Genomic DNA, 57,370 nt, shown 5'->3' with positions numbered 1-57,370 from the left:
TGAGTCCCCCATAGAAGGATTGTACATACGATAAACGTTGTGAGCTGACCAAGTGTGATCGCTTCTTTCCCAAAAGTAAAGACCTCCGTTTTCACGGTTAAAATTGGGAAAAAGGTTGTTAAATAACCAGCTAGGCTTGTGATAATGGCGACATTACTAATCCAGCTTGCCACCCAATATCCCCAAACCATTGTAAAACCGGCTGCTTTTCCTTTTTTCGGATCTTTAAAAAGCGCTCTTGCATAGCTTTGTGGTCCAGCTGTTAGCTGCGGTTTATGAATGGACAAATGTCCAAACACAAAGGCAATCATCAGTACGCCGCCACCTGTGACAAGCCATGCCATCGTCACACCTAAAGGACTTGCATGCTGGGCAAGTGTACTAGGCAGCATAAAGATGCCTGAACCTACCATATTTCCGACGACAAAAGCCGTCAATAACCAAAAACCCCATTTTTTTGTCTGTTCCATTTTCGTACCTCCGTTATATTCACTTTGGACCAGACCCGGCAGTATCTTCATTGATATATTTGTGAAGCAATGACTTGCATTCTTTATGTTCATGTTGGGTCACTTTCTTACCAGCATACCCTTTTCTTAGGCAATCAGAACATAAAAAAAAGCCTGAACAAAAGTCCATGCTTTTCAAAACATACACCTTGATCTCCGGATAGCCCTCCACGCTTCAAAGACGTGGCAGTCCTGCATTTGTTCAATGCAGACCCAGCATAAAGAAAGTTGGAGCTCTCTCTACACTTCGGCGCTGATGCCTTTTTTCTCATGATCAACGATTCCATCTCTCCCATGAGTGACTCATCATCCGCGCAACCTCTACCTCACTGAGACATAGCGTGAGGATTTCTATTCATTTTTACTACACGAAGGTTATCAAACATTCTCATATCTGTCAAAGGGAAAAACATAGAAAAAAGGCAGAGAAATGATTCTCCGCCTTTTTGTCAGCTTATTGATGGTTGTTTTTCTTCTTTTGGACAGCTTCCTGAAGCGGATCGCCTGCTAGTTCTTTACTTGCTTCTTCTAACAGCTGATCTACCTGCTGATGGTCTTTCTCGCTTTTCGCCTTTTTATCCTTTTGGAAAAATGACATCGCTATTTCCCCCCTTTTCATAAAATGCCTTTGCCTGTTTAATTTGTGCTACAGCGCTCAGCATTATACAAAGAGGAGCGGTTCATTCATCGTGAAAGGTCTGTCTCATTTTTTGTAAATACGTTAGAAAGGTCTTTAAGTCTTCCTCTGTGAAGTCTGACATCATATGCTGAATCACCTTTCCAAAAAGACGTGTATGCTTTTCGTAAATAGCCAGCCCTTTTTCCGTGGCTTCTAGCCGAACAAGGGAATGATCGTCCTTGTCCCTCTCTCTCTGAATGTAGCCTTGCTCACATAATTTATTGAGGGCAATGGAAGCGGCACCTGGGTTGAGAGAGAGTCTTTGTTTAAGCTCTTCAGCATGTGATACTTTTCCTTGTATCAATATAGAAAGAGCATATATCTGTGGAGGCGTGATGTCTTTTTCTAACTCAAGTAACTTGCGGTTTAATTTACGGCTGACTTCATAATGTACAAGAACAATTTCTTTTAAAATGTCTGCATTACTCATCCGAATCGCATCCTTATCGTTAGTGTCAACATGACTTCCTTCTTATTATAGAATGTTTTTCCAAACAGCCAACTATTTTATCCCATTTTTCTTTAGAAATAAGCCTTGCTGAATGGATTCACCCTTGATATAGTGAGTACTTGAACAAAAAACAGAACAGGAGTACGCATCATGACAGGAAAAACACATATTATGGGCGGAATTGCCGCCTCCACAGCCGTCGCCTATTATTACGGATTCGAACCAGTGACGATGGCTGCTGCAGGATCAGTAGGTGCCCTCATCCCAGATCTATGTCATACGAAAAGCAAAATCGGCAGGAAATTCCCGCTCCTTTCCACACTGATCAGTAGTGTGTTCGGGCACCGCACCTTTACACATAGTTTATTATTTCTGCTGATCATTTATTTTATTGCGACAACATACATTCCAAATGACAGCCTCAGTACCGGGTTACTAGTTGGGATGGTAAGCCACCTCATCCTTGATGCAGGCACAGTGAACGGTATTAAATTTTTGTTCCCTGCAACCATGAAAGTACGTCTCCCCTTTTATGTCAAAACAGGCAGCACAGGAGAACAAGTCGTACTAGCTGCTCTGACCATTGTCACCTGCTATTACATGGCTGTCATTTGCGGAATATCCATCCCTTTGCCGTTTTAGAAAAAGAAAAAAGAGTTTTGCAAAAAAGCAGGATATGAATTGATCATTCCTCATTTTTTTAGTAGTTTTAAGATAAGTGTTTTTGCCTTGCAGCTGAATACAGAATGGTGAGGAGTTACATAAATGAAAGCGTTTTTCAAAAATCACTGGTTTTTAGTGTACTCCATCCTCTTTATGTGGATGAAAACATACATCATTTATCAATTCGGATTTCATATACGAACGGCCAATCTGTTTCACGAATGGCTGCTTTTGATCAATCCACTTAGCTTTTTGCTCCCTTTGTTTGGGATTGCTCTTTTCTTAAATGAAACGAAACAAAAGGTCTTTTTATTGACCACAAATTTTATTTTGACAGCCATTTTGATATCGAATACGATCTTTTACGGTTTTTATATTGATTTCATTACCATTCCTGTCTTATTTCAAGCAAAGAACATGGGAGATATGGGCAGCAGTATGACTGAATTGTTTCATCCGCTATTTATACTCATGCTGATTGATTTTGTGGTGCTGGCATGGCTCTTAAAACGGAAACCGCTATCACCAAAAGCATCTTTTAAGACGATCAAAACATACTATGTGGTTTGCTGCAGCTTGCTATTGTTCCATGTCAGCTCAGCTTTGATGGACCACCCTCGATTTTTGACAAGCTCGTATGATCGAGAAGTCATTGTACGCAACCTTGGGCTGTTTCAATTCCATTTGTATGACGGTGCCGCTCAAACAGCACGTATTGGTCAAAAAGCCTTTGCTGACGAAGATACACTTTCAACAGTGGCAAACTACACAAAAGCTGATTACAGTGCACCGAATGAAGACTATTTTGGACTTGCTAAAGGCAAAAATGTCGTGTTCATTTCACTTGAATCAACACAGCAATTTGTCATGAATCAAAAGGTGAATGGACAATACATCACCCCATTTTTAAATCAACTTGCCAAAAAAAGCTTCTATTTCGATGAATTTTATCAGCAGACAGAGCAAGGCAAAACGTCGGACTCAGAGTTTATCGTCGCAAACTCCCTCTATCCATCTAGCAGTGGCGCTGTCTTTTTCACAGCGAGTGACAACGAATATGACACACTGTACAAGCAATTGAAAAAAGAGAATTATCAATCCGTCCAATTTCATGCGAATAATAAAACGTTCTGGAATCGTGATGTGATGTATGAATCTCTTGGGATTGACCGCTTTTATGATGTCGATTCATTTGATGTCAATGAACAGAATTCGACTGGCTGGGGCTTAAAAGATATCGACTTTTTTGACCAATCCATTGATTATTTAAAAAAGCTGAAGGCGCCTTATTACAGCACGTTTATTACCTTAACCAATCACTTCCCATTTGAAATTGATCCAAAGGATCAGTTCATTGATGAATATGATTCGACTAGCACCATTTTAAACCGCTATGTGACCACCGTCCGCTATCAAGATGAAGCCATCAAAAGGTTCTTTGAACGAATGAAAGAAGAAGGACTATATGAAAATACAATGTTTGTCCTGATGGGAGACCACTATGGCATTTCAGAAGCACATCATGAGGCAATGGCAGAGCTGCTGAAGCAGGATGAAATCACACCGTTTGATGCGGTTAAACTGCAGCGGGTCCCTTTTTTGATTTACATTCCTGGGGTGACAGACGAGGCCCCTCAAACCATTTCTGAAACAGCCGGTCAAATGGATGTCAAACCGACACTTCTTCATTTACTCGGCATTGAATCAAAAGATGCCATTCAATTTGGAAATGACCTTTTCTCCAATGAGCGTACACCGTTCGCTGTGCTGAGAAATGGAAACTTTATTACAGATGATTATCTTTATACAAAGAACACGTGCTATGATCAAAAAACAAAACAACCTGTTGAAGAAGATGAAGTATGCCAGCCTTATATAGAAAAAGCCAATAAAGAGCTGTCTCTATCAGATAAAGTGATCAACGGGAACTTACTACGTTTTTATCAGCATTAAAAGCTGCCCTCTGGCGGCTTTTTCTTTTCTCTTTTCCTGAAAACCTATGAATGGTCAAATAAGTTTGATTATAATAAAGGATACACATGATGTTGAATGATAAAGAGGTGTGATCATGAAATATTTATTCTTAACCTACGTCACCATCTGTTTGCTCCTGACTGGGTGTCAAACGGAGTCGACGTCATCAGATCAAAGCAAAAAGACAGAACTTGTGATTTCAGCGGCGGCAAGCCTGCAGGATGCTTTGAAAGAGATTGAATCTGCCTATGAAGATGATCATCCAAACGTGAAACTAACGAATAATTTCGGGTCATCAGGTGCATTGAAGCAGCAAATCGCTCAAGGAGCAAAAGCGGATCTCTTCTTCTCAGCAGCTGAAGAGCCTTTTGATGACCTTGTTCAATCTGGCGACATCGATCAGGATCATACAAAGGATGCCATACAAAATGAGCTTGTTCTCATCGTGCCAAAAGAAGGTTCCTCTTCTATCAAAACCTTCCGCGATGTTCAGCACATAAAAGGAAAGATAGCGCTTGGCACACCTGAATCTGTTCCTGCTGGTACATATGCAAAAGAGATTTTCACAAAACTGAATATATGGGATCAAGTGAAACAGAACGCTGTCTATGGCAAGGATGTTCGTCAAGTATTAAACTATGTCGAAACAGGAAATGTGGAAGCTGGTGTCGTGTATAAGACGGACGCGCTCGTTTCTCACAAAGTAAAGATAGTAGATGAGGCAAATCAAGACATGCATTCCCCTATCATTTATCCTGTTGGCATTGTCAAACAGACTGATCACATGAAAGAGGCGAAAGCATTTTTTCAATATCTCCAATCAGAACCAGCCGCAGCGATTTTTAAAAAGTACGGCTTTCAAGTGAAATAATGCCGATGTTGACCGAAGATTTTCTTTCACCTATCTGGCTGTCCGTACAAGTGGCTGCTTTCAGTGGGTTATTGGCTGTCGTTTTAGGAACGTCCATTGGTTTTTGGATGGCGCGTACAACTTTCAAAGGAAAAATGATCGTGGAAACGCTCCTCATGATGCCGCTTGTCCTTCCGCCAACAGTCGTAGGATTTCTGCTGCTCGTCGTGTTCGGGAAGCACAGTGTGATTGGACAAGCCATTGAATGGATCTTCCATCAGCCTGTCATCTTCACTTATTGGGCAGCGGTCATTGCATCGACAGTTGTCGCATTCCCGCTTATGTATCAATCAGCGAAAGCTGGTTTTTCTACGATTGAGTCAGACATTGAAGGTGCTGCAAAAGTTGATGGTGCGCATTCTTTCCAGGTCTTTGCCTATATTACCGTCCCACTCGCACTGCCATCTCTTCTCTCTGGTGCAGTTCTAAGTTTTGCAAGGGCTTTAGGAGAATTTGGAGCGACTTTAATGTTCGCCGGCAACATTCCTGGGAAAACGCAAACCCTCCCAACAGCCATCTATGTGGCGATTGATTCTGGACGAATGGAACTTGCGTGGGCTTGGACCATTTGTATTGTGATCCTGTCTTTCCTCATGCTGTTGGCTGTTCGCCGAAGCAGGAATTAAAAAATCCCCTTCTCAAAAAGAGAAAGGGATTCAGATTGTTGACAAAGGGCTAAAATGAACTTGATTTTAGCCCTTTGTCTTCTTTTCAACGTGATAGAAAACCTTTGCTAGTCTAGGAAGTACCAGTACTCACTGACAAAATATGCGAGGGTTTGTCTACACGCTAAGGGGATTTTTTATTTATTCAAACCCAACCGTCATCGTTTCTGGATTAGACCCGACACGTTCATTATTATTAAGTGCATTGATTTTTTCCATGTCTTCTTGTGAAAGCTCGAAGTCAAAAATGTCGGCATTTTGTTTAATGCGTTCTTCATTGATTGATTTTGGAATGGTGACAACGCCGCTTTGCAGATCCCAACGCAAGATCACTTGAGCCACAGATTTGTTGTATTGTGCTGCAATTTCCTTTAATACGTCATGATCCAAAAGCTTTCCTTGCATCAGCGGAGACCATGCTTCAATTTGAATGCCTTTTTCTTTCGCATATTGTCGTAATTCGACAAGTGTCAGTTTTGGATGAAACTCTACTTGGTTCACCGCTGGAACAACCTCTGCATCTTTTAACAGCTCTTCTAAATGCTGCACGTAGAAGTTGCTGACACCAATCGCTCTTACTTTTCCATCTTTATAAAGCTTCTCAAGCGCACGCCATGTCTCTTTAAATGTATCTGCATTTGGTCCAGGCCAATGAATCAAATAGAGGTCTAAGTAATCAAGACCGAGCCGGTTTAAGCTTGCATCGAATGCAGCGAGTGCTTTGTCATATCCTTGATCTGTGTTCCATACTTTTGACGTAATGAACAATTCTTCTCTTTTGACGCCAGATTCTTTAATGGCTTTCCCTACGCCTGTCTCGTTTTTATAAACGGCAGCCGTATCAATGCTGCGATAACCGTTTCGTATGGCTGCTTTGACGGCATCAACCACTTGGTTGCCGTCCTCCACTTTGAATACACCTAAACCAAACCATGGCATTTCTACTCCGTTATTTAGTGTTACGGTATCATTCAAGCTTTTGACCATGTTAACAACCACCTTTTCATAGATTCCATCTTTTTCATTATCTCATGTTGCGTTTGAAAACTCTATTATCAGGCGTTTCTCTTCGCTTCAATCGCTAACAGCAAAGCACCTGTCATACCTGCCTTGTCCTCAAGTCCAGGAGAGACAATGTATGTATCAAGCGGCGGCATGTCGACATAATCATTGACATACGCAACCAGCTTCTCTCGAATGAGCGGAAATAGCTGTTTTTGCTTCATGACGCCTCCACCCATTATGATTCGCTCTGGGCTTAATATCAGCGTGTATTGCATTAATGCCTGTGCTAAATAATCTGCTTCAAGAGACCAAACTTCTTCTTCTTCGGTAAGCTCTTTAGCCGGCTTCCCCCACCTTGCCTCAATAGCTGGTCCTGCCGCCAGTCCTTCTAAGCAAGTACCATGCGCCGGGCAGACACCTGCAAACTGATCTGATTCATGCTGCCTGACCAGGATGTGTCCCATCTCTGGATGTGAGTGACCGTGGAGAAGCTCATTTTTCACAACAGCCCCGGCACCAATCCCCGTACCGACCGTGATATACAGACAGCTGCTTAGCCCTTTGGCGGCCCCTTTTGTCAGTTCACCTAATGCTGCGGCATTGACATCTGTCGTAAAGGACACCGGTACGCCTAATTGTTTCTCCAGCTCAGGTATAAACGGGTAATGTTTCCATTCAACTTTAGGCGTATTCATGATGTAACCGTAAGAAGGATCGTCTTTCTGGACACAAATCGGTCCAAAGGAACCAACCCCTAATGCTGCAATTTCATGTTGCTGAAAAAATGGAATAAGTGATTGGATGGTTTTTTCCGGGTGCTCTGTTGGAATGGTCAATTCCTCTATGATATCACCATGTTCATTGCCAATGGCACAACAGAACTTTGTTCCCCCAGCTTCAATCGCTCCGTAATATGTCATCCTGCCTCTCCCCCTGCTCGTCTCTTTTTTTCATCATAAAACATAGGCGAGAAGATGACAACATCATGTATTGGTCAGTAAGACTGCTTCCATGTCGTTGATATACTCCCTTAAATGATGGGCAATATCACGATTGATTTCGCCATTTTCATATAAGGTTTGGATTTCATTACGAATCGACTGTACGGCTTGGAAGTTAAGCTCTTTCTTCTTCCGGTCAAACGTACGATCCTTTTGCTGAAAGAAAGAAGGACCATGTTCACAGCGGAATATCACTTGATTGTAAAACCCAATGACTTGATGACACGTTTGTTGATTGTCTTCGGTCATATGGTGCTTAATAGAATCCACCGCAGCTTCAGCCGTTTTCTTACGGATTTGTTTATACGATTCCTCGTTTTCTAATATGCCGCTTGAAATACGCTGATTCGGACGCCATAGTTGAAGCCATTGTAGTAAGCGCAGAAACTTCACTTTTGAGAAACGAATTTTAAAGGAGTTGGAATAGAGCATTTCCAGCTCATGAAATCTCTCTTGCAGCTCATACGCTTCTTCTTTGTCGATTTTCTCTTCCTCAATCAACTGCTGAAGTTTCATCTGTTCTGCTTTAATGCCGTGTAGTCTGATTTTTCTCTCTTGTTTTCTCATACCAAACTGATACGGTTCCCGCTGAATATTTCTCAGCTTCATTCGGTAATCATTGATGAGTGCAAGGGAGACTTCTCGATTGTCTTCATTCATTCCTTCTTTTAGAGTTTTAATGGCACTTCTCAGCAGCTTCCGTTTCGCGTGCTGAATCTTTGTATCTAAGTCCACATCCACTTGCTTATCTTTTTTCTCCGATAAAATAGGCAGCAGCACACTCGCTAAAATGAGTGTACATAAAATGACGCCTGCTGCGAGGAAAATAATTAAATGACGCTCAGGAAATGGTGATCCGTCTGCAAGCGTAAATGGGATGGAGAAAGCACCTGCTAATGTAACAGCACCACGAACACCAGAGAATGTCATCAGCATGGAAGCACGCAGCTTCGGTTTTTTCGCGTTCTTCTTTTTCGATACACTCCAGTTTCCTGCCCAGAACAGCCATACCCATAGAAATCTGAGAATCATTAGACAGAATGTAATGATTAAAATGTAACTGATGACCTGCATATTATTAAAGGCTTCATCTTGGAAAATGACGGTCGATACATCAGGAATTTGTAACCCAAGTAAAACGAAAACAAGGCCATTTAAAATAAATAAAATAATATTCCACGTGTTTGAAGAAGCAATTTGCAGTTTTGCTAAATTCGCTTCCATTCGGTCTTGCTCGATGGCATGTGTCACACCACCGGCAACAACGGCTAAAATGCCGGATACGCCAATTTCTTCCGCTGCTAAATAAATCACAAACGGCGTGAGGATTTGCAGGATGATGTGCATTGTGACATCGTCCATGCCTAAACGGCGGAGAAAGTAGCGAAAACGAATGATAAAAAACGACAGAATAAATCCAGTCAATAATCCGCCAGCAGCAATCAGAACAAAGCTAAAGGATGCCTCTGCAATGGAAAATGCCCCTGTAACCGTTGCTGCAATAGCAAATTTAAAGGCAACAAGTCCTGACGCATCGTTCATCAGCCCTTCGCCTTCCAGCAGTCTCATGATCCCCTTTGGCATATTCACACGGCTGGAAAGTGCACTTACAGCAACCACATCTGTCGGTGATAAAATCGCTGCAAGCGCAAATGCAGCTGGAAGTGGTATGCTTGGAATCATCCAATGGATGGTATATCCTGCGACAATGACTGTCGCAAATACGAGCCCTAAAGCTAATAGAAGAATGGGCGCTCTTAATTTCCACAGCTCGTCCCTTGGGGTACGCTTCCCATCATTAAATAACAGCGGTGCAATGAATAAAACGAAGAATAGCTCAGGATTTAAAGAAATATGTAAACCTGAAGGAAAAGCTGCGACCAATATCCCTAAACCCACTTGGATTAATGGAACTGGAATAAAGGGCAGAAAACGATTGATAATATTAGATGATGCAATGAGTGCTAGTAGTACGAGCACTGCCAAAAAAATCTCCACTAGTACATGTCCCTCCCATTTCATTTTTTCCGTCATGTTTTGCTTACATGCAAAGATGTGTTCATTTCTTTCAGATCCATCCGTTCGGTCATGAGCGTTTCTTTTAGTATCCCGCAAAAAGCGAAACCAACACATAACAATCCATCTAGGCAAAAAAGACTGAATCTACATATTCAGTCAAATGACAACTTTTTCATCTCGTGTATTGTTCCAATGATGAATAAAGAACCTACTTTTATTTTACACGAAAACAGCTTGACCTGCTGACATCAAGCTCGAATAACACATAAAAAAAAGAGCGACACATCGCCCTCTTTTCGTTTTACCCTTTATTTAAAAAATAAGACCTAGCAGGAAGCCGCCATTTGAATAAGTAGGAACAAACCCTGCATATGACGAGGATGACAAACAGCAGATATAAAGCAAGCTCTCCTTGCGCTAAGCCGAGTCCGACGAGTAAGCCGCCAAGGGCTGCCCATACTGCGTAAATCTCTGCTTTTAGCACAAGTGGCTTTCGTCCTGCCAATAAATCACGCACAATACCGCCGCCGCTTCCAGTCAAAATGGCTGCCACAATGACCGCACTGAGCGGGAGCTCTCTTTGTACAGCAAATAATGCACCTTGAATTGCAAAGGCTGCTAAACCGATCGCATCCGAGAAATTCCCCCACGTGCTCCAGTGCTTGAGCAAAAGCTTTGGAAATAGAAACACGATCGTAATGGATACAAGGGCAATGGTAAACATTTTGCCCTGCGACCATAAAGCAGACACCGGAAGACCAATTAATAGATTCCGAATCGCTCCACCGCCAAATGCTGTGACAATCCCTAAAATGTACACACCAAGAATATCGTACTCTTCCTCCATTGCGACAATCGCACCACTAATGGCGAATGCCACAATGCCTATAATACTTAACACTTCCCATGCCATTTTCCGCTTATCTCCTTACCATTGTCTGATCATCTAACACTCTCCCCTTAATGTATATCTGACACAAATGAAAAGCAATACAAATTTTCTTTAAATTTTATCTTTTTGCAAAAATAAAAAATAGCCTGCTTAAAAGCAGGCTCAGATTGTTGACAAAGGGATAAAATGATCTTGATTTTAGCCCTTTGTCTACTTTCAGCGTGATAGAAAACCTTTGCAGTCTAGGAAGAACAGCTACTTTCGCGGAGCGAATTTGACATTCGTGAGCACCAGCGCACAGGAATGACACCGAATGCGAGGGTTTGTCTACACGCTGATAGCCTGCTTTTAAGCAGGCTATCTCCTCAATCTTCTTTTGCATTTAAAAGCAGCATACTAATGATGATCAGAATAAATGCAATGAGAGCTAAGAGTGGAATGGTGATAAAACCAAACCAGTTCAGATAATCAACGGAACAAGGAATACCGCTTAGACAAGGACGAATCGATGCAAAGCCTGGAATCTTTTGTTCCATATAATGATAGATGGAAAAGCAAGCGCCAATCCCGGCCAAAGGGAGAACGTAGTACTTCACTTTGACATCGCCACGGAATGTAGCAATTCCAAGTAACAGCACAAGCGGATACATGAAAATGCGCTGAAACCAGCACATATCACATGGAATAAACTTCTTTACTTCACTTAAATACAGGCTGCTCATCGTCGCCACAATCGAGACGATCCAAGCGCTGTATAAGTAAATCAGTTTATTTTTCATGATTTTTTCCCTTTCAGCTCTTGATCAATTAATTCTTTGATTTCATCATAGTCATAAAAGTTTTGGACTTGTTTATTGTTAATGAAAATAGTTGGTGTTCCATTTACTTTGTATTGATTCACCAGCTGATCATCTGTGTTCAGCTGTGGCTGATATGTTTTCTTTGATAGGTTATCTTTCAGCTTGTCCGTATCAATTTTCGTTGTCTTCTTCGCCAATTCGGTGAGCTTTGCTGGCGTTACCCATTCTGCTTCACTATCTGGTTGTGCGTTGTAGACCGCTTCATGAAATGCCCAGAAGTTTTTCGGATCTTCTTTCCACACTTCTTCAGAAGCCAGTGCTGCTAATACCGCACCGTCCCCATGAACAGGCAGTGGTAAATTAATAAATGAGAAGGATACATCGCCATTATCTATGTAGTCTGCTTTCAATTTTGGGAAAATGTCTGTCTCAAATGATTTACATGATGGACATTTGTAGTCCCCAAACTCGACAACTTGCACTTTTGCCTTTTGATCTCCCATGACAGGCTGTCCTTTAATAGACGGCTTACTGTCGACTGTTTGTGCTTCTTGGCTGTTGTTGTTACCGATCACAACGAAAATACCGATGAGAAGAGCTGCAATGATGGTTAATATAACTGCAAACTTGATGGATGAAGATTGATTATTTTTTTTACTCACAAAAGCACCTACCTTATCTTTTTCATTCATTCCTTCACAAAGAAAAAGGATAACAGCTCAGGAAAATGCCATTATCCAACTTCTTCTATTTTAACAAGAGGGGGTCTATTATGAAAGACGCTATTCATGAATTTTTCCTTACAATTTTATTTCATGACCCTCATCGCATTTAAAACAGCCAGTACAGTGACACCAACATCCGAGAAGACGGCTTCCCACATCGTTGCAATACCGAATGCACCAAGTATGAGAAAGACGGCCTTCACCCCAAGAGCAAACGCAATATTCTGCCATACGATGGCTCTCGTTCTTTTAGCGACAGCAATGGCTTCCGCTACCTTTGATGGCTGATCTGTCATAATCACAATATCAGCCGCTTCAACTGCTGCATCCGAACCAAGCCCACCCATGGCAATACCTATATCCGCTCTTGCCAAAACCGGCGTATCGTTTATGCCATCACCAACAAACAATAATTTGTCTTGAGATGCTTTTTTCTGATACATGTCTTCGATTTTGGCGACTTTATCCTGTGGCAATAATTCAGTGTGAACTTCGTCAATGCCGATCTGCTGTGCGACTGCATTTCCTACTTGCGCAGCATCCCCTGTAAGCATCACGGTTTGAATGCCCGCAGCTTTTAGAGAAGATATCGCTTCAACTGCATCGTCTTTTACTTCATCTGCAATCAAGATAGATCCCGCAAACTCACCGTCTATTGCTAAATACACAACCGTTCCGCTTCGTTTTTCTTTTTCAAAAGAAATGCCTTCTCGTTCCATCAGGCGATGGTTACCTGCCAATACATGGGCTCCGCGAATTGTCGCTTTGATCCCATGACCCGCAATATCCTCGTAAGATTCGATCTGGCTCTCATCAAGAGACGCTCCGTAAGCCGCTTTAATCGATTCTGCAATCGGATGCGAAGAATGTGCTTCTGCCAGTGCCGCAAAAGAAAGCAATTCCTCTTCTGACCATTTCTCATTCGCTGCTTCGATATGAGTGACTGTAAAGTTTCCTTTTGTCAAAGTACCTGTTTTATCAAACACCGCATAGCGCACAGAGTTTAAGGCTTCCAAGTAGTTACTGCCTTTCACTAAAATGCCTCGTTTTGATGCGGCACCAATCCCGCCAAAGAAACCTAATGGAATGGATACAACGAGAGCACATGGACACGAAATGACAAGGAAGACAAGTGCCCGGTACACCCAATCAGACAATTGAGCTGATGGGATGAGAAGCGGTGGTACAAAGGCAAGCAATAAAGCTAGCACGACCACAGCAGGTGTATAATATTTAGCGAACTTTGTGATAAAGTTTTCTGTCTGCGCTTTACGGCTGCTTGCATTTTCGACTAAATCTAAAATCTTCGTAACCGCTGACTCACTGAGCTCTTTTTGCACTTCAATTTCAAGAATGCCGTTTTGGTTCACAAATCCAGCAAGCACTTCTTTTCCTGCTTCCACATCTCTTGGAACAGACTCCCCAGTTAGTGCAGAGGTATCCACAAGAGAATAACCGTCTATCACGCGTCCATCCAAAGGAATTTTTTCACCTGGTTTGACAACAATACGGTCACCCGCTTTGACTTCTTCCGGCTTTACCTTTTTTGTTTCTTGCCCCACTTTGAGGTTTGCGTATTCTGGACGGATATTCATTAATTCGCTAATTGATTTTCTAGAGCGGTTCACAGCTGCCCCTTGGAACAGTTCTCCAATTTGGTAAAACAGCATGACTGCCAATGCCTCAGGATACTGCTGAATCACAAAAGCACCAACTGTAGCTATGGTCATTAAGAAGTTCTCATCAAATACTTGACCGCGCACAATATTTTTCAGCGCTTTCAGGACAACATCTCCGCCAACGAGTAAATACGCGGCGAAAAACATGATGAACTTCAGTAAGCCATTGTCAGGTATAAAATAAGCCGCCGTTCCAATGACTGCACCACCAATTAATTTCAGTACAATCGTTTTTAAATTCTTTGTTCCATGATCGTGATCGTGGTGATGTCCTTCTTCTTTTGGTGATACACTCACATGAGGTTCAATGGACTGAACGGTTTTTTCAATACGCTTTGACATCGTTTCTTGTGCATCAGCATGTGTCACAGTTAATGTACCCGTCGCAAAATTAATTGAGCAGGCTTCAACCCCTTCGAGTTTGCTGACACCTGTTTCAATTTTACGTGCACAGTTTCCACAATCGAGACCGCTTAATACGTATTCATCCTTCATCTTTTTCATGTTCTCACCTTTTTCTATATAAGTAGCCTTCCCTGATTCAATCAAACCTATCAGCTGCTGTAGATATTATATATGAGCACATATTCATATATTGAATTACCCTTATTATATGAGGAGTTCTTACAAACTGTCAATCATTTATAAGCAAATGTTTGAGATTTTTCGTATTCAAGGATGTCACGTGAATTTTCAATAATCCATGCTCATGTCCCCTCTTCGTTGCATAACATAAAAACGATCGCTTGATGGGAATATTCAGCATTTCTCTTTACAAAAGAAGGACATACGATTAGAATAAGATAAAAGTTTCCTTAAGGAAACAAATTAGCGTTAGAGAATCATTTCATCCTTTAGTCAAAATTATTAAATGTATGCATATATTTTTAGGAAACGCAATTGATGATCGAAAGGGGCCGCAAGAGATGTCAAACGCTTTAACAATCGACCGCCTGTATGTCTCATACCACGGACAGGATGCACTAGAAAACGTCTCTCTTTCCATACAGGAAGGAACGATGACTGGAATCATTGGTCCAAATGGTGCTGGTAAATCGACTTTATTGAAAGCATGTTTAGATTTAATTGAAAAGGATCAAGGGGATATTCGTTTTTTTGAACAACCCTTTAAACAAGTGAGAAAACAGATCGCCTATGTACCGCAAAGAAATGATCTAGACTGGACGTTTCCTATCCATGTGCTGGATACCGTACTGCTTGGCACATACTCAAAGCTCGGATTGATCAAACGACCGAAAAAAGAAGACCGTGCCTATGCGTACCATTGCTTAGAAAAGGTCGGGATGCAGGACTTTGCCAAAAGACAGATTGGGGAATTATCTGGCGGTCAGCAGCAGCGTGTCTTCCTTGCGCGAGCACTCGCTCAAAACGCACAGCTCTTTTGTTTAGATGAACCATTTGTCGGAATTGATATGGCAAGTGAAGAAACGATGATCGGCATTTTGAAGGAATTACGAGATGAAGGAAAAACCATTCTGGTCGTCCACCATGACTTAAGTAAAGCCGATGATTACTTCAGCCATCTCGTTCTTCTAAATAAAAAGCTGGTCAAAGCAGGGCCTGTACATGATATTCTTCGTCCTGAGGTCATGCTCCAAGCATACGAAACACAACTGCCATTTTTAAAATCAGCAGGAGGAGACGCGTAATGGAATTCTTAACCGGACTTTTTGAATATGCGTTTTTACAAAAAGCGTTATTTACATCCGTTATGGTAGGGATCATCTGCGGCGTCATTGGCTGCTTTATCATTTTACGGGGAATGGCTTTGATGGGAGATGCGATTTCACACGCTGTACTTCCAGGTGTCGCCATCTCTTATATGCTCGGCATTAACTTTTTCTTTGGTGCGGTTCTAACTGGTGTACTGACAGCCATCGGCATCGGATATGTCAGTCAAAACAGCCGCATTAAAAATGATTCTGCCATCGGCATCGTATTCACTGCTTTTTTTTCCATTGGGATCATTTTGATTACATTTTTGAAAAGTTCCAGCGATTTATATCATATCTTGTTTGGAAACGTACTAGCCGTTCGTTCATCTGATATGTGGATCACGCTTGGCATTGGCATTTTCATTTTGCTGGCTGTCATTGTTTTCTACAAAGAACTGCTCATTAGTTCATTTGATCCAGTGATTTCTTCGGTTTACGGTTTACCGAATCGCATGATCCATTATTTCCTCATGACCTTATTGACCTTAGTGACCGTGGCGTCTCTGCAAACTGTAGGTATTATTCTTGTTGTTGCAATGCTTATTACACCAGCTGCCACCGCTTATTTACTGACAGACCGGCTATGGATCATGATTTATTTATCTGCTTTTTTTGGAGCAGTTTCAGCTGTCGTAGGACTTGGGCTCAGCTTTACGTATAACTTGTCGTCTGGTGCTTCCATTGTGCTGGTCGCGACCATATTATTCGGCAGTGCCTTTATCTTTTCACCGAAACAAGGGATATTGTGGAGATCCTTAAAATCGAAGCGAAAACGAACACAGTTAAAAAAGGAAGCGTCTATGTAAAAGGAGGACATATATGAAGAAGGTATTAGCAATCCGTTTGACCGCAGTATGTATTGCCCTTTTGGTCATCGCAGGCTGTTCTACCCAGCAAAAGAGTTCCGGAAAAGATGACGGTAAATTAAAAGTTGTCACGACCTACTCCATTCTTTATGACATTGTGAAGGAAGTAGGAGGACAGCATGTCTCTATTCACAGCATTGTTCCCATTGGTACAGACCCACATGAATTTGACCCCCTACCAAAGGATGTTCAGTATACGACGGATGCAGACCTTGTTCTATCTAATGGCTTGAACCTTGAAACAGGGAATGGCTGGTTTCAAAAACTGCTTGAATCGAGCGGCAAGGACGGGGATGATGCACCTGTAGCCGAGCTGAGTAAAGGCGTCAAAGTGAAGCATTTGTCTTCAAAAGGGCTTGAAAGCCAGCAGGACCCACACGCATGGCTGAATGTCGAGAATGGGATTCTTTATGCGCAAAATGCCAGAGATGCGCTCATTCAAGCAGATCCTGAGCATAAAGAGGATTACGAGAAAAATGCTGAAACCTATATCAAAAAGCTTCAAACGCTTCACGATGAAGCAAAAGACAAGTTTGATCAACTGCCAAAAGACAAAAAACTCCTTGTCACAAGCGAAGGGGCATTCAAATATTTTGCGGATGCGTATGGACTGAAAGCCGGCTACATTTGGGAGATCAACACAGAAAGTGAAGGAACACCTGGACAAATGAAGCGCATCATTCATTTTGTTAAAGACCATCAAGTTCCTGCCCTTTTTCTTGAAACAAGTGTAGATAAGCGCAGCCTTGAAAGCCTATCTGAGGAAACCGGAGTTCCGATTAAGGGGAAAGTATTTACGGACTCTATTGGCAAAGAAGGTGAAGATGGGGACAGCTACTATAAGATGATGAAATGGAATATTGACACCATTTACAAAGGATTGTCCTCATAGCAAAAAGACAGGTGGAATGAGTCCGCCTGTCTTTTTTGTCAACCTGCTATATTTTCTGGGTGTTTTTTCGGCCAAATGACGTAGCTGATGCTAATGACGAAATCAATGGCTAAGACCATCCCCCACACACTGACAAGCTGCATCAGAGATTCCGTTCGTTCTGGTGCTTGGATGAGATAGGTCAATCCATATAACAGCCCCGCTCCGATGACATAAGAGATGAAATGACGTGTCCAGCCCACCATTTCATACAAAGACCGCTCCTTCCCGTACTTTGGTTTCCCCTTTGGCTTAGGACCACCTGCAAAACGATAAGCAAACCGGGCATCTGCCCATTTCACCATTTGATGTCCAAAGGCCAGACTCACACCAATATAGACAGCCGCAAGCCCGTGAATGACGCTCGCCACAGCCCCTTGCTTTAAATCTATATAAGTAGCCGCAAGAAGGATGAGATCTAAAACCGGCGTACAGACAAGAAAGAAAGCACCCCATTTTTTCTGTTTAAATACATAACGCAGTGTTAAGCCCATAAGAATAAACAGCCAAAAACCAATTTCACATGCCACAATCAATAAACCGACCAATTTCCCCACATCCTTTTTAACACGATTGTATTAAATAAAAAATAACACAACTGTGTTAAAAAAACAATAGCTGTGCTAAAATCAAGGTATGCCAAAAATCGTCGATCACCATAAACAAAAACAAAAGGTCGCTCAAGCTGCTATGAGAGTGATTAAACAAGAGGGATTGGAAAGCGCTTCTGTACGAAAAATAGCCGTTGAAGCTGGCATTTCAGCCGGCTCTATGCGTCATTATTTTTCCACACAGCAAGAATTATTTCTATTCTCCATGAATTTAATTCAGGAAAGAGTGAAGGAGCGAATTGCTAAGCTTCCATTAAACGGTTCAACAGAGGAAAATGTATTCACATTATTGGAGCAGGTTCTTCCACTAGACGAAGAACGAATATTTGAAATGGAGGTGTGGCAGGCTTTTACAGTCAAGGCACTGACTGAACCAGATTTACAGCCGCTCAATGCAAAGATGTATGACGAGCTTTTTCAAACCGTTCAATTTTGCTTAATGAAATTGAAAGAGGATGAGCTACTGCTAGATCATCTCGATCTTTTATTAGAAACTGAGCGGCTTTATGCGGTCATCAATGGGCTTGCATTGAATGGAATCGTACAGCCCCATCGTTTACCGCCACAGCTCATGCGCTCCGTGCTACAGATGCATCTTCAATCCATCACAAAAAAAGACATGCTCTCCTTATAGAGAGCATGTCTTCAGATTGTTGATAAAGGGCTAAAATGAACTTTATTTTAGCCCTTTGTCTTCTTTTCAGCGTGATAGAAAACCTTTGCAGTCTAGGAAGGACGAGCATTGGCGCGGAGCGAATTTGACATTCGTGAGCACCGAAGCGCAGGACTGACACCGAATGCGAGGGTTTGTCTACACGCTGAGACATGCCCTCCTTATAGAGAGCATGTCTTTTTTAATCTTCCATGAAAATACGTTTCGCCTCGTAATAGAGCACCTGCACAAATTTCTTCACATTGATACGTGTGTGCTCTTCTCTTCCACTTGTCTCTTTTGTGAGTTCACTCATTTTCTTACGCACAATGGTAAAATCGAAAAATTTTGATGCATAGTTTTCAAAGGTTGGGTGAGAAAAATCGGTTAACCCGAGCGAGGCGATGTGTTTCAATGATTGGTTGATCGCACGTCTTACCCGCTGTTCCGCTGCTTTTGCTTCTCTTGCGATGTCTGCTGATGTAAAAGGTTCGTTTAATTTATCCTCTGTGATGCCAGTGAAAATCACTTTTAATGAAGGGAAAGAGTCATGCTGATCGGCATGTAACGCTAAATACTGATCTGTGAAAAGAATCATATCTAGTAAATCCTTAGACCCCTTTTCGCCGACAATCCCAAGCTCCGCGAGCAAAAACTGACCTGCCTCTGCAAGACTTTTCCCCCTCTGCTTCGTTTTCGTCTGTCCGCGCTGCTGGAACTGCATGACCGATTTGAGCGAATGCTGAATATTTTCAATTGAGTGCTCTAAATGCAGACGTTCAATCATGAGGTGGAGCACACTTAAGACCTCTACCCGATTGATCGGCTTTGTCACATAATACTCGACACCGAGCGTATATGCCTGGCCGATGAGTTCCTTTGTTTCTACCTGTGAAAGCATTAAATATTTCCCATGAAATTCATCCTTGATCGCTCGAATCGTCTCAAGACCGTCCCTTTCCGGCATCAGAAGATCAATACACAAGATATCAATATGCAAATCATTTAAGTAGCTCGCTGTTACTTCAGCACCATCCTCTGCTTCCCCTGCCACAATGCCAAGCTCTTCATCTTCAATGAGCTGTGCCAGTGAAGAACGAACGGCTTCATCATCATCAACAATAAAAAATCTCATCTCCCATTCCCCTCTTTTCTGCTGACTTGATCAATTGGTATCGTTAAAGTGAATTTCGTTTGTTGATTCGGGACACTCTTCATTTCAACACTGCCGCCAAGCTTCTCAGCTGTGTCTTTCACATAGGAAAGACCGATGCCGCTTGATGGGTTCCCGGCTTGGTCGTATTTTAAAGTGAAGCCCGGTTTAAAGATCACATGATGGTTACGCTCTTTAATGCCTGGCCCGTTGTCACTGATTTGAAAAATCACATCATTTTCTTTCCGCAAAATGGATAGTGATACCTCTCCATTCACCGGAATGGCTTCAACGGCATTGGATACAATGTTATTTAATAAAGATAGAATGGTATACACATGATAAGCAGGGTGCTGTCCTTCTTCATCATAATGAAAAACGATGTGTTTTTTAAGAGATTCCGTATAATTTTCATGGATACGAATCACAAGTCCAGCGATATGAGCAGGACTTGCATACTCCTGAAAGTTTTCCTCATGAATCAGTTTTGATAAGGCAGAAAAAATTCGCTGATTATCCTTTTTGATTTCGTGTACCTCACCTGCAATTTGCAGGGCTGTTTTTCCGAGTTTTTTTAAATCTAATGATTCCGTATCCTTTGCATGATGCAGTGATTGATACAATTGATAGGAAGTAGCTGTAATGTGCTCAGCATGTGCAAGGGTTTTATAAAAATATGTAGATTCCGTATAAAGATTCGACAGCAGCATCAACAGGTGTTCCTTTTCCTTCTTCATTTGGCGCTCTCTCGCCTGTTCTTCGTATAATCGAATCATCGTATAACAAGCCAATACGAAAAAGCTTCTGAAAATCGCCAATACAAATAGTTGAAACAGCGTTCTCACTGTTAAAATTTCATCAATAGCTCCCCTGAGTGCAATCATTTCGACTACACTTGCACATAGTTCCATGATAATCCCTGTCGCCCCAATGAGCCAAGGCTTATCACGAAAACGTCTGACCTGTAATACATAAAAAAGCGTACCATAGACGACGTAATACAGCAGGGAAGGAAATCTTAAAGAAACGGCCTCTTCCAGCGCTAAGTGGCCTGACACAGCGGTATCAAGAAGCACCCGGAATGCAAACACGGATCCCCCCGCAATGATGCCGCTTGCCCATGCCGGGAATTTTTTCATTTGAAGCAGGATAAAGAAAAAGACAACGGTTCCAAAGCTGACCCGAAAGCTATCCTCAAATGGATAAAATTTCAGCTCTCCCCCAATCGGAGTCAGAACAATGAGCATGATAATTAAATAAGGCTCTGTATTCAACCATTTTTTCAGTAGATTCAAACGCAGTCACATCCCTAATAATTGACGATAGTATACTATGTGAGCTTCAGAAAAACAAACAGTCCATGAAAAAACGCACACCGGACATTTGTCGGTGTGCGCTTCTCATGATGCCGCTTAATCTTCTAAACGATCCTTTTCTAAAAGTGATGCGCCAGCAATACCTGGTTTTGTCATTTCAAAAGGATTTAAGATGATATCAAGCTCTTCCTCTGATAACACATCATTTTGCAGACAAAGCTCACGTACAGATACGCCTGTAAGTATCGCTTCTCTCGCAATTCGTGCAGCAGCTTCATAACCAATATGCGGATTGACCGCCGTCATGACACCAGCACTCTTTTCTACATATTCTTTTAATCTAGATTCATCTGCTTTTAGGTCACGCAAGCAGTTATCGACAAAGGATTCAAATACATTTTTCATCATGCTGAGAGACTGTAGTAAGTTGAATATTAAAACTGGCTCCATGACGTTCAGTTCAAGCTGACCAGCCTCTGATGCAAGGCAGATCGTGTGGTCATTTCCAATGACTTGGAATGCCACTTGGTTCATGACCTCAGGCATCACTGGGTTGACTTTCCCTGGCATGATAGATGAACCTGGCTGTCTCGGCGGCAAGTGCAGCTCACCAAAGCCTGCTCTAGGACCTGAAGCCATCAAACGAATATCGTTTGCCATTTTGGACATATTCATCATACATACTTTCAGTGCAGCTGATACTTCTGTATAAGCATCTGTATTTTGCGTAGCATCGACCAAATCTTCTGCTCCAACTAACGGCAATCCGCTAATGTCAGCTAGATAACCAACGACCTGGCGAATATATTTAGGATCAGCATTCAGTCCTGTTCCAACTGCGGTTGCGCCCATATTGACTTCATATAAATGCTGTCTAGACTGCTTGATTCGTTTAATATCACGAGCAAGAACCTTTGCATATGCACTAAACTCTTGACCAAGTCTGATTGGAACAGCGTCCTGAAGATGCGTACGTCCCATTTTGATGACATGATCGAATTCTTGCGCTTTTTCTGTCATGACTTGATGCATGTTTTCCATCGTATAAAGTAGTTTTTCAATCATATTCAATGTTGAAATATGAATCGCTGTTGGGAAAACGTCGTTTGTTGACTGCGACATGTTCACATGCGTGTTTGGACTTAGCTCAGTATAAGCGCCTTTTTCCTTTCCTAGTAGTTCAAGCGCTCTGTTTGCAATGACTTCATTGGCATTCATATTCATTGAAGTGCCAGCCCCGCCTTGAATTGGATCGACAATAAATTGATTATTCCATTTTCCTTCAATCACTTCATCTGCGGCTTGAACAATTTTTTCTCCAAGACCAGCATATAGTCGCTTTGTATCCATATTTGCAAGTGCGGCTGCCTTTTTGACAATCCCTAGTGCTTTGATGAGTTCCTCATGAACATGGTAGCCAGTAATTGGAAAGTTCTCTACTGCACGTAATGTTTGAATTCCATAATACGCTTGAGTGTCTACTTCCTTTTCACCTAGAAAGTCTCGTTCGATACGAACTTGCTTGTCCTGTAGCTTCGTCATTTGAAAAGATCTCCTTTTACGCTGCTTTTGTTTGTTGTTTTAATTCCTCAATATACTTCTTCGATTTCTCTTGATCAAACACTTTTTCCCACTTAGACATGACAATGGCTGCAAGTGAGTTACCAAATACGTTAACAGTTGTACGAACCATGTCAAGGATACGGTCGATCCCAACGATGAAGGCAAGTCCTTCAAGTGGAAGTCCCATTGCTCCAAGTGTTGTGATGACAACAACGATCGATGCACCTGGTACACCAGCCATTCCTTTTGATGTGAGCATTAAGATTAATAGTAACGTAATTTGCTCATAGATGGAAAGAGGCATGCCGTACATTTGTGCAACAAATATGGCGGCAATGGATTGATAGATGGCACTTCCATCTAAGTTAAAGGTATAGCCTGTTGGGATAACGAACGACGTGATCGCTTTCGGGCATCCGAACTTCTCCATTTTGTCCATTAATCTAGGCAATACAGCTTCTGAACTTGCTGTTGAGAATGCAAGAATGATTTCTTCTTTTAACACTCTAAATAGTGTAAAGACGCTTGTTCCAGCTAATTTTGCGATAATGCCAAGTACGACAATCACGAAGAATGCCATTGTGCCGTAAACGACAAGTACCAGTTTACCTAGCGGGAGAAGCGCTCCGACCCCGAATTTGATCACCGTCACACTGATGAGCGCGAATACACCAAATGGTGCAAACTTCATCACTTTATTGGTCACCCAGAACATTGCTTCGAGTATCCCCTCAAAGAATCCTAACACTGGTTTTCCTTTGTCTCCAACTGCTGCAATTCCTAATCCGAATAACACTGTAAAGAAGATTGTTGGTAATAGATCACCTTCTGCAATGGATTGGAACACGTTTGTTGGCACAAGATGCACAATCGTTTCAGAGAAACTAGCTTTTTCGGAAGAAGCTTTCGATGTCTCTTCATATTTAGAGATATCGCCTTTCTCCATGTTACTCATATCAATTCCTGTACCAGGATGGAAAACGTTTGCTGCAAGCAGTCCAACTGCTAATGCAATCGTTGTCACAATTTCGAAGTAAAGAATCGTTTTCCCACCGAGTCTTCCGATGGTTTTCATATCGCCTACACCTGCAACGGCTACAATCAATGCAGCAATAACAATTGGAAGAACGATCATTTTAATTAAGTGGATGAATATATCGCCAATCGGCGTTAACACATTAATAACGGTTTCATTTTGATAAAATAGTGCTCCTACGACAACACCCAAAACAAGTGCGATGAGTATTTGAGAAGCTAACCCTAACTTTTTCATACGTGGACCCCCTTTTTTTGATAACGCTTTCTTTGTTGCCTAATCGCATCTTAACGATGAACCTACAAAAAACGACAAAAAGGAACAAAAAGAAGTGAATTTTTTATGAAAAATCTTTTAAAAGGTGGGTTTTTCCACAAAATTGTTAAAAAAAGACTTCGCTTATGGCGAAGTCTCTGATTGTTGAGCAAGAGCTAAAATGAACTTTATTTTAGCTCTTTGTGATAGAAATCCATTGAAGTCTAGAAAGGACGAGCACCGAAGTGCAGGACTGACACCGAATGCGAGGACTTCGCTTCTGATGAAGTCTCATGTTGCATATGATCAGCTGGCGGCTCTTGAAGAGGAGAAAGTTCGACATAAACCGCATAACCTATCAGTACAATGGCTACATAAATCACAGCACTCAACGTCCACACCCATTTGACATTCAGCTTCATTTTGCCACACCCTCTCTGACAGGTTTCAATCGCTGTAATCTTAGTGCGTTCAGCACAACCGATACAGAACTAAAGGCCATTGCCGCTCCTGCAAGCCATGGTGCCAGGAACCCAAATGCGGCGACTGGTATACCAATACAATTGTAAGCAAGTGCCCAAAATAGATTCTGTTTAATGTTTCTCATCGTTTTTCTGCTAAATTCAAGTGCATCTGCAATGGCATGGAGATCTCCTGTCATGAGCGTAATATCTGCCGCTTCCATGGCAACATCTGTACCTGTTCCGACAGCCATCCCGATATTTGCTGTTGCAAGGGCAGGGGCATCATTAATGCCGTCTCCAACCATCGCCACTTTTTTTCCTTGTTTCTGAAGCGCTACAATATGAGCCGCTTTTTCCTCTGGAAGAACTTCAGCGATGACATGATCTATGCCTGCCTCACTCGCAATCGCTTCTGCTGTGCGCTTGTTATCTCCTGTCATCATCACGACGTGAATCCCTTGCTCTTTGAGACGAGCGACCGCTTGAGAAGAAGACGATTTGATCGTATCTGCAACGGCGACAATACCTGCTGGCTCGCGGTCAATGGCAATGAGCATCGCCGTTTTTCCTTGTTCTTCAAGCTCAGTCACAACTGCTTCTAGTGCTTCGCAGCTGATATGATGTTTCTTTAAGAGCTTCCGTGTGCCAATCAAAAGCTCATGTCCCGCAGCCCTTGCTTCAATTCCATGACCAGGATCTGCTTGAAAAGCTTCTACCTCGACCGCTTGGAGACCCCGGTTCTTCATGCCTTCTGTAATCGCTCTGGCAAGTGGATGCTCTGACTGCTGTTCTGCCGATCCTGCTAACTGAAGCAGCTTATCTTCTGTCCAATTGGCAGACGCAATCACATCTGTAAGACTCGGCTCCCCTTTTGTCACAGTCCCTGTTTTATCTAGCACTACTGTATCTAGTGATTGGGTTATCTCTAAATGCTCTCCGCCTTTAAACAAAATCCCTGATTCAGCTGCACGGCCGCTGCCTGCCATAATAGAGGTCGGTGTAGCAAGACCAAGCGCACAAGGACATGCGATGACGATGACCGCTATAAAGGTCTCAAGGGCTGCTGTCACATTTCCTGGATCAACAAAGATATACCAAATCAGAAAAGTGAGCACAGCCAATCCTACAACAATGGGGACAAATATCCCTGAAATTTGATCTGCCATTCTTTGAATTGGTGCTTTTGAGCCTTGCGCTTGTTCGACGACTCGAATGATTTGTGAAAGAGCCGTTTCTTTTCCTACTTTTGTTGCTTTCACTTTCACAAATCCATTTTTATTGATGGTTGCCCCGATGACTGTATCTCCTGTGGTTTTATCAACTGGCAGACTTTCACCTGTAATCATGGATTCGTCGATCGCTGTTGTTCCTTCGATGATTTCTCCGTCTACTGGAACTTTTTCACCCGGCTTGACGAACACAAGATCATTCACTTTCACTTCAGAAATAGGAACGGTCATTTCTTTCCCATCTCGCTCTATCACAGCTTCTTTCGCTTGTAAACCCATCAGTTTTTGAATCGCTTCTGATGATCTCCCTTTCGCTCTTGCTTCCATTAATTTTCCGAGCACAATTAGCGTAATGAGCACAGCACTCGTTTCATAATAGAGGGCCGCCTCATGTGTGCCTTGAACCGCTGACTGAATACTTTCATATAAACTATAGAAAAAAGCAGCTGATGTCCCTAATGCCACAAGGACATCCATATTGGCACTTTTATTTTTCAACGCTTTATAAGCACCTACATAAAAAGGCCAGCCGACAATGAACTGGACGGGCGCTGCTAATGCGAGCTGAACCCATGGATTCATAAACGCTTCTGGCAACCAAATAAACGATGTGAAAGAAAAATGACTGACCATTGCCCAAAGAAGAGGCAATGACAAAATCATCGAGAACAAAAAGCGTGCCGTTTGTTTCTCAATCGCTGCTTGGCGATGGTCTTTTTTTCCTTCCTCTGCATGCTCTTCGGCTGGTTCGATTAATGAATACCCAATGGATTTCACAGCCTCTTTTATGTCACTTGGAGATATTTGCCCAGGATGATACGTCACCTGAAGTGATTCAAGCGCAAAGTTCACTGATCCTTGATCAATACCGTCCATCCGGTTGACTTTTTTCTCAATTCGGTTTGCACAAGCCGCACACGTCATTCCCTCTATATCAAATTCGGCTTGCTCCATCACCACATCATAGCCAAGAGATTGAATTTTTTGTTTTAGATCCTCTGCTGTGAGTTGTTCTGTTTCATACAAAATGTGGGATGTTTCAAGCGCAAAGTTCACACTGGCGTCGTCCACACCTTCCAACCTGTTCAAGCCCTTTTCAATGCGGCCTGCACAGGCGGCGCAAGTCATTCCCGTAATTTGAAAATCAATTTCTTTTTTCATTTATCTCACCTCTCCACATACTCCATGGGGGTATTGTTATTTTTAAAAAAATACGTGCTGTCTTATGCAGCACGTATGCTCATTTTATACGACATCATATCCCTGTTCTTCAATGACATCAGAGATCTGGTGTAACGTGATTTGATCTGAGTGAAAGGAAACCTCCACCTGACCCTTATCTAAATGGACTTTCACAGATTCAACACCTGCTAATTCTCCTACATTTCCTTCGACTGCTTTCACACAATGTCCGCAAGACATTCCTTGAACTTGTAGTGTTGCTTGTTCCACTTCTCATCGCCTCCATCAATCATTTTCTATTTTTACTATACCCTAGTAGGGTATCATTGTAAACATAAATGATCCGTTTTTTGCTACGATTTTGTCAGCTTCGTGAAGACATTCATTAACTCCTCAATGGCTTCATCCCCATTACCGCTCTTAATGGCATCCGCTACGCAGTGGTGTGTATGCTTTTCCATTAAATGAAGACTCACTTTTTTTAAAGCTGCATTGACAGCAGAAATTTGATTCACGACATCTATGCAGTAACGATCGTTTTCAATCATTTGCTGAATTCCTCGCACTTGACCTTCCACTCGTTTTAAGCGATTGATTAATTGCTCTTTTTCCTTCTCAGCTCTAGGCGAAGCGATATGTCTTTCTTCTTGTTCTGTCATCTGATCACCTTTTTTCTATCATACTTGTGTTACATTCAATTAAAGCATATCTTCACCTGAAAAGGCAAAGATATGCTGTGATCACCGTTTGCTTATCCTAGTTTGTTAGTTGTTCAATATCTTGCAAAAGGCTGACCGATTGCTGAAGCTGCTTCATGAGCCCTTGCTGATCCTCTAAAATAGCTGCAGCATCGAAGTTATCCATTTTCAATTGCTGTAAATAGGTTTGAATCTCCTCTGACAGCACTTTATTTTTCTCTATGATTTGTGCATGCAGGTCTTCTGCTATTGATGGGGCTGTGAGTTCATTAAATTCTTGAATGTCTGCTTTCAATGATTCCAGTTGCTGCGTCAAATCTGCTCTTTTGGCAGCATCTTGTACAGCTTCTTCCGCAAGCTGTGGAAAATCCTCTGTGAATTGCTGAATATCCGTCACATACTCATTCGCCTCTGTGACATATGTCGTTGTATCGTTCACTTGGTCTAACAGTCCTGAACATCCACTTAACAAAAACGTACCGGTAAATAGAAACGCCATCACATATTGTTTCAAGATCCATCATCCTTTCATCTGCTATGTTGAAACCCCTCATTTGTCCAACTCCCAACCACACAGATGCAAAAAGACCTTAAAAAAAGCCAGATCTTTGCCTCATGTGTGATAGGCAAAGGTCTGGCTAACATGTTCATGCCGGAATGGCCGAGAAACAAAGGATGTTTCTGTAATGACGACCAAACCGTAAAAGCTACTCCCCTTTAGGAAACCGTTCAAATGTTATGTTTATCATATCTAAATGAAGGACAACAGTCAATGAGAAGCAGGGGGAAGATCCTGCTTTTGGTATAGCATATAGCCCGAACCAGTTGATGCATAAATCCGATTACGTCCTTGGCGTTTTGACATATACAAGGCTTGATCTGCCTCAAATAGAAGCGTTTCTAATATAGAGGGATCATTCGCTGTATGGGCGACGCCAAAGCTTGCTGTCACTCTTACTTTCTTCTCATCTGTCTGAAAGAAACTCACTTCAAATGAATGTCTCATCTGTTCCGCAATATGACATGCCTCTTCAAATGAATGATGCGGGAGACAAATGGCGAACTCTTCTCCACCATATCGGCCAAATAAATCATCCATCTTCAAATGCTGCTGACAAATGGACACAACATGGCGCAACGCCTCGTCTCCAATATGATGTCCGTGCGTATCATTGATTTGTTTAAAGAAATCAATATCAAATAGCAATATCGCAGTATCCTGCGCATCCTCTTCCAATAACATCTGCGTTCGTTCAATAAAGGAAGACCGATTGAAGATATTCGTCAAACCATCAATATATGCTCGGCGCTCCAGCTCTTCCTGCAATAGTCGCTGCTCCGTAACATCGCTGATCACAATTTGCCTGCCTTCGACTTCGCCTCTTCTATTAAACAGAGAAGAAGCAGTGAGATGATAATAGAAGGGCTGCTCTTTTTCCCACATTAAATCATACTGTGAATGATCCTGCGGAGAACGCAGCCACTGGATAAACGCCGGCTCTTTGATGATCCCTGAGAATATATCATCGATTTTATAGCCGATTCCCTTTTTAGCGAGCACAGGAATGATCAATGCAGCCGCAGGGTTATAATCAATCAGTGTTCGGTATCGATCCAATAGAAGAACACCTTCTGACATATGTTCAAACACACGCTCCATCGCAATGGGAGAGAGCTTAAAGAGATGAAAAGACATAATCGCCCATAAGTAGAGTGCGTTGGTTAAAAACATCACCACTGGTACTGGGTCAATGTGAAAAGGCGTGACACCTAATAAATAGATAAAAGAAGTCGTGATCGGTAATAATATTCCAACGAGCAAGATCAGAACCTGTTTCAAATAATCTTTCTTCACACGTAAAAACCAAAGCAGCATAAAAATAGCGAGCATAGAACAGCCAAATGTATAGACCCCATGAATGATATACCAATAACCAATGGTAAAATCAGCCAATAAAAACCCGTCTACTGTATTCATCGTGATGCTTCGGTAAAAGAGTGAATGAAAAGAGTTGGTGAACACCAAAATGGTGGTTAAAATTGGAATCAGCAAGAAGAGAAGCACGCGGCGCTTTGTTACATATTGATGGAAACCAGTAAACTGCAGCACAATCATCAGGCTGAACGGTGCAATGAACGGAAGACCTATGTATTGAAAACTAACCCAGAATGTAATTTCTTGAGGGGTGCGCGCCAATAATTCAAATGTATGTCCAAAAATATAAATCGCAGTTGCTCCAGACATATACATAAACAATTGACAGCCAATATACCGATGGCGATTTGCATGAGCAATGATTGATAATATTACGGACAGAATGCCAGAAACACTCATGATCACAATAAAATGTAAAACAATCGAATCCATGTAAACGCCCCAATTTCAGTTATTTAGAACTAGTCTAATCTTACTATATATGAGGACGTCTCAAATGGGAAGATGTGATTTTGAATTGGTTGGCGGTTTTTTGGAAAGCGTTCGTCATTTTACTAGTCGTGGTGCCCCATCTATTCATTACTTCTTACTTAATTTAAGGATAAAGCATATTGTTGCAAGTGAAATATCTGTACAATGTGGAGATGAATGAAAAGGAGGCTTGATAGGAGATGACTTTTTTGATCATCATGGCAGGTTTGTTTATGCTGATTCTTTTAGAGAAGCCATTTCAGAAGAAACGATCTGGGCTGTTATTTTTAATGAGTTATTTGCTGCTGATTGCGGTTTATGTGATTCAGACAACATTTGTGGAGATCATGCCGGATGGACTTTTGATGATGATGGCGGTGGTTGTGGTTTGTCCTTTGTTTGTTCGGTTGGTTCGGTTTTCCTCGAGGAACTTACATGAAAAGTAAGAAGGATGACAGTATGTAGCATCCTTCTTACTTTGTGAACTAAACTCGTTATTCTTAAGACCCACTGAGCTTTGTAAAGCAGACGTCTTTTTCTTTACTTAATTATGAATTTGATTTATCTTTTTGTTTTTCATTTGCTTTATTGTCTTTCATTTTACTCATCTCTTTTTTAGCATTATCCACTTCTTCTAAAGCTTTTTTCATTCTAGAATTCATGAAACTTAAATCATCATCACTGACTTTATCTCGCTTGATTACTTTTAAGATATCTTTGAAAAGTGATTCAAATTTGTCATCCGCTTTCACCAAGTACTCGTTTACTTTTTTATACGTATCAGGAACTTTAACTTCTTTGTCTTTGGCTTCGTTGAGTAATTCTCTCATACTATCAATCTTTGTCTCAACATCACTAGCCCATTCTTTATCGTAAACCTCGTCTAAAGGAACCAACGATAAAACAAAAGACATAATTCTTTCTTCAAACCGTTTTAGATATCCCTTATACCATGATGCATATTCGCTATCAGTCATTTTTTCTATTTTTTCTTGTTTTGCTGCTGCTTTGTTTGATGATGAACCGTTTGCTGATTCATTTTTACCGCATGCTGTACCCATCATCAATGTAAATACTAAAAGAAATACTGGAATGATTGTCTTTTTGTTTGTTTTCATTTTTATGAATTACTCCTTATCCTTTGAGACTTTTTCTAATTCGTCAACTACTATAGCTGTTTAATCATATGCTTTGTAGGGTCTATTCGAACTTTTTTCTTTTATCTAAATTGTCCCCCTAACATTATCTGGTGATATTTCCCTACAAATTATCATCGGTTAAAAAATAGGTATATTTAGGTATTCTTCCTAATTTTCTAATGAAAAATTCTATAAGAAACAACCTAAGCATCTATCTTCCAGACACTAGATACGACGGCTTCTGAAAGTTGAGAAAGAAGCTACATTGCCGAACGGCTTCTTAATTTTTAAATTCTAAGTGTGAAATGAATTAGATGAAGTATATGAAAGTATAATAAAGAGGTAAAAAAATGAAGTTAGATAATCTTCTAATAAATAAAGAGTGGACATAAAGGAGAACTTACGAATGACTTTTAATGAATTAATGGAACTTTCAGAAGAAGAATTTATAAATTATGATTTCAAAAGAGAGGTTTTTGATTTAAGAAATTTAATATATGATGAAAAAAACCCTATTGCAAATATTATTCTATATAAAGGTAATATTTATGGTTCCCAATCTGATTGTGATAGATTACCTTTGACCCTCGAAATATACAAACGCTTATGGGGAAATCAATTTGAATTCTGGAATACTAAACAAACAGATTTTGTTGAGGCAAATGGAGAAACAATGAATTCATTTGTAACTCCTTACAAAGCCTTTTATAAGGAGACATATGATTTATCCAATCCTATGTTTAAAGATTATGCAAAATTAACACACACAGTAGGTAATTTTATACCTGTATACGCCATCAAAAATAATAAAAATTGGTTTTCTCCTTTTAATAGCAAACGTTATAAATCTACCTATGATTATTGGGATTTAACTTTGAACCATATTAAAGTAATTTTAAATGATTTTATGAATAGTAATGATTCTATTGAGATTTTTTTAGAAAACACAATGAACAATAACACTTTTAAGTATAAAAAATATATTATTGAATCTGCTAAGTGGATTTTAAGTTTTAAAACTTGGCCTAATTTTGTGGAGAAGAATTTTTTGCAGAGCTTTTTAGAAAACCCAAAAGATTTAACCAGTGAACCAAAAGAATTTTGGCGCAATCACTTTAAAGGAACAGTTAGTACCAAAGATGAAAATAATCTGAGTGAATTTTTAACTTTTGTTAATCAAGCTATTCTTGAACGAAGTTCACTTATATATAAACAACTGAAACTAAATTATGAATTCCTATAATATTTGTAACAGCAACATATAGCAAAAGTTCATTGCAACTATAAAATTTCACGTATTTAAAAAGTGTCAAAACCCTTATCTAACATGGGTTTTGACACTTTTTTAAAATCATATGGAGACGGTGGGAGTCGAACCCACGTCCAGAGACATCGATTACTTAAGCGTCTACGAGCGTAGTCAACATATTTACGTGTTCGCTCATCCTCATGCCTGCTGACGGGCGCTTGGAGAGCTAGTCTGATGGATCTCTTCTTACGTCCTCAGACGAAAACGTAAGCGTAGCCTACTTCATTGGGCTCCTCACAGACACATAGGCGATGTCAGGAAGAGCTCGCTGCGCTTATTAGGCAGCTAGTGCTAAGTTTTGGTTAAAACTTTTAGTTTTGCCAGTTACATTTAGGTGCGTGTTAACGAGATCGCCTCTCGGCTCGCAGCCTAAGCTCGAACCACCCCTGTCGAATCCGTAACGTCCCCTTGTAAAAGGGATATACGGGATGGAAACGTTCTTTAGCTTAACTGCTTCCGTATATGACTATTATAACAATCTCATCGCTCGAAACAACTGGTGGTTTCTGTAAAAAAACGACGGTGATTGTTTACTGCATAACATATTGTAGCATAATGCTTCCGCTCTCAGCAAGCCATCTGCATGCGTCTAGAATTGCTTTTGCCGGTCACGGAAAGCTCGCTCGATTTCACGTTTCGCATCTTTTTTCTTCAGATCTTCACGTTTATCATATTTCTTCTTCCCTTTACCGACTCCAATTAGCACTTTGGCAAAGCCATTTTTCAAATAGAGTTTAATGGGAACAAGTGAGTAGCCCTCTTCCTTTGTCGCACCAATCAATTTACTGATTTGTTTGCGGTGGAGCAGCAGCTTTCTCGTTCTGAGCGGATCATGGTTATAACGGTTCCCCTGCTCGTATGGGCTCACGTGCATATTGTGAAGAAACACTTCTCCCCGGTCGATTTTGGCAAAGGAATCTTTTAAATTCACTTTTCCTGCTCGAATGGATTTGATTTCAGTTCCTTGTAATACAAGGCCGGCTTCGTATGTTTCTTCTATAAAATAATCATGATTGGCTTTTTTGTTTTGGGAAACAACCTTTCCCTCTCCCTTTGGCATTGGCGTACACCCTCCTTTTGACACAGACACGGTCCAAATCGTACGGATTATTTTATCAAACAATCCAGCTTTCGACAATGCTGCTGCCACGTGGTCAAAAAGCAAATAGAGCGTGATGCCCTATTTGCTTTTTGTCACGTTACTTTTTCTTTTTGCGCTTTTGTTTCGGTGCATTATCAAATACGCGTTTTTTCTTTTTCTTCTTTTTACGACCAGTAAACCAGTCGCCGCCTTTATCCTCTTTGCCTTTTTCTCCAGAGGCCTTTTGACCTCCGCGTCCTTTTTTGGCTGGTGGATCTGTCCGTTTTTTGAACTTGAAGTCTTTTGGTGATTTACGGCGAGTGCCTTTCATCCCGACGATTTCAAAATCAATGGAATGCTCATCTTTATTCACACTCACCACTTTGACAGTGATTTCGTCACCGATACGGTAGACATTCCCTGTCCGCTCACCGATCATGGCAAAGTGCTGTTCATCAAAACGATAGTAATCGTCTGTCATGTAGCTTACATGGACAAGGCCTTCTATCGTATTCGGCAGTTCAACGAATAGTCCGAAATTCGTGACAGAACTAATCATACCATCAAACTCTTCACCGATTTTATCAAGCATAAACTCTGCCTTTTTCAGGTCATCTGTTTCGCGCTCAGCATCAACAGAGCGGCGCTCCATTGTAGATGCATGATCTGCGATTTCTGGCAGCAGTTGGCCCCACTTTTCAAGGGTCGCTTCGTCTGTCTTTTTCTCTATTAAATAGGTTCTGATCAGCCTATGCACGATTAAATCCGGGTAACGGCGGATCGGCGATGTGAAGTGTGTATAGAATTCCGTTGATAATCCAAAATGGCCAATGCTTTCTGGATCATACTTCGCCTGTTTCATAGAGCGAAGCATCACAGTTTGAATGACGACTTCTTCTGGTTGATCTCTGACAGCATCGAGGACACTTTGAAGTGCGCGCGGGTGAATGTTCGTTGACGTCCCTTTGACGATGTAACCAAACGTCGTCACGAACTCTAAAAAGCGCTGAAGCTTCTCAGGATTTGGTTCTTCGTGAATTCGGTAAATGAACGGAACATTCATCCAGTGGAAATGCTCGGCAACTGTTTCGTTTGCCACCAGCATGAATTCTTCAATTAGTTTTTCGGCAACAGAACGCTCACGAATAACTACGTCTTTCGCTGCGCCTTCATCATCTACAAGCACTTTTGCTTCCTTGAAATCAAAGTCGACTGCTCCGCGCTCCATTCGCTTGTCACGCAGAATTTCTGCAAGCTTCTCCATCTCTTGGAACATTGGTACTAACGGCTCGTATTTGTCTAAAAGCTCTTCATCTTGGTCAACTAAAATCTTATTCACATCGGAATAGGTCATTCTTTCCGTCGTTTTGATCACACTTTGGAAAATTTCGTGTTTGACGACTTTCCCACTTCGATCAATGATCATTTCACAAGAGAGTGTGAGACGATCAACCTTCGGATTCAATGAGCAAATGCCATTTGACAGGCGATGAGGAATCATTGGAATGACGCGGTCGACAAGATACACACTCGTTCCACGCTCATAGGCTTCCTGATCAATCGGAGAGTTTTCCGTTACATAATGAGAAACGTCTGCAATGTGCACGCCGAGCTTATATTTGCCATCATCGAGCTTTTGCACAGTTACGGCATCATCTAAGTCCTTTGCATCTGCACCGTCAATCGTCACGATCGTTTCATTGCGCAGATCACGTCTACCTTCAAGGTCCTTTTCATCGATCGTTTCAGGTGTGTCTGCTGCCTGCTGGAGCGCTTCTTCCGGAAACTCACCTGGTAGACCGTGTTTATGAATAATCGACAAAATATCGATGCCAGGGTCATTTTTGTGACCAAGGATTTCCGTCACTTCACCCTCTGCGCTCATTCTTCCTTCTGGATAGCTTGTCAGCGTGACAACGACTTTATGACCTTCGACCGCTCCGTTTTTAGCGGATTTCGGAATGAAGATATCGTTTGTGATTTTTTTATCATCAGGAATGACAAAACCAAAACTTTTCGTTTCTGTATAGGTACCGACAACCGTCTGAGTATTTCGCTCCAGAATGCGGATGACCGTTCCTTCTTTTTTGGTGCCATTTGATTTGTGGCTGACACGAACCATGACGGTGTCGCCATTCATTGCTGTGCCTAGCTCATTTGGCGGAATGAAAATATCATCCTGTCCAAACTCTTCTGGTGTCACAAATGCAAATCCTTTTGCATGCGCAGACAGCTTTCCTTTTACCAAGTTCATTTTTTCCGGTACACCATAGCGGTCGCTGCGGGTACGGACGATAAGTCCCTGATCCTCTAATATCACAAGTGCTTTGACGAGCTCTTTATAATCATCTGGATTGGTAATTTCCATCATGACTTCTAATTCCTGTACCGTTAATGGTTTGTACGCCTCTTCTTGCATAAACGCAAGTAATTCATCCATAAATTCTTCTTTTTGCACACTCTAACCCCCTATATATTTAAATTGACCAATCGAGTGATTCTAAGAATGCATATACATCCTGATGAACCTTCTCTCGCTCTTTATCAAGCGTGATAACATGGCCCGATTCTTCATACCACTTTAAATGTTTTTCATCTGTCTCTACTTCGTTATAAATAATGTTTGCACTGTCTGTATTAATCATATGATCATGACGTGCCTGAACAACAAAAGTAGGTGAATAAATCATGTCAACATTGTTTCTGACATCTGCAATGAGTTCTTGAAGAGCCTTGAGTGTACCCATTGGTGTTTTCTTAAACTCTTCCATCTCTTGCTCAATTTGATCCTCTGACTTACCCTCGAATTTTTTATAGTTACGGGCATAATCTAGTACACCCTGGTACATGACTTCTTCACTTTTTATGTACATAGGTGCACACATAGGTACAATTCCCTTTACAGGTACAGTGTAACCTAATTTCAATGAAAAAACTCCTCCGAGGGATAGTCCGCAGACCGCAATTTCCTCATAACCTTCGTCTTTTAAAAATTGATAGCCTTCTTCTACATCTTTCCACCAATCTGTAGGACCTGTATGAACAAGCTCCTCTGGCGGTACACCGTGTCCTTTGTATTGAGGTGCATGGCATGTATAGCCTCTTTCATTCAAATAACGCCCAAGCATACGAACATCGGCTGTATTCCCAGTAAAACCGTGAAGAAGAAGCACCGCCTTTTCTCCACCTTTAAACGTAAATGGTTTTGGTGTAACAACTTTCATGATGTGACTTCCTTTCCTTCTGATATGGTTTATATTTTCCACTTGTATGTATGAAACAAACACAAAAGAGTGCTGATAATAAAAAAAGGTCTGAAAAAAGATCAGACCTTCTGTTACTCGCGCCTACACGCCTAAATATGCCAATGCAAGTGTTAAGATGAAGAAAAGCACTGACAAAATGACAGTTAATCGGTGAAGAATCAAGTCAAGACCTCTCGCTTTTTGCTTACCGAAAAGCTGCTCGGCTCCACCTGAAATAGCGCCTGACAGTCCTGCACTTTTACTTGATTGTAATAATACAACGATGATAAGTGCGATACTGACAATTACGAGTAATGTGATAACAAATGCGTGCATGAAAACACCTCCAGACAAACTGGTACACATAACTTTATTTTACATGAAAACAAGGTGCATGTCACGAAACATCAAAATAAAGATTTCCTATATATTGTCGACTTTATTTGTCATTTTGATTCAATTTCGCTCCAATGGATTGTATGCAGCATTTTTTATATGCAATTTTTGAGGTTAAAAAACGTTTTTAGCGAGTTGCTTCTTCTTTTAAGAGCTGTTTTAATTCTACTAACAACCGTTCAGCTCCTTCAGGACTCAGCACGACGTTACCGTTTCCATAGCTTTTGTTGTATTTCGTTATTTGGCCAGTTAATAAGCAGCTCTTATCTGCATCATATTTTTTCAGCATAATGGTTTGATCTTCGATGAAAATTTCTAACAGCTGCTCTTCTTTTATATTGAGTACCTTTCGCATTTCTGAAGGCAGAACAATTCTGCCAAGCGAATCAATGTGTCTTACCATTCCAGTTCTTTTCAATGAAGCCGCCTCCTTAATGATCATACAATGATTCCATTCATTGACTTTTGTCAACATTTTCATAGTAAAATAAATCTTCAAATTTTTTATCAAAGTAATGAATCATTTTGCCAATGACAAGCTGTCCTGGCTTCCGGTGACCATTCAATACCCTGCTGAGTGTGGCAGGAGAGATGCCAATTTCATCTGCGAGCTGATTTAAAGACATATCGTTTTCAATCATATACTGCATCACAAAAGCCCGCCTGATCTGAATCTTTTCGACCATCATTACAACCTCCTATAGGATCAATATGTACAACATGTAGGAATCTCACATCTCCCGGATTCATTAACTTATGTCAACACTTTTATGCCCTTTCTATTTCCTTTGGTCAATGATCATACTAAAATAAGTCATATACTGAAATGTGAGGTTCGATGACATGAATCACTTTGGTGAACAATTACGCATTTTAAGAGAGAATAGAAAGATGTCTGTCAATCAACTCGCCATGTATTCAGGCGTAAGCGCTGCCGGTATTTCTCGGATTGAGAATGGAAAGCGTGGTGTGCCAAAGCCTTTAACCATAAAAAAATTAGCACGCGCTTTGAAGGTGCCTTATGAGGATTTAATGCTGCTTGCCGGTTATATTGAACAGGAAAAAGTGCATGAAATGAAACCGAAATATGAATCCATATTAAAAATCTATCAAACGGCGCTTCAAAAGGATGTAGAACATCTCCCTATTTTCGATGGAGACCAATGGGAAACACTCACCGCACAAGACATCAGCCAGCTGAATCAATACTTTCTCACGCTCATTAACCAAAAAAAGGCGAACAAATAGCGGGGCATAAACATAAGATACATCCACCATTAACTAATGTCAATATTTTCATGGTACATTTATTGCCAATAGTCAACAAATCGAGTACACTAGAGATAACTAATCTTTAACCATGTGAGGTTTTGAGTTGATGAACTTCGGTGCATATTTAAGAGCATTACGTGAGAAAAGGAAACTATCGGTGAACCAATTAGCGATGTATTCAGAGGTCAGCGCTGCTGGAATTTCTCGGATTGAAAACGGGAAACGTGGCATTCCGAAACCTCCTACAATTAAAAAACTAGCAGGTGCATTAAAAGTACCTTATGAGGACATGATGCAGGCTGCAGGATATATTGAAGAAGCTTCTTCTGCCTATGTCATAAAGGAAGAAGAAACGGCTTTTACCCAAATAAAAGAAGCAGCAGAGCAATATGAACTTGATGGTCTTGAAATATTTAATGGGGACATATGGTCCACCCTTTCTAAACATGAAATAGAGGATTTAAACCGCTATTTATTATTTCTACTAAACAGCCGTTCGTCATCGTAAAATGTTTTGATCATTGACAAGCTTTTTGCGCCGATTTTTAACAGAATTACGGTATAATGGGTTCAGATTGGAGTGAAGAAAGATGAATCAATCTGATATGTGCCCGCGGTTTGAAAAAGCAGTTGAGTTATTAAGTAAACGCTGGGTGGCACTGATTGTTTTTCAGCTTCTCTCAGGTTCACAGCGCTTTAGTGAAATCGAAGCAGCTCTGACCAATTTAAGCGGAAGGGTTTTATCTGAGAGATTAAAAGAGCTGGAAGCAGCAGGCATTGTAAAACGGGAGGTTTTTGCTGAAACACCCGTGCGTATTGAGTATTCATTAACTGATATGGGGCGCTCACTTGCACCCGTTTTTGAGGAAATTGCGAAGTGGTCCTCTGAATGGATCACACTTGAATCATAAATGTCTCCTGATGTGAGCCGCCTAATCATGATAAAAAAACCTCCCCTACAGATGTAGAGGAGGTTTTGTCTTTTCAAGCATTTATGCGGATGTCATGTTTTTTTCAGCTAACGCCTTGCTTTCTTTTTTCTTGTTGGTTGGGCTTAAATAGCGTTCAAGCCAGCCCATGACAAGGTCGGCAATAATGGCCATGAGCGCAGTTGGAATAGCACCTGCTAAAATAATGGCTGTTCCGTTTGTCGCGTTTGATCCTCTGATGATGATATCACCAAGTCCTCCAGCACCAACAAATGTCCCAATCGCTGTAATACCGATTGCGATCACAAGTGCGGTTCTTAAACCAGCCATAATGACAGATAAAGCAAGCGGTAATTCAACCATTCTCAGCACTTGCCATTTCGTCATACCCATCGCTTTCCCCGATTCTAAATAGGCATGCTCAATGCTGACAATACCTGTGTACGTGTTACGGATAATCGGCAGAAGCGAATACAAAAAGAGTGATAAGATGACTGTATTTGCGCCAAGTCCTAATACAAGCATCAACACAGAAAGCATCGCTAACGCTGGAATGGTTTGAATGACATTGGTTATTGCGAACACCCAATTGCTCAGTTTGCGGTAATGCGCCACAAAGATGCCGACTGGTATTCCGACAATTGCCGCAAATAATACCCCATACGCTGACATGAGGAAATGCCGGTAAAATTCTTCTAACACATATGAACCGTTCTGTTGATAATACGCCCATAATTGCTGCAGTGTGTCCATCAGCTCTGACACCTCCCAATCTTACTCAAAGTAATTGTGTTTCTTTAAAAAATCTCTCGCAACAGTCGCTGGTTCTTTTAGTTCTCCATCGACTTGATAATTGAGCTCTTGCATTTGTTCGGTATCGATTTTTCCAATCAACCTGTTGATCACCTTGTCCAGTCCTGGATTTTCTTTTAATACCTTCTCAGGGACAACTGGTGATGCATCGTATGGTGGGAAGAATCGTTTATCATCTTTTAAGATTTTGAGATTATACGCTTTGATCCGGCCATCTGTTGAATAGGCAAGCACAATATCCATTTTTTCATTTTTCAATGCGTCATAGACTAGACCGATCTGCATCGGAAAAGTGCTTCCAAATTCAATTCCGTATGTTTTCACAAACCCTTCGTAACCGTCACCTTTCTTTTTCAGCCAAATATTATCTACACCGAAGCGATAATTTTTGGCATTCTTTTTTAAATCAGAGACTGTTTCTAGGTTGTTTTCCTTCGCCATCTTCTGCGTCACAGCAAAGGCATACGTATTATCAAACCCATAGGAATCAAACCATTTGTAATCATAGCGTTTTTTGAATTCTTTCTGGACGATTTCCATTGCACGCTTTGGATCTTTTTCTGCATCCATTCCTAGCGTACTTGTTAAATCCGTGCCTGTATATCGTGTTGCCGAAATGTCGACATCACCGTTTTCCATTGCTTTCTGCTGCACCGTATTTGAGCCTAAATTCTTCACAATGGTTGTCTTTTTATCTGTGTAATGCTCAATGATGTCTCCCACCATATAGGCCATAATTTCTGATTCTGTAAAGTTTTGTGCACCGATTCGCAGCGTGCTCCCTGAAGAGCCGGCTAGTCCAGGAAGTGAACAGCCACTTATGAATAGCAAGCATCCGGCAAGCAGTGCACTGATCCATTTTGTTTTTCGATTCTTCACATGAGCCAACTCCTTATGAAACTTCCTTCAATCCTTTTAAGCCTTCTGGTGTTACTTTTTTCTCAAGCTTCATCAATATAAGGTCAATGATGACTGCTAAAATAGTGACAGGGATCGCACCCGCAATAATGTATTCCGGCTGGTAAAGCTGAAGCCCAATTAAAATGTAGTCACCAAGACCGCCTCCACCGATAAAAGCAGCAAGTGTTGTCCACCCAATTAAATAAATCGTTGAGGTTCTGACCCCTGCCATAATGACCGGAACAGCAAGCGGCAGTTCCACAAGACGAATTTGTTCCCATGTCGTCATGCCAATCCCTTTACCAGATTCAAGCAAGTTTTTGTTCACACCTTGAACACCGGCATACGTATTTCTTAAAATAGGCAAAACGGAATAGAAAAATAGCGCAACGATCGCAGGTATTTTTCCGACTCCCAAAATAGGAATAAAAAATGCAAGAATCGCTAAACTAGGGAGTGTTTGAAAGATATTCACGATGCCGATGACAAAACCGGCGCCTCTTTTCATTCGTGTAAGAATGACGCCTAAAGGAACGGCCACGATAATGCCTAACACAACGGCAATTAAAGAAATGTATAAATGCTCCCACATTTTTGTGAGGAGTTCCCCACCATTTTTCTCAAGAAAATCGATGATTTGATCCATGTGTACACCTCCCTTAGTTCATTTCAGTGACAGCCTCCGGGGTATCTTCTCCCCAAATAGAGTCATATACGACATCTACAAGACTTGCACGTGTGACGATACCTTTTAAGTGCCCTTTTGCATCGACAACCGGTACATATTTAATGCCGCGTATTAAGATCTTTCGGACAGTATCTCTAAGAAGCGCACCTTCTTGTACTGTATAAAATTCTGTATTTAAAATATCGCCAACGAAGGCTGCTTTTCTGCGGTTTGCATCGATGGTTTCAATATCGATATAGCCTTTCAGCACATGATTTTCATCAACGACAAGCAGGGAATCAACCCGCTTTTCTCTCATAATAAAGATGGCATCTGTCAATGTTTTTTCGACGGTAATTGTGACTGGAGACGTGTTCATCATTTGTTCCACACGTTCCATATTCGGGTTTGACTGAAGTAGACGTTCTTTCCCGATGAATTCTTCTACGAATTCGTTCACAGGGTTACGTAAAATATCATCTGGCGTGCCCACTTGGACAATCTCTCCATCTTTTAAAATGACAATGCGGTCTGCAAGTTTAATCGCTTCATCCATGTCATGTGTGACGAATACGATTGTTTTATTTAACGTTTTTTGCAGTTTCTTAAATTCTTCCTGCAATGAATCTCTTGTGATCGGGTCAAGTGCTCCAAATGGTTCATCCATCAGGATTAAAGGGGGTTCTGCTGCGAGTGCGCGAAGAACGCCGATACGCTGCTGCTGTCCTCCACTGAGTTCATGCGGGTAACGCTCTAAGTATTCCGGCCCCATATCGACGAGTTTGAGCAATTCACGCGCTCGTTCTTTTCGTTTTTCTTCCGGCCACTTCAGCAGCTTCGGCACAAGGGAAATGTTTTGTGCGATGGTCATATGAGGGAAAAGTCCAATTTGCTGAATCACATAACCAATTTCTCTTCTTAATTGGACTGGATCTTTTTTCATAATGTTTTCTCCCTCGATCAATATGTTTCCTGAGGAAGGTTCAATCAGTCGGTTAATCATCTTCATGGTTGTTGTTTTTCCACAGCCACTCGGTCCAATAAAACAAATAAATTCTCCTTTTGCTATTTCTAAATCAATATTTTTGACAGCTTTTTTTCCGCCTTTATACGTCTTAGATACATTCTCTAGTTTCAGCAAATGAGACACCTCCAATTAGTCGGATATATATTTTCAGAAAATTTACACCTTATTTATTATAGTGCAAACTTTATAAAATAAAAAGTTTACGATGTGTTTGTATTGCATAAGATTTATTTAAAATTTTCAGTTAACGGCCTGATATGTACCGATCCCTCCTTTTTCCTCCAACTTACGAGCAAATACTCAATATTTATTGTTTTCATGAACAAACAGGTATATGATATATTGTGTTACAAATTGTCAGTCGTGAAGGGATGAAGCGGGGAATGGACAAGCAAGCGTTAGGCGCCATTCAAAAAGCACAGGATCATTATATTGAAAAAGCTGCCGAGAACATGAATGCCTTTGGTCTTTCTGCCACAGTGGGTAGAGTGCTTGGTATCATTCATATGAACCGTAAACCAATGACGCTCGGTGAGCTCTCAGAGGCGACCGGCATGAGCAAAACAAGAATGAGTCAAGTCGTTCGAGAAATGCTTGATCTGAATATTGCTGAAAAGGTTTATGAAAAAGGAATACGCAAAGATTTATATGACGTTGAGCAAGATCAATATCAAACCTTTATTTCATTGTTTGCAGCCAATTGGTCACGTGTTGTCAGCAAAAATCGCAAGGCACATAAGAAGACATGCAAGGAATTGCTGGAGCTGCTTGAACAAAATGACCTGCCAGAAGAAACAGTAGATAAAATCAATCTTCTTCTTTCCGAAATCAAGGAAAGTCTCGATTATTATGACTGGATTAGCCGTTTAATTGAGTTCTTTGAAAGTGAAGAAGTATTTCAACATGTGCCAAAACCTTAAAAAAAGCTGTTTTATTTTACAATTTTGTAGAAAAAAACAGCTTTTTTATATACACTTATGACATCAGCATTGGGAACATCCCTTTGATCCCTGCGCCAATCATCTCAACTGCCACAACAGCTAGAATCAATCCCATTAATCGTGTCACGACATTCATCTCTGTTTTCCCCATTTTTCGCATAATGAAACTTGAATAATGAAATGCATAATAGGTCATGGCAAGTACAACCACAATGCCAATAAGAATCGCAAGCAGATGAAGCGTTACTTGGTGGCTTCCTGGCGTTAAGCTCATGACAGTCGCAATTGTACCAGGTCCGGCAATGATCGGAATGGCGAGCGGGGTCACCGAAACATCGGCCTTCTCTTTGCTCTCTGCCTTTTCATCCGAATGAGGGTTTTGAACATGTGATTCTTTTGCATTCAGCAAATTGTAAGCGATACCAAAAATAAAAATACCTCCGGCGATACGGAGTGCATGGATATCAATGCCAAACAATTTGAAAATGAGCCTGCCTGCCAAAAGAAAGGCAATCAAAATCATAAAAGACACAACAATCGCTTTTTTGGCCGTCTGGGCGCGTTCTTTTTCTGAGTAGCCTTCTGTTAAAGTGATGAAAAGAGGCACGTTTCCAATGGGATTTGAGACAGCAAATAATGACACAATGACATGAATCATAAAGGAAATCAACAGACACCCTCCTTTTTTCATAGTGTCTGCTAATCTGATGCGAATATTCCCTTGTTCTGTTAAAACCTGGTTTGTTTTAACCGATGATAATAGAGGTTTAACGAAAGGGGAATAGAACATGAAAAAAAACATCACGATCATTGTCCTGTCTGTGATCATCCTAGGTGCAACTGGCTGGATTGTGTGGCAGCAGCAGTCGCTCACCGCGGCAGAGAAAAAACACCAGCAAGAAATGAGAAAGAATGATGAGCAGCTGACACAATTAAAGTCAGAAGGAACGGATATGAAAGATGAAATGGATGGTCAAAAAAAGGAATTGTCCACCGTCACAAACAAGCTGAAGAAAGAAAAGAAGGCGCATCAAAAAGAAACCAAACAGCGTAAAGCGCTTGAGTTAAAAATAGATCAGCTTCAAAAAGAACTGGCATCAGCGAAAGCAACGGCTCAAGCGAATAAGCAGGCAGCACAAACGACTAGGAAAACAACTGTTAAGAAAGACCCAAATGTCACCCATCATCCTCCTTCTCAATGGGTGCAGGATCAATATGATTGGGGTGTTAAACAAGGGTATATCAAAGAATAGAGAGGATGAAATGATTTGATACAGATTCGGCCATTGTCTCATGATCAATCTGTTCCTATGGATCTTTTACTATTAGCTGACCCTTCAACTGAAAAAGTCATTGCCTATGTACAATCTGGTTCTTGTTATGTTGCTTTTCATAAACAGGACATGATTGGTGTGTATGTTCTGACGCCTCTGTCTCAGCAGACAGTGGAAATCATGAATGTCGCCGTGAAAGAGTCATGGCAAGGTAGAGGAATTGGGAAGCAGCTGATCCGCCATGCTATTTCAGAAGCCAAGGCAGCTGGCTTTCATACAATTGAAATTGGCACAGGCAACTCTAGTATTCAGCAGCTCGCCCTTTATCAAAAATGCGGTTTTCGCATGGCGTCTATCGATCACGATTTCTTTCTGAAGCACTATGATGAACCGATTTATGAGAACGGTATTCAGTGTATGGATATGGTGCGGTTGTCACTCGTTCTTCAAGCAGACTGACTTCATTCAGCCTGCTTTTTTTATGTTCTGCTCTTTTTCACTGCATGAATCACATATTGAATCAAGAAGTAGAGAGCGGCACCCGCTAAAAAACAGACCACGCACCCAAAGAGCGTTGCCTCTGAGCTGAATTGATACTGTTCAATTTTCATGATATAAAATGGCATACCAAATAGAGTTGGACTTGATTCAACATGATGAACCTCTAGCAGCATTAAAAATACTGGTGTCATAAACACAGCAAACACATAAAGCATCGCAAGCGTTAAGCCGCTAGAAAACGAATGAAATACTTTAACCATTTAGTTCTCTCCTTTCATCTCTTTTAAACTGGCGATGATATTTTTCCCGTCTGGGCAAGCTGGATGCAGCATCACTGTATTTAATAAAGAAAAAAGCAGCAATGGATGCGTCAATGGATGCCACCACATGAAGAAAAGCACACCCGAGCAGATCACTGGAAACACAGGACCTGCAAGTGCGACCATCATATTAAAACCCGGCCGTGAAAATTTCTCATGGACAATCGACACGTGCTTCCAATCGATCATTACCACATAATCAAAGATGGGTCTTTTTTCGATTTTGTTGCACACCATCACCATCAGGATATGACCGAGTTCATGAATGAGCACAACTGCTATTAAGCAAAATAAAAGCGTCATCATCGCACAATCGGCCTCTTTAGCATGGCAGCATATATGAAGATGAAGAATGCGGCTGAACAAGCCATATAGGCAGTTGAGAGCAGCTGGGTATTTGCAGAAAGCCACTGGACTAAAAGCATATCCAACATACTAAACACAGCAATCATCATCACGATCACAAACAGTTTATTAAAATCACTAATCTTCACGACAAACCCGACACATGCCGCCATGACAGTGATCAATAAAATGGACAAACTCGCCAAACCGTGCCCTTCACTTTCAACCCCAATCATGAAATAAGCAAGCCCGATATAGACAAAATAAATCAATATATTCATTGTGTAATAAAATAAAATTCTTGATAATAAATAGGCACCCTTTGATGTATTTAACATAAAAATGGCTCGCTGATTGAGATGATATTCCCTGCCAATCATGAGCGGTAGCATAATAAGGATCTCCTTTAAGGCAAACTGCACAATAAAAGCAAACAGCCAGCCAGTCTCTTCCGGAGTAAAGATGAATGGGAGACCTATCGTGAAACAGACAAGAAACAGGAACAAAATACCTTGTTCTTTAAACACAGCTGATCGGCTAAAATAAACAAGCTCCTGCCGCAGATGTGTAAAAAATGAAGAATCCGATCTAATTTTTTGGTAAGAAAACGACTTCACCTCTACCTTTAGCTGCAAAAACATCCGATTGACATAACAAGCCGCCAATCCCTTCAGCCAAAACCACCCTGCACATAGAAAGATTATCAGAAATACAAGATAGATAGACGGCCATACGTGAATCATCTCAACCGCTTTTTGAAAAAGGAGAAACACGAAAGCACCGAGCGTCACAAATCCAATCGTTTGCAGCAGTAAATGCTCTTTTGTTTTTGATATAAAATGGCTCACACCAATGCGTATCAGCATCCAAGAAGCAAGCGTATAGAGCGCCAATCCACAGCAAGTGATCCCTACCACAATGATCCAATACAAAGATAGTGTAACGCCGCTAATGATCAGTCCTAATAGGATGGGTAAAAAAAGCAGACCAAGCATGATGAAACAAAACAGCATCGGAAAGAAATACACACAAAGGACAAATGAGACACTTTGCATCGCACTATTCAAAAAGAAGAACTGATACTCTTGACGCTTCATTTTATGACGGGAAAAGACAATACCTGCTCCCAAAAGCAGCAGGGTCATTTTCACAAATTGAAGGTATAAAGCAACTGGTTCGCTCTCCCCTACTTGCATAAAAAAACGCAGGCTCATGACAACGTATATGGCGTAGATCAGCAATAAAAAAACGGCTGCGGCGAGAAGCTGCAAAGGATATTTTTTGCCGAGCTGCTTGATTTTCGTTGTGAGCATGCCCCATTCTATTTTATGAAGAACGTGTCGTGTCCAAGTCATTGAGCAACCTCTCCACCTGCATATAGTAATCTTGATTCACTTCTTTATAAATATCCTCAAGTGCTTGATGAGGGAATGTTTTGTTTGTTTCTTGACGTGACAAATCCAGCTTGATATCACCGTTTCTTAAGATCATAAGGTGGTCATACAATGTCTCACCAAAGCCCAAATGATGGGTAGAAATGAGAATGCCTGCACCTTGATCTCTCAGCTTCATGAGCACCTTTTTTAAGATGATCATCATATCTGGATCAAGTCCATTTGTAGGCTCGTCGAATACATAATAATCACAAGACCTAAGGAGCTGGGAAATGATTTGTGTTTTCTTTTGATTGCCATGAGACAACTGGGCAATTGGCTGATCCATATAAGGTCTCAGCTCAAACAGATCGACGAAGGCCTCTTCTCGAGGTCCATTTCGTTTGTCTGGAAGCTGGAGTAAATGAAAATATTCTCTCGGCGTTAAATAATCAAACAAAGCATGATCATCAGGAATATAGGAAACATGTTCTTTCAAAAAGGAGATATGTGCTGAGGATTGAAAATTCAGCTGTTTACCATCTAAAGAGACAACACCCGTAAATGGTGTCAGGCCAAACATAGACTGAATCATCGTGGTTTTTCCTGCCCCATTATGCCCCAAAAGCAGAAGCATACGTCCTTTCTCTACATTTAACTGAATATCGCGGAGAGAAAAGGTGCGGCTATACGTTTTTTCTGTTAAGTGTAATGTCAGCATCATGTCCCTCCATTTATTTCAGATAGAACAGATGACCTCGCATCTGTTCTCACCATTTGTTAGAAGCCGCATTTGATTTTAATATACAGGCCTAAAAACTTGAACTCTCCTAAAAATTTCGAGCCTTTTCCAAATGTTTTGCATGCCCAAATCAAAGCGGCAGCTGTCACAATGCCTAAGATAGCGGCAAGGACATAAATCCAAAATGCATTTTTCTGTACGTTCTTAGAAGTTAGAATTCGTTGCTTCCTTTCATCATATGCCGCCAGTAGGTGAAGGACATACATGTACACGCCTACTGGAAAACGAAGGCTAAAAGGATTCAGCATCTCATCACCCCCTAATATATGTAAAATGATACCACCCCCATGCAAATAGCATAAGTTCAATTCAGATCATATTTTTAGAAGAGTTTTCATGATTTAATGCTTATAAATCGTCAAGCTCATCGTTTCGCCTCTGACTGAAGGATGATTTTTTACAAAAATAGGATATAACAAAGGAAGCAGAGCCTATTCGCTTGAGCCAGCTTTGCGTCTTTATTTCAACATAAAAAAAGCGCTGCGATACGCTCTATTCAAAAGAGCGCACGCAGCGCGTTACTTTACATTACTTATTCAAGTTGTAGAATGTAGCAATGCCGTGGTATTGAGCTGTTTCAGCCAATTGATCTTCGATGCGAAGTAATTGGTTGTATTTCGCCACACGGTCCGTACGAGACGGAGCACCTGTTTTGATTTGTCCAGCGTTTGTTGCAACTGCAATGTCTGCAATTGTGCTGTCTTCTGTTTCACCAGAACGGTGAGAGATAACAGCTGTATAGCCTGCACGTTTCGCCATTTCGATTGCATCAAATGTTTCAGTTAATGTACCGATTTGGTTTACTTTGATGAGGATTGAGTTACCAACGCCGTTTTTGATTCCTTCAGAAAGCTTCTTCGTATTTGTTACGAACAAGTCGTCTCCTACTAGCTGAACCTTGCTGCCAAGACGCTCAGTTAATAGTTTGTGACCTTCCCAGTCGTTTTCATCAAGGCCGTCTTCGATCGAGATGATTGGGTATTTCGATACCATATCTTCATACCAGTCAACCATTTCAGCAGATGTTTTCACAACACCTTCGCCTGATAAATGATATTTACCATCTTCTTTGTTATAGAACTCAGAAGATGCAGCATCCATCGCAAGTTTCACTTCTTCACCTGGTTTGAAACCAGCTTTTTCAATCGCTTCTACGATTGTTTGAAGTGCTTCTTCGTTAGAACCAAGGTTTGGAGCGAATCCACCTTCGTCACCTACAGCTGTGTTTAAGCCTTTTGCGCTTAATACAGATTTCAGGCTATGGAAGATTTGAGCGCCCATGCGAAGTGCTTCACGGAAGTTTGGAGCACCTACAGGCATAATCATGAATTCTTGAATGTCTACGTTGTTATCCGCATGCTCTCCACCGTTGACGATGTTCATCATTGGTACTGGAAGCGTTTTGGAGTTGAATCCACCAAGGTATTGATAAAGTGGAATTTGTAAGAAATCAGCAGCCGCACGTGCTACAGCGATAGATACGCCAAGGATTGCGTTTGCACCTAATTTCCCTTTGTTTTCTGTTCCGTCAAGTTCGATTAACATTTTGTCGATCGCTACTTGTTCAGTGACATCAAAGCCTAAAAGCTCTGGTGCAATGATTTCGTTTACGTTGTTTACAGCTGTCAGAACACCTTTTCCAAGGTAACGGTCTTTGTCTCCGTCACGTAGTTCTACTGCTTCATATTCACCAGTAGACGCACCACTTGGTACTAGTGCACGGCCAAAGCCGCCAGATTCTGTGTAAACTTCTACTTCAACTGTTGGGTTACCGCGAGAGTCTAATACTTCGCGTGCATATACGTCAACAATGTATGGCATCGTTATTTCTCTCCTTTTGAATCAATTTGTTATTTTTGAATCAATGATGTTCCTGTCATCTCTTTTGGTTTTTCAAGTCCAAGTAAGTCTAAAAGCGTTGGAGATAGATCAGCTAAAATGCCGCCTTCTCTAAGCGTCGCACCTTTTTTCGTTACGATGACTGGCACAGGATTCGTTGTATGTGCAGTATGCGGCTTTCCTTCTTCGGTAATGAGCACGTCTGCGTTACCGTGGTCTGCCGTGATGATGGCGTGTCCGCCTTTTGCAAGGATTGCGTCGACTACAGCTCCTAAGCACTCATCTACTGCTTCAATGGCTTTGATTGTTGGCTCAAGCATACCTGAATGCCCCACCATATCTGGGTTAGCAAAGTTCAGAATGATCGCATCATGCTTGTCAGCATTGATGTCTGCAACAAGCGCATCCTTTACCTCATAAGCGCTCATTTCTGGCTTGAGGTCATAGGTTGCGACATCTGGTGAATTGATTAAGATGCGGTCTTCTCCAGGAAATTCTTCTTCACGCCCACCGCTCATAAAGAACGTCACGTGAGGATATTTCTCTGTTTCAGCAATCCGCAGCTGCTTCAATCCATTTTGAGAAAGTACTTCTCCTACTGTGTTATCCAAATTCACTGGTTTGAAAGCCACATAGCCATCTACCGTTTCACTGAAGTGTGTGAAGCAGACGAAGTGTAAATCCTTCGGATGTGCTTCTCCGCGGTCAAACGAGCGGAAATCTTCATTTGTGAATGTGTTTGAAATTTGAATCGCACGGTCTGGACGGAAGTTATAGAAAATCACAGAGTCGCCGTCATTTACTTTTGCAACCGGCTCACCATTTTCTCTCGTAATGACAGATGGAATAACGAACTCATCGTAGATTCCATTTTCATAGGAGTCATCAACGACATCATAGATGTTTTGATAACTTGGGCCTTCACCATACGCCATCGCGCGATATGCTTTCTCCACACGATCCCAGCGCTTGTCACGGTCCATTGAGTAATAGCGTCCAGAAAGTGTTGCGACTTCTCCGACACCGATTTCTTTGATTTGTTCTTCAAGCTGTTTTAAGTACACTTTCGCTGTCTTCTGACCAACATCACGTCCGTCTAAGAAGCCGTGAATGTATACTTTTGTTAAGCCTTCTTTTTTCGCTAGTTTCAGCAAGGCAAAAAGATGCTGGATGTGGCTATGCACACCGCCGTCTGACAAGAGACCGAATAGATGAAGGGCCTTGTCATTTTCTTTTGCATAAGTCATTGCATCTAGGAACGTTTCGTTTTTCTCAAATTCCCCATCACGAATGGCAACATTCACTCTTGTTAAGCTTTGGTACACGATGCGTCCTGCACCGATGTTCAAATGCCCAACTTCAGAGTTCCCCATTTGACCTTCTGGGAGACCTACTGCCTCACCTGAAGCCGTTAAGGTTTGATGCGGGAATTCGTTCCAGTAGCGGTCGAAGTTCGGTTTCTTTGCTTGGGCAACAGCGTTACCGACTGTTTCGCCTCTTAAACCGAATCCATCTAAGATGATTAATGCAGCTGGTTTCTTACTCATATTGACCTTCCTCCAATAATTGAACGAAAGACTGAGGTTCTAAGCTTGCGCCGCCTACCAAAGCACCGTCAATATCGGATTCTGCCATATATTCTTTAATATTCGCAGGTTTCACGCTTCCGCCATACTGAATGCGAAGGCTGTCTGCCGCTTCTTGACCAAATTCGCTTGCAACCGTTTGGCGAATGTGCGCACAAACATCGTTTGCATCTTTCGCTGTAGAAGATTTACCTGTACCGATCGCCCAGATTGGCTCATAGGCAATCACAGATTCAGCGACTTGCTGCTTCGTTAAACCAGCTAGTGCTTTCTTCACTTGATCAGCGACAAGTTCGTTTGTTTTGCCTGCTTCACGCTCTTCAAGCGTTTCACCTACACAGATGATTGGAACGATGCCATGCTTGAATGCAGCATGTGCTTTTTTGTTCACTGTTTCATCTGTTTCAGCGAAGAATTCGCGGCGCTCTGAATGACCGATCACTGAGTAGCCGATGCCAAGATCTTTAAGCGCAGCAGGGCTGATTTCACCAGTGAATGCACCATTTTCTTCAAAGTGCATGTTTTGCGCACCAATTTTAAGGTCTGTTCCGTTAGAAAGGCTGTTCAGCTTTTCAAGGAAAAGGGCTGGTGCACAGACAATAGATTCCACTTTGTCAGGAGATGGAATAGATGACTTGACTTCTTCAACGAAGCTTACAGCTTCACCAAGTGTTTTGTTCATCTTCCAGTTCCCAGCTATAATTGGTTTTCTCATGATTGACACTTCCTTATAGCAGTTTTGGTCTTATTTATCGTTTAATGCAGTCACACCTGGAAGTTCTTTGCCTTCCATAAATTCAAGTGAAGCGCCGCCGCCTGTAGAAATATGGCTCATCTGATCGGCAAGACCAAATTTCTCAACAGCTGCTGCTGAATCTCCACCGCCAATGACAGAATATGTATCTTTTGCTTCTGCCAGTGCTTCTGCGATTGCTTTTGTTCCTTTAGCGAATGCATCGATTTCAAATACACCCATTGGTCCGTTCCAGACAACAAGTTTGCTGTTTTTAATGACATCAGCATACTTCTCTCTTGTCTCTGTTCCAATATCAAGTGCTTCTAGATCACTTGGAATTTCAGAGATTGGCACAATGCTTGTATTCGCATCATTTGAAAAGTCGTCGGCTACCAGAACATCTGTTGGAATCAGGAAGTTCACGCCTTTTTCTTTTGCACGGTCCATAAAGGATTTCGCTAAATCTACTTTGTCTTCTTCTAATAGAGATTTCCCTACTTCGTGGCCAAGTGCTTTTACAAATGTATAAGCAAGTCCGCCGCCGATGATCAGGTTGTCCACTTTATCAAGAAGACTTTCAATCACACCGATTTTATCCTTTACTTTTGCGCCACCGATAATCGCTGTAAATGGGCGATCAGGGTTTGAAATGGCTTTTCCTAGAACCTCAAGCTCTTTTTGCATGAGGAAGCCTGAAACAGCCGGAAGATACGCTGCAATACCAGCTGTGGATGCATGTGCACGGTGTGCAGCACCAAACGCATCATTGACATACACATCGGCTAAATCAGCAAACGCTTTTGATAATTCAGGATCGTTCTTTTCTTCACCAGGATAGAAACGAACGTTTTCAAGCACTAGCACATCTCCTTCTTTTAAGTCAGAGATTTGCTTTTTCACGTTGTCGCCGTAAGCTTCATCTGCTTTTTTCACTTCTTGTCCAAGAAGCTCTTGCAGACGTTTTGCTACAGGTGTCAGACGCAGTTCTTCAGTAACTTGACCTTTAGGACGACCCAAATGACTAGCTAGTAGTACCTTTGCGCCTTGTCCTGTTAAATACTCAATCGTTGGTAATGCTGCGCGAATACGAGTATCATCCGTCACTTTTCCGTCCTTCATTGGAACGTTAAAATCTACGCGGCAGAACACAACTTTACCTTTTACGTCAATGTCTTTTACTGATTTCTTATTCATGCTCGTCAGGAGATCCTCCTTTATTCTGGTTTCCTTACGCATTGGACAAGTCTCTCTTTATCCTTTTCCCATTTTGCCCTCATCAAAACGAGAAATCGTGCAGAACGGATAAATACAGAGAAAAAGGGAAAGGGATGCTTCCCCTTCCCTTGTCCGTCTTCATTATATCGTGTCTCTAGGAAAGAACCAAGTGAGTTCCTTCAGTGTGAGAAATTAAAGACCTTGTTTTGCAATGTAAGCTGCAAGGTCAACAACGCGGTGAGAATATCCACTCTCGTTATCGTACCAAGAAATGACTTTCACCATGCTGCCTTCCATTACCATTGTAGAAAGAGCATCGATTGTTGAAGAGTTTGCATTACCATTGTAGTCACCAGATACTAATGGCTCTTCGCTGTAGCCAAGGATTCCTTTAAGTTCTCCTTCAGCCGCTTCTTTAAGTGCTGCATTTACGTCTTCAGCTGTCACATCTTGATTTAATTCAGCAACAAGATCAACTAAAGAAACGTTAGGTGTTGGAACACGCATAGCGCCACCGTTTAATTTACCTTTAAGTTCAGGCAATACAAGTGAAACAGCTTTCGCAGCACCTGTAGAAGTTGGGATGATGTTTTCCGCAGCTGCACGAGCACGACGGTAGTCTTTGTGCGGAAGATCAAGAATTTGTTGGTCATTTGTGTATGAGTGAACAGTTGTCATCATACCGCGTTTGATACCAAATTTATCGTTAAGTACTTTTGCAAATGGAGCTAAGCAGTTTGTTGTACAAGATGCATTAGAGATGACATCGTGGCTAGCTGCATCGTATTTGTCTTCGTTTACACCCATAACGATTGTGATATCTTCTTCGTTAGCAGGAGCAGAGATGATGACTTTTTTAGCGCCAGCTTCTAAGTGTTTAGCAGCGTCTGCACGTTTTGTGAAGAATCCAGTAGATTCAACAACGATTTCTACGCCTTGTTTACCCCAGCTTAATTTCGCAGGGTCACGCTCAGCTGATACTTCGATTGTTTTACCGTTCACTACTAAGTTCGTACCGTCTACAGAAACCTCTGCATCTAGTTTTCCGTGAACAGAGTCATATTGTAAAAGGTGTGCAAGCATGTTAGCGTCTGTTAGATCGTTAACCGCTACTACCTCAACTTCAGGATTGTTTAATGCTGCACGAAATACGTTACGTCCAATACGTCCAAATCCGTTAATACCGACTTTTACTGCCATGATGTTTCCTCCTTTTATAGGTCACAATGTTTTATATTGAGGGATCTATTGACTCCCTTAATAACTCTTTTGCGGCTCCTTCGTCTGTGACGAGAACCGTTCGGCGGGGTTTTTTGAAATAAGCTTCAATGGCCCCAGCCTTTGATGATCCACCTGCAACAGCAATGATGTGTGGAATGCTTTCTAAATCATCTAGCTGCATGCCGACGGAGTGCACTTTGTGGACGACCTCGCCATCACGATTAAAGTAATAGCCAAAGGCCTCTGTCACTGCGTCATGCTCATCAATCTTTTTTAAATCCTCAGCGGGTGTGTTTCGTCTCATCGCCATTGTTTTTGCTTCACCGATTCCATGAATAAGCATCGTGGATGATTTAATCGTTTGAAGCACTTCTTTGACGGACGGCTCTTCAATAATGGAAGAGTAAGCACCTTCTGACAGCTGTCCTGGAACAAACAGCAGTTTGTAAGTACCGGAAGCTTTTTCAGCCATGTGGGCACAAATGGTGTTTGCCTGATTTTTTACATTCTCCCCAAGACCGCCTCTCGCAGGGACAAACATCATGTCGCGATTTTTGGCATCAGGGGTCATCATTTCGGCAACAGCTTCCATCGTCGTTCCGCCAGTGACGGCGACGATATTATTTCCAGTAAACCTTTTTTTCATACATTGGACAGCAGCTCTTCCCATTTCTTGCTTCACCCACGGGGATTCATCGCTGTCACCAGAAACAATGATGACTTCTTCCAGGCCTAATTTCCTCTTTAATGTATTTTCCAAAAAGGTTAAACCTAAAACGTCCTTCATCATTCCTTCAAGCATTTCAAGCAAAGCATGACCTTCAGTCGTCAGCATCATACCGCTCGTTTTGACATCCAGCAGATTTTGTTCCTTTAAGAACTGAACCTCAGCTCTTAAGATACGTTCACTCAGACCAAGACTTGTCGCAAGACTTCTGCGACCAATTGGTTCAGCTAATCTGATGTACTGCAAAATGTCGTAGCGCTTTTGCATAACTGTGAGAAGATCTGGTAATAATTTTTTTTGAGCTTCCAATAAACGATTCATGGCTAACGACCCTTTCTTTTCACGTTGGACTAAAAACGTCCCACTGTGACAAAAAACGTCCCGCCACAGCCAAAAAAAATCAATCCCTGCTTTCTTTAATTATTTTAACAGGATAATCTTGCATTTTCAACTCTTACAAACACATTTAGACAAAAAATAGACACATTTTGACCGATAACCTGCTTGTCATCTAGCTTTCCGCTATTTTATTTTTTTCAAACTATTTATTTTCTTCTATATTGAATGCATTTGTCTTTGAAAAGGTGCAGGCGGTCAAAAGCCGCCTGCTTATGTTTTCGGTATCGTTTCTTTCTCTTCATTAAACCGTTTCGCATCTTCCTTCGGTTTAATCTTGAGGTAGTAAATGATGTAGCAGGCGGCCATAAATGGAACTCCGCAATAAAGACCAATCCGCTGATCCTCAATAAAGAATAAACTGATAAGAACAATGCCAAATGCGATAAAGCCTGCTAAAGGCACAAATGGATAGAAAGGCGTTCGGAAGACCAGATCCTTTACATCTCCGCCCTCTTTTATGAATTGTCTCCTAAAGAAGTATTGGGATAAACAAATAGACATCCAAACAACGACAAGCACCATACCCGAAATGGATATGAGCCAGACATATACCGTTTTTGGTGCTACAACACTCGTGAGCAGTGATAGAGCGGATACACCCATTGTCACCAATAAGGCATTGATCGGGATTTTACGTTTGGATAATTTTTTCGTGAAAACAGGTCCTTTCCCGTCTTTTGAAAGCGCCCATAGCATACGTGATGATGCATATAATCCAGAGTTCGCTACAGATAAGACGGCTGTAATGATGATAAAATTCATGATATCTGCGGCGTATGGTATGCCGACCTTGTCCAATACCACAACAAACGGACTATCCACTGCGCCGGCGGTCTGCCATGGAAGAAGCGCTGCAAGAACCGCAATCGATAAAACAAAAAAGACCATCGTCCGCCAAATAATATTCCGAATAGAACGCGGGAGTGTTTTTTCCGGACTTTCACTTTCACCTGCTGCAATCCCTACAAGCTCTGTTCCTTGAAAGGAGAAATTGACTGTGACCATGGTTAATAAAATCGCCAAAAGACCATTAGGAAAAAGGCCGCCATGATCCGTCAAATGACGAAATAGTGGGGCAGGTTCCCCACCTTTCAAATGAATCATTCCGAAAATTGCGCCAATTCCAATGATAATAAACAATAAGATCGCAGCCACCTTGATGGCCGAAAACCAAAACTCTGTTTCAGCGAAGCTGCGTGCCGAGATGGCATTAATAGCAAATAAGATGACGCTAAAGGCAAG

The 57,370-nt window shown here is 41.4% G+C and carries 61 protein-coding genes, 1 other RNA gene and 1 riboswitch (2 of these 63 running past the window's edge); of the genes, 16 read left to right on the top strand and 46 right to left on the bottom strand.

The features are described from left to right. The 3 genes from ACTJKA_RS02610 to ACTJKA_RS02600 all read right to left on the bottom strand — a co-directional run. Positions 1 to 470, bottom strand: partial view of an amino acid permease gene (locus tag ACTJKA_RS02610; RefSeq protein WP_025207968.1) — the 5' end (the start) only. The gene continues 940 nt to the left of window position 1, outside the view; the window shows 470 of its 1,410 coding nt (coding positions 1-470); its start codon is at positions 468 to 470; the stop codon falls past the left edge of the window. Positions 471 to 662: 192 nt separating this feature from the next. Next, positions 663 to 841, bottom strand: a riboswitch (Lysine riboswitch). A 122-nt stretch (positions 842 to 963) separates the two neighbouring features. Continuing rightward, positions 964 to 1,107, bottom strand: a complete 144-nt coding sequence (gene sspJ, locus ACTJKA_RS02605) for a small acid-soluble spore protein SspJ (protein ID WP_008347117.1) — start codon at positions 1,105 to 1,107, stop codon at positions 964 to 966. Positions 1,108 to 1,189: 82 nt separating this feature from the next. Then, complete coding sequence (locus ACTJKA_RS02600; protein WP_007500254.1) at positions 1,190 to 1,618, bottom strand: MarR family winged helix-turn-helix transcriptional regulator; 429 nt, start codon at positions 1,616 to 1,618, stop codon at positions 1,190 to 1,192. 171 nt (positions 1,619 to 1,789) lie between these two features. On the opposite strand from ACTJKA_RS02600, the gene ACTJKA_RS02595 reads away from it, so the two are divergent. The 4 genes from ACTJKA_RS02595 to modB all read left to right on the top strand — a co-directional run bounded on the left by ACTJKA_RS02595 (position 1,790) and on the right by modB (position 5,812). Beyond that, entirely contained in the window at positions 1,790 to 2,281 is a 492-nt protein-coding gene (locus ACTJKA_RS02595) for a metal-dependent hydrolase (RefSeq protein WP_345911109.1), read from the top strand. Between the two features lie 123 nt (positions 2,282 to 2,404). Beyond that, entirely contained in the window at positions 2,405 to 4,255 is a 1,851-nt protein-coding gene (locus ACTJKA_RS02590; RefSeq protein WP_108610973.1) for an LTA synthase family protein, read from the top strand. A gap of 115 nt (positions 4,256 to 4,370) precedes the next feature. Continuing rightward, positions 4,371 to 5,147, top strand: coding sequence for a molybdate ABC transporter substrate-binding protein (gene modA / locus ACTJKA_RS02585; RefSeq protein WP_440607610.1), 777 nt, complete (start codon positions 4,371 to 4,373; stop codon positions 5,145 to 5,147). Continuing rightward, on the top strand, positions 5,147 to 5,812 hold the full coding sequence (gene modB, locus ACTJKA_RS02580; RefSeq protein WP_144739547.1) for a molybdate ABC transporter permease subunit: 666 nt from the start codon (positions 5,147 to 5,149) through the stop codon (positions 5,810 to 5,812). Before modA ends, modB begins: the two co-directional genes overlap by 1 nt. Positions 5,813 to 5,992: 180 nt before the next feature. Here modB and ACTJKA_RS02575 read toward each other — a convergent pair whose 3' ends face one another. The 7 genes from ACTJKA_RS02575 to ACTJKA_RS02545 form a co-directional block, all read right to left on the bottom strand. Further along, on the bottom strand, positions 5,993 to 6,838 hold the full coding sequence (locus ACTJKA_RS02575) for an aldo/keto reductase (protein WP_017359243.1): 846 nt from the start codon (positions 6,836 to 6,838) through the stop codon (positions 5,993 to 5,995). Positions 6,839 to 6,906: 68 nt separating this feature from the next. Beyond that, positions 6,907 to 7,776, bottom strand: coding sequence for an ROK family protein (locus tag ACTJKA_RS02570; protein WP_216099144.1), 870 nt, complete (start codon positions 7,774 to 7,776; stop codon positions 6,907 to 6,909). Between the two features lie 63 nt (positions 7,777 to 7,839). Then, positions 7,840 to 9,855: a Na+/H+ antiporter gene (locus ACTJKA_RS02565; RefSeq protein ID WP_113746986.1), complete on the bottom strand. Its 2,016-nt coding sequence runs from the start codon at positions 9,853 to 9,855 to the stop codon at positions 7,840 to 7,842. A gap of 322 nt (positions 9,856 to 10,177) precedes the next feature. After that, positions 10,178 to 10,789: a trimeric intracellular cation channel family protein gene (locus tag ACTJKA_RS02560; RefSeq protein ID WP_007500242.1), complete on the bottom strand. Its 612-nt coding sequence runs from the start codon at positions 10,787 to 10,789 to the stop codon at positions 10,178 to 10,180. 344 nt (positions 10,790 to 11,133) lie between these two features. Continuing rightward, positions 11,134 to 11,547 carry a disulfide oxidoreductase gene (locus ACTJKA_RS02555; protein ID WP_007500241.1) on the bottom strand — a complete coding sequence of 138 codons (414 nt, stop codon included), beginning with the start codon at positions 11,545 to 11,547 and terminating at the stop codon, positions 11,134 to 11,136. Continuing rightward, the gene (locus ACTJKA_RS02550; RefSeq protein WP_144666371.1) at positions 11,544 to 12,260 is read right to left on the bottom strand and encodes a DsbA family protein; all 717 of its coding nucleotides are present in this window, start codon (positions 12,258 to 12,260) and stop codon (positions 11,544 to 11,546) included. The genes ACTJKA_RS02555 and ACTJKA_RS02550 overlap by 4 nt, the downstream gene beginning before the upstream one ends. A gap of 116 nt (positions 12,261 to 12,376) precedes the next feature. Beyond that, positions 12,377 to 14,476 (bottom strand): heavy metal translocating P-type ATPase, encoded by a 2,100-nt coding sequence (locus tag ACTJKA_RS02545; RefSeq protein WP_050827632.1) that lies wholly within the window; start codon positions 14,474 to 14,476, stop codon positions 12,377 to 12,379. 422 nt (positions 14,477 to 14,898) lie between these two features. Here ACTJKA_RS02545 and ACTJKA_RS02540 point away from each other — a divergent pair, with 422 nt between their 5' ends. Genes ACTJKA_RS02540 through ACTJKA_RS02530 form a run of 3 tightly spaced genes read left to right on the top strand, consistent with a single transcriptional unit; the run spans position 14,899 to position 17,466 of the window. Next, a complete protein-coding gene (locus ACTJKA_RS02540; protein WP_322536028.1) occupies positions 14,899 to 15,642 on the top strand; it encodes a metal ABC transporter ATP-binding protein in 744 nt (247 codons plus the stop codon). Beyond that, on the top strand, positions 15,642 to 16,514 hold the full coding sequence (locus ACTJKA_RS02535) for a metal ABC transporter permease (RefSeq protein ID WP_007500236.1): 873 nt from the start codon (positions 15,642 to 15,644) through the stop codon (positions 16,512 to 16,514). Before ACTJKA_RS02540 ends, ACTJKA_RS02535 begins: the two co-directional genes overlap by 1 nt. Before the next feature lie 13 nt (positions 16,515 to 16,527). After that, positions 16,528 to 17,466: a metal ABC transporter substrate-binding protein gene (locus ACTJKA_RS02530; protein WP_024719816.1), complete on the top strand. Its 939-nt coding sequence runs from the start codon at positions 16,528 to 16,530 to the stop codon at positions 17,464 to 17,466. 38 nt (positions 17,467 to 17,504) lie between these two features. On the opposite strand, the gene ACTJKA_RS02525 is transcribed toward ACTJKA_RS02530, so the two are convergent. Then, entirely contained in the window at positions 17,505 to 18,053 is a 549-nt protein-coding gene (locus ACTJKA_RS02525; RefSeq protein WP_017359239.1) for a hypothetical protein, read from the bottom strand. Positions 18,054 to 18,141: 88 nt separating this feature from the next. On the opposite strand from ACTJKA_RS02525, the gene ACTJKA_RS02520 reads away from it, so the two are divergent. Next, positions 18,142 to 18,750, top strand: coding sequence for a TetR/AcrR family transcriptional regulator (locus ACTJKA_RS02520; RefSeq protein ID WP_050826611.1), 609 nt, complete (start codon positions 18,142 to 18,144; stop codon positions 18,748 to 18,750). Between the two features lie 220 nt (positions 18,751 to 18,970). Here the strand turns inward: ACTJKA_RS02520 and ACTJKA_RS02515 are convergent, their stop codons facing one another. From ACTJKA_RS02515 to ACTJKA_RS02470, 10 genes are all read right to left on the bottom strand, one after another. After that, positions 18,971 to 19,903: a response regulator gene (locus ACTJKA_RS02515; RefSeq protein ID WP_039168273.1), complete on the bottom strand. Its 933-nt coding sequence runs from the start codon at positions 19,901 to 19,903 to the stop codon at positions 18,971 to 18,973. After that, entirely contained in the window at positions 19,900 to 21,216 is a 1,317-nt protein-coding gene (locus ACTJKA_RS02510) for an ATP-binding protein (protein WP_440607609.1), read from the bottom strand. Before ACTJKA_RS02510 ends, ACTJKA_RS02515 begins: the two co-directional genes overlap by 4 nt. Positions 21,217 to 21,333: 117 nt before the next feature. Continuing rightward, positions 21,334 to 22,779 (bottom strand): aspartate ammonia-lyase, encoded by a 1,446-nt coding sequence (gene aspA, locus ACTJKA_RS02505; RefSeq protein WP_007500224.1) that lies wholly within the window; start codon positions 22,777 to 22,779, stop codon positions 21,334 to 21,336. A 16-nt stretch (positions 22,780 to 22,795) separates the two neighbouring features. Then, on the bottom strand, positions 22,796 to 24,073 hold the full coding sequence (locus tag ACTJKA_RS02500) for a cation:dicarboxylate symporter family transporter (protein ID WP_045034049.1): 1,278 nt from the start codon (positions 24,071 to 24,073) through the stop codon (positions 22,796 to 22,798). Between the two features lie 242 nt (positions 24,074 to 24,315). After that, positions 24,316 to 24,513, bottom strand: a complete 198-nt coding sequence (locus ACTJKA_RS02495; RefSeq protein WP_217816302.1) for a hypothetical protein — start codon at positions 24,511 to 24,513, stop codon at positions 24,316 to 24,318. Beyond that, on the bottom strand, positions 24,510 to 26,945 hold the full coding sequence (locus tag ACTJKA_RS02490; protein ID WP_440607608.1) for a heavy metal translocating P-type ATPase: 2,436 nt from the start codon (positions 26,943 to 26,945) through the stop codon (positions 24,510 to 24,512). The genes ACTJKA_RS02495 and ACTJKA_RS02490 overlap by 4 nt, the downstream gene beginning before the upstream one ends. Before the next feature lie 84 nt (positions 26,946 to 27,029). Beyond that, positions 27,030 to 27,236, bottom strand: a complete 207-nt coding sequence (copZ, locus tag ACTJKA_RS02485; protein ID WP_008347645.1) for a copper chaperone CopZ — start codon at positions 27,234 to 27,236, stop codon at positions 27,030 to 27,032. Between the two features lie 83 nt (positions 27,237 to 27,319). Continuing rightward, a complete protein-coding gene (locus ACTJKA_RS02480) occupies positions 27,320 to 27,625 on the bottom strand; it encodes a metal-sensing transcriptional repressor (protein WP_163116022.1) in 306 nt (101 codons plus the stop codon). A gap of 97 nt (positions 27,626 to 27,722) precedes the next feature. Continuing rightward, positions 27,723 to 28,178, bottom strand: a complete 456-nt coding sequence (locus tag ACTJKA_RS02475) for a DUF6376 family protein (RefSeq protein WP_024719824.1) — start codon at positions 28,176 to 28,178, stop codon at positions 27,723 to 27,725. A 255-nt stretch (positions 28,179 to 28,433) separates the two neighbouring features. Beyond that, positions 28,434 to 30,032 (bottom strand): histidine kinase N-terminal 7TM domain-containing protein, encoded by a 1,599-nt coding sequence (locus ACTJKA_RS02470; protein ID WP_440607607.1) that lies wholly within the window; start codon positions 30,030 to 30,032, stop codon positions 28,434 to 28,436. 239 nt (positions 30,033 to 30,271) lie between these two features. On the opposite strand from ACTJKA_RS02470, the gene ACTJKA_RS02465 reads away from it, so the two are divergent. Next, positions 30,272 to 30,517, top strand: a complete 246-nt coding sequence (locus ACTJKA_RS02465) for a hypothetical protein (RefSeq protein ID WP_440607606.1) — start codon at positions 30,272 to 30,274, stop codon at positions 30,515 to 30,517. A 102-nt stretch (positions 30,518 to 30,619) separates the two neighbouring features. Here the strand turns inward: ACTJKA_RS02465 and ACTJKA_RS02460 are convergent, their stop codons facing one another. Further along, positions 30,620 to 31,189: a hypothetical protein gene (locus ACTJKA_RS02460; protein WP_071168608.1), complete on the bottom strand. Its 570-nt coding sequence runs from the start codon at positions 31,187 to 31,189 to the stop codon at positions 30,620 to 30,622. A gap of 427 nt (positions 31,190 to 31,616) precedes the next feature. On the opposite strand from ACTJKA_RS02460, the gene ACTJKA_RS02455 reads away from it, so the two are divergent. Beyond that, positions 31,617 to 32,453 (top strand): hypothetical protein, encoded by an 837-nt coding sequence (locus ACTJKA_RS02455; protein WP_057079077.1) that lies wholly within the window; start codon positions 31,617 to 31,619, stop codon positions 32,451 to 32,453. Between the two features lie 110 nt (positions 32,454 to 32,563). On the opposite strand, the gene ssrA is transcribed toward ACTJKA_RS02455, so the two are convergent. From ssrA to ACTJKA_RS02420, 7 genes are all read right to left on the bottom strand, one after another. Further along, positions 32,564 to 32,927, bottom strand: a transfer-messenger RNA (tmRNA) gene (gene ssrA, locus ACTJKA_RS02450). A gap of 181 nt (positions 32,928 to 33,108) precedes the next feature. After that, entirely contained in the window at positions 33,109 to 33,579 is a 471-nt protein-coding gene (gene smpB / locus ACTJKA_RS02445) for an SsrA-binding protein SmpB (protein WP_336750412.1), read from the bottom strand. Positions 33,580 to 33,718: 139 nt separating this feature from the next. Next, on the bottom strand, positions 33,719 to 36,058 hold the full coding sequence (gene rnr / locus ACTJKA_RS02440) for a ribonuclease R (protein WP_008347660.1): 2,340 nt from the start codon (positions 36,056 to 36,058) through the stop codon (positions 33,719 to 33,721). Between the two features lie 19 nt (positions 36,059 to 36,077). Then, a complete protein-coding gene (locus tag ACTJKA_RS02435) occupies positions 36,078 to 36,824 on the bottom strand; it encodes an alpha/beta hydrolase (RefSeq protein ID WP_008347663.1) in 747 nt (248 codons plus the stop codon). 123 nt (positions 36,825 to 36,947) lie between these two features. Further along, positions 36,948 to 37,181, bottom strand: coding sequence for a preprotein translocase subunit SecG (gene secG, locus ACTJKA_RS02430; protein ID WP_003212746.1), 234 nt, complete (start codon positions 37,179 to 37,181; stop codon positions 36,948 to 36,950). A gap of 187 nt (positions 37,182 to 37,368) precedes the next feature. Then, a complete protein-coding gene (locus ACTJKA_RS02425; RefSeq protein ID WP_008347666.1) occupies positions 37,369 to 37,659 on the bottom strand; it encodes an AbrB/MazE/SpoVT family DNA-binding domain-containing protein in 291 nt (96 codons plus the stop codon). A 37-nt stretch (positions 37,660 to 37,696) separates the two neighbouring features. Then, a complete protein-coding gene (locus ACTJKA_RS02420) occupies positions 37,697 to 37,930 on the bottom strand; it encodes a helix-turn-helix domain-containing protein (RefSeq protein ID WP_024719830.1) in 234 nt (77 codons plus the stop codon). 154 nt (positions 37,931 to 38,084) lie between these two features. On the opposite strand from ACTJKA_RS02420, the gene ACTJKA_RS02415 reads away from it, so the two are divergent. From ACTJKA_RS02415 to ACTJKA_RS02405, 3 genes are all read left to right on the top strand, one after another. Further along, entirely contained in the window at positions 38,085 to 38,489 is a 405-nt protein-coding gene (locus ACTJKA_RS02415) for a helix-turn-helix domain-containing protein (RefSeq protein ID WP_007500204.1), read from the top strand. A 130-nt stretch (positions 38,490 to 38,619) separates the two neighbouring features. Then, the gene (locus tag ACTJKA_RS02410) at positions 38,620 to 39,021 is read left to right on the top strand and encodes a helix-turn-helix domain-containing protein (protein ID WP_345912326.1); all 402 of its coding nucleotides are present in this window, start codon (positions 38,620 to 38,622) and stop codon (positions 39,019 to 39,021) included. Positions 39,022 to 39,103: 82 nt separating this feature from the next. Next, positions 39,104 to 39,424 (top strand): winged helix-turn-helix transcriptional regulator, encoded by a 321-nt coding sequence (locus ACTJKA_RS02405; protein ID WP_007500199.1) that lies wholly within the window; start codon positions 39,104 to 39,106, stop codon positions 39,422 to 39,424. Positions 39,425 to 39,505: 81 nt separating this feature from the next. Here the strand turns inward: ACTJKA_RS02405 and ACTJKA_RS02400 are convergent, their stop codons facing one another. The 4 genes from ACTJKA_RS02400 to ACTJKA_RS02385 are packed head-to-tail and all read right to left on the bottom strand — an operon-like array spanning position 39,506 to position 42,963. Further along, entirely contained in the window at positions 39,506 to 40,195 is a 690-nt protein-coding gene (locus ACTJKA_RS02400; RefSeq protein ID WP_008347676.1) for an ABC transporter permease, read from the bottom strand. 21 nt (positions 40,196 to 40,216) lie between these two features. Beyond that, positions 40,217 to 41,134, bottom strand: coding sequence for an osmoprotectant ABC transporter substrate-binding protein (locus ACTJKA_RS02395; RefSeq protein WP_008347678.1), 918 nt, complete (start codon positions 41,132 to 41,134; stop codon positions 40,217 to 40,219). Positions 41,135 to 41,147: 13 nt separating this feature from the next. Then, positions 41,148 to 41,801 (bottom strand): ABC transporter permease, encoded by a 654-nt coding sequence (locus tag ACTJKA_RS02390; RefSeq protein WP_041507781.1) that lies wholly within the window; start codon positions 41,799 to 41,801, stop codon positions 41,148 to 41,150. A 13-nt stretch (positions 41,802 to 41,814) separates the two neighbouring features. Beyond that, complete coding sequence (locus ACTJKA_RS02385; protein ID WP_017359222.1) at positions 41,815 to 42,963, bottom strand: betaine/proline/choline family ABC transporter ATP-binding protein; 1,149 nt, start codon at positions 42,961 to 42,963, stop codon at positions 41,815 to 41,817. A gap of 269 nt (positions 42,964 to 43,232) precedes the next feature. Here ACTJKA_RS02385 and ACTJKA_RS02380 point away from each other — a divergent pair, with 269 nt between their 5' ends. After that, positions 43,233 to 43,769 (top strand): GbsR/MarR family transcriptional regulator, encoded by a 537-nt coding sequence (locus ACTJKA_RS02380; RefSeq protein WP_060832655.1) that lies wholly within the window; start codon positions 43,233 to 43,235, stop codon positions 43,767 to 43,769. Between the two features lie 55 nt (positions 43,770 to 43,824). Here ACTJKA_RS02380 and ACTJKA_RS02375 read toward each other — a convergent pair whose 3' ends face one another. Further along, positions 43,825 to 44,460, bottom strand: coding sequence for a MarC family protein (locus ACTJKA_RS02375; protein ID WP_035389414.1), 636 nt, complete (start codon positions 44,458 to 44,460; stop codon positions 43,825 to 43,827). 118 nt (positions 44,461 to 44,578) lie between these two features. Here ACTJKA_RS02375 and ACTJKA_RS02370 point away from each other — a divergent pair, with 118 nt between their 5' ends. Beyond that, a complete protein-coding gene (locus ACTJKA_RS02370) occupies positions 44,579 to 45,043 on the top strand; it encodes a hypothetical protein (RefSeq protein WP_035389416.1) in 465 nt (154 codons plus the stop codon). A gap of 15 nt (positions 45,044 to 45,058) precedes the next feature. Further along, complete coding sequence (locus tag ACTJKA_RS02365; protein WP_035389418.1) at positions 45,059 to 45,523, top strand: GNAT family N-acetyltransferase; 465 nt, start codon at positions 45,059 to 45,061, stop codon at positions 45,521 to 45,523. Between the two features lie 20 nt (positions 45,524 to 45,543). Here the strand turns inward: ACTJKA_RS02365 and ACTJKA_RS02360 are convergent, their stop codons facing one another. The 12 genes from ACTJKA_RS02360 to ACTJKA_RS02305 form a co-directional block, all read right to left on the bottom strand. Next, on the bottom strand, positions 45,544 to 45,825 hold the full coding sequence (locus ACTJKA_RS02360; protein ID WP_008347692.1) for a hypothetical protein: 282 nt from the start codon (positions 45,823 to 45,825) through the stop codon (positions 45,544 to 45,546). Continuing rightward, complete coding sequence (locus ACTJKA_RS02355) at positions 45,826 to 46,191, bottom strand: hypothetical protein (RefSeq protein ID WP_017359217.1); 366 nt, start codon at positions 46,189 to 46,191, stop codon at positions 45,826 to 45,828. Then, entirely contained in the window at positions 46,188 to 47,585 is a 1,398-nt protein-coding gene (locus tag ACTJKA_RS02350) for a hypothetical protein (RefSeq protein ID WP_322536035.1), read from the bottom strand. Before ACTJKA_RS02350 ends, ACTJKA_RS02355 begins: the two co-directional genes overlap by 4 nt. Next, a complete protein-coding gene (locus tag ACTJKA_RS02345; RefSeq protein WP_322536036.1) occupies positions 47,557 to 48,324 on the bottom strand; it encodes an ABC transporter ATP-binding protein in 768 nt (255 codons plus the stop codon). The genes ACTJKA_RS02350 and ACTJKA_RS02345 overlap by 29 nt, the downstream gene beginning before the upstream one ends. 59 nt (positions 48,325 to 48,383) lie before the next feature. Continuing rightward, positions 48,384 to 48,653 carry a hypothetical protein gene (locus ACTJKA_RS02340; RefSeq protein WP_008347702.1) on the bottom strand — a complete coding sequence of 90 codons (270 nt, stop codon included), beginning with the start codon at positions 48,651 to 48,653 and terminating at the stop codon, positions 48,384 to 48,386. Positions 48,654 to 48,933: 280 nt separating this feature from the next. Then, positions 48,934 to 50,226, bottom strand: a complete 1,293-nt coding sequence (gene eno / locus ACTJKA_RS02335) for a phosphopyruvate hydratase (protein WP_003212752.1) — start codon at positions 50,224 to 50,226, stop codon at positions 48,934 to 48,936. A 29-nt stretch (positions 50,227 to 50,255) separates the two neighbouring features. Beyond that, a complete protein-coding gene (gene gpmI, locus ACTJKA_RS02330) occupies positions 50,256 to 51,791 on the bottom strand; it encodes a 2,3-bisphosphoglycerate-independent phosphoglycerate mutase (RefSeq protein WP_017359214.1) in 1,536 nt (511 codons plus the stop codon). Beyond that, positions 51,784 to 52,545: a triose-phosphate isomerase gene (gene tpiA / locus ACTJKA_RS02325; RefSeq protein WP_017359213.1), complete on the bottom strand. Its 762-nt coding sequence runs from the start codon at positions 52,543 to 52,545 to the stop codon at positions 51,784 to 51,786. The genes gpmI and tpiA overlap by 8 nt, the downstream gene beginning before the upstream one ends. 30 nt (positions 52,546 to 52,575) lie before the next feature. Further along, complete coding sequence (locus tag ACTJKA_RS02320) at positions 52,576 to 53,760, bottom strand: phosphoglycerate kinase (RefSeq protein WP_017359212.1); 1,185 nt, start codon at positions 53,758 to 53,760, stop codon at positions 52,576 to 52,578. Between the two features lie 213 nt (positions 53,761 to 53,973). Then, the gene (gene gap, locus ACTJKA_RS02315) at positions 53,974 to 54,981 is read right to left on the bottom strand and encodes a type I glyceraldehyde-3-phosphate dehydrogenase (protein WP_007500174.1); all 1,008 of its coding nucleotides are present in this window, start codon (positions 54,979 to 54,981) and stop codon (positions 53,974 to 53,976) included. Positions 54,982 to 55,012: 31 nt separating this feature from the next. Continuing rightward, a complete protein-coding gene (locus ACTJKA_RS02310; protein ID WP_008347711.1) occupies positions 55,013 to 56,050 on the bottom strand; it encodes a sugar-binding transcriptional regulator in 1,038 nt (345 codons plus the stop codon). Positions 56,051 to 56,338: 288 nt separating this feature from the next. Further along, positions 56,339 to 57,370, bottom strand: partial view of an amino acid permease gene (locus tag ACTJKA_RS02305; protein WP_440607616.1) — the 3' portion only. 354 nt of this gene lie beyond the right edge of the window; the window shows 1,032 of its 1,386 coding nt (coding positions 355-1,386); the start codon falls outside the window, past its right edge; its stop codon occupies positions 56,339 to 56,341.

It is taken from the genome of Bacillus sp. 22190, from assembly GCF_052045575.1.
Taxonomy (GTDB): Bacteria; Bacillota; Bacilli; order Bacillales; family Bacillaceae; genus Bacillus; species Bacillus altitudinis.
The sequence above is the reverse complement of the archived record's forward strand: the minus strand, read 5'-3'. Positions and strand labels throughout refer to the sequence as shown.

Bases quoted from the DNA above. Each gene is read 5' to 3' on its own strand.
- sspJ (WP_008347117.1), bottom strand. From the start codon at position 1,107: ATGTCATTTTTCCAAAAGGATAAAAAGGCGAAAAGCGAGAAAGACCAT.
- ACTJKA_RS02600 (WP_007500254.1), bottom strand. From the start codon at position 1,618: ATGAGTAATGCAGACATTTTAAAAGAAATTGTTCTTGTACATTATGAA.
- ACTJKA_RS02595 (WP_345911109.1), top strand. From the start codon at position 1,790: ATGACAGGAAAAACACATATTATGGGCGGAATTGCCGCCTCCACAGCC.
- ACTJKA_RS02590 (WP_108610973.1), top strand. From the start codon at position 2,405: ATGAAAGCGTTTTTCAAAAATCACTGGTTTTTAGTGTACTCCATCCTC.
- modA (WP_440607610.1), top strand. From the start codon at position 4,371: ATGAAATATTTATTCTTAACCTACGTCACCATCTGTTTGCTCCTGACT.
- modB (WP_144739547.1), top strand. From the start codon at position 5,147: ATGCCGATGTTGACCGAAGATTTTCTTTCACCTATCTGGCTGTCCGTA.
- ACTJKA_RS02575 (WP_017359243.1), bottom strand. From the start codon at position 6,838: ATGGTCAAAAGCTTGAATGATACCGTAACACTAAATAACGGAGTAGAA.
- ACTJKA_RS02570 (WP_216099144.1), bottom strand. From the start codon at position 7,776: ATGACATATTACGGAGCGATTGAAGCTGGGGGAACAAAGTTCTGTTGT.
- ACTJKA_RS02560 (WP_007500242.1), bottom strand. From the start codon at position 10,789: ATGGCATGGGAAGTGTTAAGTATTATAGGCATTGTGGCATTCGCCATT.
- ACTJKA_RS02555 (WP_007500241.1), bottom strand. From the start codon at position 11,547: ATGAAAAATAAACTGATTTACTTATACAGCGCTTGGATCGTCTCGATT.
- ACTJKA_RS02550 (WP_144666371.1), bottom strand. From the start codon at position 12,260: ATGAATGAAAAAGATAAGGTAGGTGCTTTTGTGAGTAAAAAAAATAAT.
- ACTJKA_RS02545 (WP_050827632.1), bottom strand. From the start codon at position 14,476: ATGAAAAAGATGAAGGATGAATACGTATTAAGCGGTCTCGATTGTGGA.
- ACTJKA_RS02540 (WP_322536028.1), top strand. From the start codon at position 14,899: ATGTCAAACGCTTTAACAATCGACCGCCTGTATGTCTCATACCACGGA.
- ACTJKA_RS02535 (WP_007500236.1), top strand. From the start codon at position 15,642: ATGGAATTCTTAACCGGACTTTTTGAATATGCGTTTTTACAAAAAGCG.
- ACTJKA_RS02530 (WP_024719816.1), top strand. From the start codon at position 16,528: ATGAAGAAGGTATTAGCAATCCGTTTGACCGCAGTATGTATTGCCCTT.
- ACTJKA_RS02520 (WP_050826611.1), top strand. From the start codon at position 18,142: ATGCCAAAAATCGTCGATCACCATAAACAAAAACAAAAGGTCGCTCAA.
- ACTJKA_RS02515 (WP_039168273.1), bottom strand. From the start codon at position 19,903: ATGAGATTTTTTATTGTTGATGATGATGAAGCCGTTCGTTCTTCACTG.
- aspA (WP_007500224.1), bottom strand. From the start codon at position 22,779: ATGACGAAGCTACAGGACAAGCAAGTTCGTATCGAACGAGACTTTCTA.
- ACTJKA_RS02500 (WP_045034049.1), bottom strand. From the start codon at position 24,073: ATGAAAAAGTTAGGGTTAGCTTCTCAAATACTCATCGCACTTGTTTTG.
- ACTJKA_RS02495 (WP_217816302.1), bottom strand. From the start codon at position 24,513: ATGAAGCTGAATGTCAAATGGGTGTGGACGTTGAGTGCTGTGATTTAT.
- ACTJKA_RS02490 (WP_440607608.1), bottom strand. From the start codon at position 26,945: ATGAAAAAAGAAATTGATTTTCAAATTACGGGAATGACTTGCGCCGCC.
- ACTJKA_RS02480 (WP_163116022.1), bottom strand. From the start codon at position 27,625: ATGACAGAACAAGAAGAAAGACATATCGCTTCGCCTAGAGCTGAGAAG.
- ACTJKA_RS02470 (WP_440607607.1), bottom strand. From the start codon at position 30,032: ATGGATTCGATTGTTTTACATTTTATTGTGATCATGAGTGTTTCTGGC.
- ACTJKA_RS02465 (WP_440607606.1), top strand. From the start codon at position 30,272: ATGACTTTTTTGATCATCATGGCAGGTTTGTTTATGCTGATTCTTTTA.
- ACTJKA_RS02460 (WP_071168608.1), bottom strand. From the start codon at position 31,189: ATGAAAACAAACAAAAAGACAATCATTCCAGTATTTCTTTTAGTATTT.
- ACTJKA_RS02455 (WP_057079077.1), top strand. From the start codon at position 31,617: ATGACTTTTAATGAATTAATGGAACTTTCAGAAGAAGAATTTATAAAT.
- smpB (WP_336750412.1), bottom strand. From the start codon at position 33,579: ATGCCAAAGGGAGAGGGAAAGGTTGTTTCCCAAAACAAAAAAGCCAAT.
- ACTJKA_RS02435 (WP_008347663.1), bottom strand. From the start codon at position 36,824: ATGAAAGTTGTTACACCAAAACCATTTACGTTTAAAGGTGGAGAAAAG.
- secG (WP_003212746.1), bottom strand. From the start codon at position 37,181: ATGCACGCATTTGTTATCACATTACTCGTAATTGTCAGTATCGCACTT.
- ACTJKA_RS02420 (WP_024719830.1), bottom strand. From the start codon at position 37,930: ATGATGGTCGAAAAGATTCAGATCAGGCGGGCTTTTGTGATGCAGTAT.
- ACTJKA_RS02415 (WP_007500204.1), top strand. From the start codon at position 38,085: ATGAATCACTTTGGTGAACAATTACGCATTTTAAGAGAGAATAGAAAG.
- ACTJKA_RS02410 (WP_345912326.1), top strand. From the start codon at position 38,620: ATGAACTTCGGTGCATATTTAAGAGCATTACGTGAGAAAAGGAAACTA.
- ACTJKA_RS02405 (WP_007500199.1), top strand. From the start codon at position 39,104: ATGAATCAATCTGATATGTGCCCGCGGTTTGAAAAAGCAGTTGAGTTA.
- ACTJKA_RS02400 (WP_008347676.1), bottom strand. From the start codon at position 40,195: ATGGACACACTGCAGCAATTATGGGCGTATTATCAACAGAACGGTTCA.
- ACTJKA_RS02390 (WP_041507781.1), bottom strand. From the start codon at position 41,801: ATGGATCAAATCATCGATTTTCTTGAGAAAAATGGTGGGGAACTCCTC.
- ACTJKA_RS02380 (WP_060832655.1), top strand. From the start codon at position 43,233: ATGGACAAGCAAGCGTTAGGCGCCATTCAAAAAGCACAGGATCATTAT.
- ACTJKA_RS02370 (WP_035389416.1), top strand. From the start codon at position 44,579: ATGAAAAAAAACATCACGATCATTGTCCTGTCTGTGATCATCCTAGGT.
- ACTJKA_RS02360 (WP_008347692.1), bottom strand. From the start codon at position 45,825: ATGGTTAAAGTATTTCATTCGTTTTCTAGCGGCTTAACGCTTGCGATG.
- ACTJKA_RS02355 (WP_017359217.1), bottom strand. From the start codon at position 46,191: ATGATGACGCTTTTATTTTGCTTAATAGCAGTTGTGCTCATTCATGAA.
- ACTJKA_RS02350 (WP_322536035.1), bottom strand. From the start codon at position 47,585: ATGACTTGGACACGACACGTTCTTCATAAAATAGAATGGGGCATGCTC.
- ACTJKA_RS02345 (WP_322536036.1), bottom strand. From the start codon at position 48,324: ATGCTGACATTACACTTAACAGAAAAAACGTATAGCCGCACCTTTTCT.
- ACTJKA_RS02340 (WP_008347702.1), bottom strand. From the start codon at position 48,653: ATGCTGAATCCTTTTAGCCTTCGTTTTCCAGTAGGCGTGTACATGTAT.
- eno (WP_003212752.1), bottom strand. From the start codon at position 50,226: ATGCCATACATTGTTGACGTATATGCACGCGAAGTATTAGACTCTCGC.
- gpmI (WP_017359214.1), bottom strand. From the start codon at position 51,791: ATGAGTAAGAAACCAGCTGCATTAATCATCTTAGATGGATTCGGTTTA.
- tpiA (WP_017359213.1), bottom strand. From the start codon at position 52,545: ATGAGAAAACCAATTATAGCTGGGAACTGGAAGATGAACAAAACACTT.
- ACTJKA_RS02320 (WP_017359212.1), bottom strand. From the start codon at position 53,760: ATGAATAAGAAATCAGTAAAAGACATTGACGTAAAAGGTAAAGTTGTG.
- gap (WP_007500174.1), bottom strand. From the start codon at position 54,981: ATGGCAGTAAAAGTCGGTATTAACGGATTTGGACGTATTGGACGTAAC.
- ACTJKA_RS02310 (WP_008347711.1), bottom strand. From the start codon at position 56,050: ATGAATCGTTTATTGGAAGCTCAAAAAAAATTATTACCAGATCTTCTC.